Origin of the sequence: Arsenophonus sp. PmNCSU2021_1 (genome assembly GCF_036919435.1) — a bacterium.
Classification (GTDB): domain Bacteria; phylum Pseudomonadota; class Gammaproteobacteria; order Enterobacterales; family Enterobacteriaceae; genus Arsenophonus; species Arsenophonus nilaparvatae.
In genome coordinates, this window is record NZ_JAZHPL010000006.1 from 401,910 (window position 1) to 459,580 (window position 57,671).

Consider the following 57,671-nt stretch of genomic DNA (forward strand, 5'->3'; position numbering starts at 1 on the left):
CCGGTTAGCATTAAAGCTTTGGCCTGGGTGCTGTTGAGTTAATATCTTACTATTGATACGCTCGCGTCCCATATTTTCGCGGATCGCAATAAATTCCATTTCAGGTGTGATTATCCCTTGACGGGCATAGTGCAACTGCGTGACTGTTTTCTGGTTTTGGCTTTTAATGGTTGTGGTCGGTGATTGAAGCGAAGATGATTCAATCCTGCATCAGCCAATCGTTGTTGGGTAAAATAAGAGCTTGGTTTTTTAACTAACTCAGTATCATTGCGATCGAGGATCCAGTATTGGCGGCATTTTTTTAAACCCTCCTTAATATCTACAGTTACATCAGCATCGCCATAGGCGCCAGAAGTATCATAGACAGGTATTGCCTCATTCTCTACAAACAAGGGTTTATCTTTTGTACCGCCAACCAAGGTCGGTGAAAGCTGAATTTCAAGCATAGGAACTTGGGTATTATAGTGATAACCTCACGAGTTTCGCACAGGCCTATAAAATTCTAGAAATGGCTTAAAAGTAATGATTAATCTGCAAGTTGCTGAAATGCATAAATTTACTTAATTTACAATAAGTTATATTTAATTTATAAGGTTTTATCTATTTACATATTATGCTGAATTAAACTTAAAAATAGAGCGTTTTTTTATTGGTGCGAAACTCGTGAACCTGTTAAATAGATCCGTTTTGAATTGGGAAAGTTGATATTTTGTAGCTTATCAAGAAAACGTTGTGCCGCTTCACGTTGTGCTTTTCGTGGCGAAGTGGTATTGGTTTTAACGGTAATATCGCTGGTTGCAATAATATTTTTCGACATAACAAATTCCTAAAATCATTACAAATGGTTCACGTAAGAGAGAAATTGCTTGTCTGGAGCTCGGTGAGAGTAATAGTATAATAATTGCGCTGTTTACTTTTGATAAGTTAAAATCGCGGGTTGATTACTCTTGTTCCCTTCGCAGGTATTAGCCTGATCAGGTTCCGCGGATCCCGAATTAACGGTCTCAGCCTGTAGGTATTATTAAACCGACTAGGCACTCCGACAAGATGATGTCAGTATATAAGAGAGATAATGAAAACTGCAATGGATAACTTCTTCATCAAACAATTGTTAATCAAAATAGACACTTGATATTGATGAATAAGGCATATTTTCAAAATTGACTAATCAATAAAATATAGAAGAATTGAGCTATATGATTAGAAAAAAGTTAACAGGAACAGAAACAGGCTGGTGGGTGGTTAGTTCTGGTGGTCGAATTTGGTTGCCAAATGGTGATTTACCGAAAGGTTCCGCCCAATTTTGGTCGCTAACAGGAAAAGAGGCACTCCCTATTGGTGAATGGCAAGCGGAAACGATTTGGTTAATTATAGCAAAATCACCAACGGATATGTGTTCGCCGCGATGGATTGCCAGTCAAGATGAGGGGCTATTTAAACTAGTTGGACGCGGTATTCAACTGGCAGAGTTTTATCGTTCGCACCATTATTGCGGCAACAAAATGACAGCCAGCTTAACCGAATGGGCATGTTTGTTTAGTCATTGTCATGAGCGCTATTATCCGCAAATTGCGCCCTGTATTATTGTTGCTATTCGGCGTGCTGATCATATCTTATTGGCTCAACATCGGCGTCATAAAAAAAAGCCAATATTTACTGTATTAGCAGGATTTGTTGAACTAGGTGAGACTATTGAAGAAGCGGTGAAAAGAGAAGTAAAAGAAGAGAGTAATATTATCATTAGTAACATTCGCTATATTGCTTCACAGCCATGGCCTTTTCCTCATTCATTAATGATCGGTTTTCTGGCTGATTATGCCAGTGGTGAAATCCAGGCTAATCCTGATGAGTTAATTAGTGCGGACTGGTATCATCTGATAAATTACCGCTTATACCGCCTCCTGATACCATAGCTCGCCGTTTAATTGAAGATACACTGGCTTTATGTCGGCAAGAAAATGATAACTTATACAAATAATATTAATCACGCTATATCTAAGTTGTTGCTGATTTAAGCAACAAGAAAAAGGCAAATACACGATGATAATTGGCAATTTCTAATTGCCATTTAATGGAGCTAATGATGTCTGCATTAACAAACGATCGCTACTTACGTGCGCTATTACGGCAGCCAGTTGATAAAACCCCAGTATGGATGATGCGCCAGGCCGGTCGTTATTTACCGGAGTATCGAAAAATTCGTCAGCAAGCCGGTGATTTTCTTTCATTGTGCAAAAATACCGAGTTAGCCTGTGAAGTGACATTACAACCACTACATCGTTTTCCATTAGATGCGGCGATCCTGTTTTCAGATATTCTTACTATTCCTGATGCGATGGGCTTAGGTCTTTATTTTTCAGCTGGAGAAGGGCCTATGTTTCAGCGTCCAATTGATTGTTTGGCTGATATAGAGAAACTGCCAATTCCTGATCCTGAGCAAGAATTAGTTTACGTAATGAATGCTGTACGCGCTATCCGCAAGGCGTTACAAGGAAAAGTGCCATTAATCGGTTTTTCTGGTAGCCCGTGGACATTGGCAACTTATATGGTCGAAGGGCGAAGTAGTAAGGCTTTTACCCATATTAAGAAGATGATGTATACGGAGCCAAAAGCGTTACATTTATTATTGGATAAGTTGGCCCAGAGTGTCATTCTTTATCTAAATGCTCAGATTCGGGCTGGTGCTCAATCGGTGATGATTTTTGATACTTGGGGTGGTGTATTAACCGGGCCTGATTACCATCAATTTTCTTTACATTACATGCATCAGATCATTGATGGTCTACAGCGAGAACATGAAGGGCGTAAAGTCCCGGTGACCTTATTTACTAAAGGCGGTGGCCAATGGTTAGAGGCAATGGCTGCGACCGGTTGTGACGCGTTAGGGATCGACTGGATGACAGATATTGAAGAGGCTCGTTCTCGTGTAGGAAATAAGGTTGCCTTACAGGGAAACATGGATCCTTCTATATTATATGCATCAAAAGAACGTATCGAGTTTGAGGTTAAAACAATTTTAAAGCAATTCGGTCAGGGCAGTGGCCATGTTTTTAATTTAGGTCATGGCATTCACCAGGATATTCCACCTGAGCATGTTAAAAATTTTATTAATTCAGTACACAAATTATCAGAGCAATATCATCAATAAGTAAGGTTTATCCAAACAAAGAAAATGCCGATAAATAATAATTGTTATATTTTTTATTTATTATTAAATCTAAATTAAATATTTACAATTATTTAAATATATTTTTTTAAATTTTGTGTTATAAAACAAATAATAAAATATATTTATATAAAAATTTTTTAAGTAAAAATAAATATGATTGATACCAAATTATTACGTCAGGAACAGACCACAAAAGCTAAACAAATTATTCTTACGGATAATTTTGCTACCCCTAATCTTATTGCTGGTGCTGATGTTGGATTTGAAGAAAAAGGTACTATAACCCGAGCCGTAATGGTTGTTATGCACTGGCCTTCACTTGCTATTGTTGAATATCATATTGCCCGTATACCGACTGAATTTCCTTATATTCCAGGTTTACTCTCTTTTCGAGAGTATCCTGCACTACTGGCGGTTTGGGAAAAACTGCAACATAAACCCGATCTTATTATGGTTGATGGCCAAGGAATTGCGCATCCTCGTCGTTTTGGAGTAGCTAGTCATTTGGGTCTTTTATTAGATATTCCAACGATAGGTATAGCAAAAAGTCGTCTATGTGGTCACCATGAAGCTTTAGATGAAATAGTGGAAAGCTGCCAACCATTGAATGATAATAATGAGCAAATTGGTTGGGTGTTTCGTAGTAAAAAAAGATGTAAACCACTTTATATCTCACCTGGCCATAAAATCAGTTTAGATGCTTCACTATTATGGGTTAAGCATTGTATTAAAGGTTATCGTTTACCTGAACCTACTCGTTGGGCTGATGGAATCGCTTCTAATAGAGCGTTTTTTAATCGAATGAAACAGAATTTGGCATAATTAAAGTTAAAATATGTGGAACCTATTGATTTTTAGGTAAACTTCGGCGTAAAAGGTAAGTGAGTAGAAATTTAATGTTAAGAAACCCAATTCATTTGCGGTTGGCAAAATTAGACAGTTGGCGGCATATTACTTTCATGGCCTGTTTATGTGAGCGTATGTATCCTAATTATCAATTGTTTTGTAAACAAACGAGCTTTTTAAATCCAATACGTTATCGTATTATTTTAGATTTAATCTGGGAATCACTGATTATTAAAGATAGTAAAATTGATTTTGATAATCAGTTGGAAAAGTTAGAGGAAGTTATTCCCGTCGCAAATGATTTTGATATATACGGAGTTCATCCTGCTATTGATGCATGTATTGCGTTAAGTGAAATAATTCATTCTTACTTAAGTGGGGAAACATTAGAAAGTGCTATTGAAGTAAGTAAAATTTCGATTCGAACTATCGCAATGTTTGAGATGACTCAGACAGGTAAAGAGATGTCTGATGAAGAACTGAAAGAATTGCTTACCATTGAAGAAGAATGGGATATTCAATGGGAGATTTACCGTTTACTTGCCGCTTGTGAAGAGCGGTATGTAGCGCTGATTAAAGGATTAAAATCCGACCTCCGTGAAGTAGGGATCAGCAATATTGGCATTAAGGTTACCTAATTTCCGTTCATAGTGTTTAAAAACGTGATTTGGTACCATAAATGCTGACTTTTAACGCTTCACATTCGCCTATACTATGCTCTACAGTGAAGGTGGAGAGGAGTACTTTCGGGACGTATATTAAGAATTAATAGGTTCTACATATCCAACGTACTCGATGCTATGCAAATGATAAACACACTGTGTAAGGATAACTTATGAATAAGACTGTAAATAAGAACATGAATAAGGGTCATGTAATTGAATGTGTCGCGCAAAAGGCAAACTTGACTAAGACTCAAGCTAAAAGTGCGTTAGAAGCAGTCATTGAATGTATTACAGATGCATTGAAAGAAGGTGAGCAAGTTCAATTCGTTGGTTTTGGTACTTTTAAGATTAATTATCGTGCAGCTCGTACTGGTCGTAATCCTAAAACAGGTGCAGAACTCAAAATTGAAGCCGCTAATGTACCAGTATTTGTTGCTGGAAAATCACTGAAAGAAGCAGTTAAGTAACTCAGTTGCGAAAGAGAATATTCAGAGGGGGTATTAAACCCCTTTTATTGATTGGGCACATCCTCATTTTACTTGGCGCTTGCACCAGTAAACCTAAAATGCCCGAATTTAGCGCAAGTGGATTTATTTCTGACGCCGGCGTCGTTAGGCTATGGCGCTTAAATGATCAAAAAAGCAACCCTCAAGTAATTGTCGCTGTATATAGTCCTTACCAAGACAAAAATACTACCATTACTTTCTTTGAATATCGTCAAAATAAACTTTGGCAAATTCGGTATCAATCTTTTGACTATAAAAATAAACAGCAACAACAGCTAAGATTTGATCAAAATGACCATATTATTTTTATGCAGCGCATAATAAATAATAACAAAATTCCTTTAACTAAGGATGATATTCTTCGCTGGCGATTTGAATCAGAGCGTTTAATTGAATTGAGCAACAGACTTATTGCTGGTAATGTTCATCTTTACCAAGGTCATTGGCGTCAAGGACAAATTATAACTTGTAGTGGTGAAAAACGTGATACATCGTTTACCGCTCAAGCTGAAAATTGGTTGTTGCAAAGATCCAAGAATAGTTCAGATGACTTGGCTATTGCCTGGTTAGAAGAGAAGGCAACGAGTTATTGCTCGTTGCCAATGAGAATTTCTGTCTATGGGCGCCAACAAAAGAGAAATTTTAAATTTTTTATTTTAAACGAGCCAGTGCTCGATAACCGATATCATCCCGATAGAAACAACCCGTCCAGGATATTTTTTCTGCTTTCTGATAAGCTGCTTTTTGGGCATCAAGAATTGTTTTTCCAAGCGCGGTAACACACAGTACACGGCCACCGGCAGTAATGACTTGGTTTTGTTTTAATTCTGTTCCGGCGTGAAAAACTTTACACATTTCTGCTGGGTTGTCATTGATCCCTTCAATAATATCACCTTTACGATAATTGGCCGGATAACCTTCAGCGGCCATGACAACACCTAAGGCACAGCGTTCATCCCAACATGATGTTTTACCCGCTAATTCTCCTTTAGCGCCGGCTAGACAAAGTTCTACCAGATCAGATTGTAAGCGCATCATAATGGGTTGTGTTTCTGGATCACCAAATCGACAATTAAATTCAATAACCTTTGGATTTCCTTGTTTATCTATCATTAATCCGGCATATAAAAATCCTTGATATCGCCGATCTTCGAGCGCCATACCTTTTACCGTAGGATAAATAATTTGATCCATTACACGCTGATGAATAATGTCTGTGACAACCGGAGCAGGAGAATATGCCCCCATTCCACCTGTATTTGGCCCGCTATCATTATTACCAACACGCTTATGATCTTGGCTTGTTGCCATAGGAATGACATTTTCACCATCAACCATTACGATAAAACTGGCTTCTTCGCCGTCAAGAAACTCCTCAATAACGATACGGTGACCAGCTTGGCCAAATGTATTACCGGCAAGCATATCATGAACAGCATTTTTGGCTTCTTCTAAAGTCATAGCAACAACCACGCCTTTACCTGCGGCTAGCCCATCAGCTTTAATAACAATCGGGGCGCCCATTTTGTTTAGGTAGGCGAGTGCGGGTTCAACTTCGGTAAAATTCTGGTAAGTGGCGGTCGGAATATGATGACGTGTAAGAAAATCTTTCGTAAAAGCTTTAGAGCCTTCTAATTGTGCTGCTTTTTGACTGGGACCAAAGATCGTTAAACCAGCATGTTGAAAAGCATCAACAACGCCTAGAATTAAGGGGGTTTCTGGTCCAACGATCGTTAAACCAATATTATTATTTTTGGCAAAATCGACTAATCCAGTAATATCTGTTATTGAAACATTAATATTGGTTAGATTTTTTTCTAGTGCAGTTCCGGCATTACCGGGTGCAACATAAACCTTGTCAGCGAGAGGTGATTGTGCTGCTTTCCATGCTAAAGCATGCTCACGACCACCATTGCCGATAATTAAAATATTCATGTTATTGCTCCCTAAATTAATGGCGGAAATGGCGCATATCAGTAAAAATCATCGCGATATCATGTTCATTAGCTGCGGCTATGATCTCATCGTCACGAATTGAACCGCCTGGTTGGATAACACAGGTTATGCCTGCGGTAGCGGCAGCATCAATACTATCTCGGAATGGAAAGAAAGCATCAGATGCCATTGCACATCCGACAAGATCTAAATTTTCGTCCTGCGCTTTTAATGCCGCGATTTTTGCTGAATAAACTCGGCTCATTTGTCCCGCACCAATACCGACTGTCATATTATTTTTGGCATAAACAATGGCATTGGATTTTACAAATTTTGCCACATGCCAACAAAATAGGGCATTATCTATTTCTTGTTCGCTTGGCTGACGTTTGGAAACGACACGCAGATCAGCTTTGGTCACTAAACCTAAATCGCGATCTTGCACCAATAAGCCATCATTTACCCGTTTGAAATCTAAACCTGCAATAGGTGAATGCCATTGGCCACAGGCCAGAACACGCACATTCTGCTTGCTTGCAAGTATTGCGAGGGCAGCTTCAGTAACCGCAGGTGCAATAATGACTTCAACAAATTGACGCTCAATAATTGTTTTAGCCGTATTTGCATCTAATTCACGATTAAATGCAATAATACCACCAAATGCAGAGGTTGGATCAGTTTTGAAAGCGTGATCGTAAGCCGCACAGATATCAGTACTGACCGCAACACCACAAGGATTAGCGTGTTTGACAATGACACAAGCCGGTTTGGAAAAACTTTTTACGCACTCCAAGGCTGCGTCAGTATCAGCAATATTATTATAAGAAAGCGATTTGCCTTGTAGCTGTCTTGCTGTAGCAACAGAGGCTTCTACTCTATTTTCCTCTATATAAAAAGCCGCAGCTTGATGACTATTTTCGCCGTAACGCATATCCTGCTGTTTAATAAAATTCAGGTTCAATGTACGAGGAAATTTACCTGAAGCCTGGTTCATCTCACCATAATAAGAAGGTACTAACTTACCAAAATAATTAGCAATCATGCCATCATAAGCGGCAGTATGTTCAAAAGCCTTAACTGCCAAGTTAAAGCGGAACATCTTAGTTAGAGAGTTTTGCTGATTATCCATCTCTTCGATGATTTTGTGATAATCCTGACTATTAACCACGACCGCCACATCTTTATAATTTTTGGCAGCAGAACGGATCATGGCTGGCCCACCAATATCAATATTCTCAATGGCATTTTCTAGCGTACAATCTGGCTTGGCAACAGTTTCTGCAAAAGGGTAAAGATTAACAACAACCATATCAATTGGCGTAATTTGATGTTGTCTCATTATTTCGTCATCTTGCCCGCGCCGGCCGAGAATACCGCCATGTACTTTCGGATGAAGCGTTTTGAGACGGCCGGCCATCATTTCTGGCCATCCGGTATAATCGGAAACTTCTATAACAGTTAACCCGGCCGCTAGCAATAATTTAGCTGTACCGCCGGTAGAGATAAGTTCAATTTTACGTTGAGATAAAGCTTTAGCAAATTCAACAATACCTTCTTTGTCAGAAACACTCAGTAGAGCACGCTGAATAGGGCGGAGTTGTGGCATGAAATAGATCCCTTGGAATAATAAAATGTTTTAAAACATTAATTAAATTTTATGGCTATTTGCTATTACAAATGATATTCGAAAATAACTAGTTTCAATCAAATATTTTTTGTCGCAAACGCAATTATAACGCAAACGTTTGCGTATTTCGCTATAATTTTTGTCATTTTATTTTTGTGAATAACTCTGTTAATAATTCGGTATAATATAATGCTTTGCTGTTTAATTAATCAATTAAACAAAATTATGCAAAATTAAGCTTGCCAGCTGCGTAAAACTGCCTATAATGCGCCCCCACTGAGTCAGTATAGAACGAATCAATCGAATTGAATTTTCTTGACGCAGGGCAAAGAAAAGTAGAAATAACTACTTGACTTTACAGGTGAAAAGCGTAATATACGCCACCTCGCGGCTCAAGGTCGGACGCTCTTTAACAATTAATCAGACAATCTGTGTGGGCACTCGCAAGACATCATCAAAAAATATTTGATTTTAAAGTCTTGAAGAGTGACAAACAGTTAATTCATATATGAACTAATATGCAGTAACGTTATTTTGGACGGCAGCGGCGAAGGTGGTCAAACATCGGCAAAGCGGGTTGAACAAAAGGGCGTTACGGTCAGTAAAACATTCTTTGAGCATCAAGCTTTTAATTGAAGAGTTTGATCATGGCTCAGATTGAACGCTGGCGGCAGGCTTAACACATGCAAGTCGAGCGGCAGCGGAAGGAAGCTTGCTTCCTTGCCGGCGAGCGGCGGACGGGTGAGTAAGGTATGGGGATCTGGCCGAAGGCGGGGGATAACCACTGGAAACGGTGGCTAATACCGCATAATCTCTAAGGAGCAAAGTGGGGGACCGTTCTGGCCTCACACCTTCGGATGAACCCATATGAGATTAGCTAGTAGGTGGGGTAATGGCTCACCTAGGCGACGATCTCTAGCTGGTCTGAGAGGATGATCAGCCACACTGGGACTGAGACACGGCCCAGACTCCTACGGGAGGCAGCAGTGGGGAATATTGCACAATGGGCGCAAGCCTGATGCAGCCATGCCGCGTGTATGAAGAAGGCCTTCGGGTTGTAAAGTACTTTCAGTCGTGAGGAAGGTGTTAAGGTTAATAACCTTAGCAATTGACGTTAGCGACAGAAGAAGCACCGGCTAACTCCGTGCCAGCAGCCGCGGTAATACGGAGGGTGCGAGCGTTAGTCGGAATTACTGGGCGTAAAGGGCACGCAGGCGGCTAATTAAGTTGGATGTGAAATCCCCGGGCTTAACCTGGGAATGGCATTCAAGACTGGTTAGCTAGAGTCTTGTAGAGGGGGGTAGAATTCCATGTGTAGCGGTGAAATGCGTAGAGATGTGGAGGAATACCGGTGGCGAAGGCGGCCCCCTGGACAAAGACTGACGCTCATGTGCGAAAGCGTGGGGAGCAAACAGGATTAGATACCCTGGTAGTCCACGCTGTAAACGATGTCGATTTGGAGGTTGTGGTCATGAACTGTGGCCTCCGGAGCTAACGCGTTAAATCGACCGCCTGGGGAGTACGGCCGCAAGGTTAAAACTCAAATGAATTGACGGGGGCCCGCCCAAGCGGTGGAGCATGTGGTTTAATTCGATGCAACGCGAAGAACCTTACCTACTCTTGACATCCAGCGAATCCTTTAGAGATAGAGGAGTGCCTTCGGGAGCGCTGAGACAGGTGCTGCATGGCTGTCGTCAGCTCGTGTTGTGAAATGTTGGGTTAAGTCCCACAACGAGCGCAACCCTTATCCTTTGTTGCCAGCGAATAGTGTCGGGAACTCAAAGGAGACTGCCGGTGATAAACCGGAGGAAGGTGGGGATGACGTCAAGTCATCATGGCCCTTACGAGTAGGGCTACACACGTGCTACAATGGCGTATACAGAGAGAGGCGAGCCAGCGATGGGAAGCGGAACTCAGAAAGTACGTCGAAGTCCGGATTGGAGTCTGCAACTCGACTCCATGAAGTCGGAATCGCTAGTAATCGCGGATCAGCATGTCGCGGTGAATACGTTCCCGGGCCTTGTACACACCGCCCGTCACACCATGGGAGTGGGTTGCAAAAGAAGTAGGTAGCTTAACCTTTTTGGATGGCGCTTACCACTTTGTGATTCATGACTGGGGTGAAGTCGTAACAAGGTAACCGTAGGGGAACCTGCGGTTGGATCACCTCCTTACCTAGATAGATGGAATGTGAGTGTTCACACAGATTGTCTGATGAAATAACGCGTAAAGCCAATTTAAGATTGACTGAAGAGCTTGAAGTCCCCTTCGTCTAGAGGCCTAGGACATCGCCCTTTCACGGCGGTAACAGGGGTTCGAATCCCCTAGGGGACGCCACTTTAGTGATTTAGAAAGGCGGTGCATCACGCTTTTAGTGTTGTGCACTGTTTGTGCTTTACGCAATAATGATTAAACCAATTTAGTGAGTTGGTTTACCAATTATGCTCTTTAACAATCTGGAACAAGCTGAAAATTGAAACACACATTATTGAAAAAATAATGTGGAGAACTCTCAAACTCCAATTTGAAGTGTTATTCAAATAGGCAGACGAGTGGAATGGCGAGCAGGGTGAAATTTGCGGCGTAGGCGCGCAGTCAGCGCAGCGTACATAAGTACGTGAGCATGACGAGCACCGCACAACAAAAAATTTCGCACGGCGCAGCCATGACGCCTGTGTATTATTTGATAAGAGACACCTTCGGGTTGTGAGGTTAAGCGAATGAAGCGTACACGGTGGATGCCTAGGCAGTCAGAGGCGATGAAGGACGTGCTAATCTGCGAAAAGCGTCGGTAAGCTGATATGAAGCGTACTAGCCGGCGATGTCCGAATGGGGAAACCCAGTGCATTAATGCACTATCGTTTGATGAATTCATAGTCAAACGAGGCGAACCGGGGGAACTGAAACATCTCAGTACCCCGAGGAAAAGAAATCAACCGAGATTCCCCCAGTAGCGGCGAGCGAACGGGGAGCAGCCCAGAGTCAACATCAATATTTACCGCAGGAGAAGGGTCTGGAAAGGCCAGCAATAAAGGGTGATAGCCCCGTATCTGAAACGGTAAGTGTTGTGAACTCGAAGAGTAGGGCGGGACACGTGTTATCCTGTCTGAATATGGGGGGACCATCCTCCAAGGCTAAATACTCCTGACTGACCGATAGTGAACCAGTACCGTGAGGGAAAGGCGAAAAGAACCCCGGCGAGGGGAGTGAAATAGAACCTGAAACCGTGTACGTACAAGCAGTGGGAGCACCTGAAAGGGTGTGACTGCGTACCTTTTGTATAATGGGTCAGCGACTTATATTCTGTAGCAAGGTTAACCGCATAGGGGAGCCGTAGGGAAACCGAGTCTTAACTGGGCGTTAAGTTGCAGGGTATAGACCCGAAACCCGGTGATCTAGCCATGGGCAGGTTGAAGGTTGGGTAACACTAACTGGAGGACCGAACCGACTAATGTTGAAAAATTAGCGGATGACTTGTGGCTGGGGGTGAAAGGCCAATCAAACCGGGAGATAGCTGGTTCTCCCCGAAAGCTATTTAGGTAGCGCCTCGTGGATTCATCTTCGGGGGTAGAGCACTGTTTCGGCTAGGGGGTCATCCCGACTTACCAACCCGATGCAAACTACGAATACCGAAGAATGTTATCACGGGAGACACACGGCGGGTGCTAACGTCCGTCGTGAAGAGGGAAACAACCCAGACCGCCAGCTAAGGTCCCGAAGTCATGGTTAAGTGGGAAACGAAGTGGGAAGGCTTAGACAGCCAGGATGTTGGCTTAGAAGCAGCCATCATTTAAAGAAAGCGTAATAGCTCACTGGTCGAGTCGGCCTGCGCGGAAGATGTAACGGGGCTAAACCATGCACCGAAGCTGCGGCAGCGACATTTAGATGTTGTTGGGTAGGGGAGCGTTCTGTAAGCCGTAGAAGGTGCACTGAGAGGTCTGCTGGAGGTATCAGAAGTGCGAATGCTGACATAAGTAACGATAAAGCGGGTGAAAAACCCGCTCGCCGAAAGACCAAGGTTTCCTGTCCAACGTTAATCGGGGCAGGGTAAGTCGACCCCTAAGGCGAGGCTGAAAAGCGTAGTTGATGGGAAACGGGTTAATATTCCCGTACTAAGGGTTACTGCGAAGGGGGGACGGAGAAGGCTAGGCTATCCGGGCGACGGTTGTCCCGGTTTAAGCGAGTAGGTGGGTAGTGTAGGCAAATCCGCACTGCTACAACACTGAGACGTGATGACGAGCCACCAAGGTGGTGAAGTAGTTGATGCCCAGCTTCCAGGAAAAGCCTCTAAGCGATAGGTAATCATTAATCGTACCCCAAACCGACACAGGTGGTTAGGTAGAGAATACTCAGGCGCTTGAGAGAACTCGGGTGAAGGAACTAGGCAAAATGGTGCCGTAACTTCGGGAGAAGGCACGCTGGCATTAGGTGAAGGGTCTAGCATCCGGAGCTGAAGCCAGTCGAAGATACCAGCTGGCTGCAACTGTTTATTAAAAACACAGCACTGTGCAAACACGAAAGTGGACGTATACGGTGTGACGCCTGCCCGGTGCTGGAAGGTTAATTGATGGGGTAAGCCGTAAGGCGAAGCTCTTGATCGAAGCCCCAGTAAACGGCGGCCGTAACTATAACGGTCCTAAGGTAGCGAAATTCCTTGTCGGGTAAGTTCCGACCTGCACGAATGGCGTAATGATGGCCAGGCTGTCTCCACCCGAGACTCAGTGAAATTGAACTCGCTGTGAAGATGCAGTGTACCCGCGGCAAGACGGAAAGACCCCGTGAACCTTTACTATAGCTTGACACTGAACATTGAGCCTTGATGTGTAGGATAGGTGGGAGGCTTTGAAGTGTAGACGCCAGTCTGCATGGAGCCAACGTTGAAATACCACCCTTTAATGTTTGATGTTCTAACTTGGGCCCGTAATCCGGGCTGAGGACAGTGTCTGGTGGGTAGTTTGACTGGGGCGGTCTCCTCCCAAAGCGTAACGGAGGAGCACAAAGGTTGGCTAATCACGGTCGGACATCGTGAGGTTAGTGCAAAGGCATAAGCCAGCTTGACTGCGAGCGTGACGGCGCGAGCAGGTACGAAAGTAGGTCTTAGTGATCCGGTGGTTCTGAATGGAAGGGCCATCGCTCAACGGATAAAAGGTACTCCGGGGATAACAGGCTGATACCGCCCAAGAGTTCATATCGACGGCGGTGTTTGGCACCTCGATGTCGGCTCATCACATCCTGGGGCTGAAGTAGGTCCCAAGGGTATGGCTGTTCGCCATTTAAAGTGGTACGCGAGCTGGGTTTAGAACGTCGTGAGACAGTTCGGTCCCTATCTGTCGTGGGCGAAGGAAGATTGAGGGGGGCTGCTCCTAGTACGAGAGGACCGGAGTGGACGCACCACTGGTGTACAGGTTATCATGCCAATGGCATCGCCTGGTAGCTAAGTTCGGAAGAGATAACCGCTGAAAGCATCTAAGCGGGAAACTTGCCTCAAGATGAGTCTTCCCTGACAGTAATGTCCTATAAGGGGTGTTCGAGACGAGGACGTAGATAGGCTGGGTGTGTAAGCGTAGCGATACGTTGAGCTAACCAGTACTAATGACCCGAGAGGCTTAACCTGACAACACCGAAGGTGTTTTGAGAGAGAGAATTTTAGCTTGTTTTGAGATTGAATCTGGTCGGATTTTACTGAAGGCCGAGGTGTGTTCGCTACTGAGGTAGGTGAGCAGACTGTAAGGCAGCGAAATAAGACGGGATAAATAGAAAAGAATTTGTCTGGCGGTAATAGCGCGGTGGTCCCACCTGACCCCATGCCGAACTCAGAAGTGAAATGCCGTAGCGCCGATGGTAGTGTGGGGTCTCCCCATGTGAGAGTAGGGAGCTGCCAGACTTTAATTTAATACTAATGGGAAACACCGTTAGTGAAATGAATCGGGTGGTGCGGTAGTTCAGTTGGTTAGAATACCGGCCTGTCACGCCGGGGGTCGCGGGTTCGAGCCCCGTCCGCACCGCCACCTATTAGGGGCGTAGTTCAATTGGTAGAGCACCGGTCTCCAAAACCGGGTGTTGGGAGTTCGAGTCTCTCCGCCCCTGCCATTTACGGCTTTATAGATAATATTATTAAATATTAAAAACCCAGTTTAACAGACTGGGTTTTTTTATAAGCCGCCCAAAGCCATTTTAATTTCTAGTTATTAAAATTGATGTATTTCTGTCCTATCATATTATTTTTGGTAAATATTAGATATAAAAAGACCAGGATCGTTTTTGTACTTTTAGCCATAATAGATATTTTTTGTTAATGATAGGTCATGTAACTAAAAGTTTATATTTTACTTATTCATAATTAGTTATTTTTAATAGGTATTTTTGCTAATTTATCAATAAACGTCTCTTTTCCATTATTTTGTAACCAAATAGCATAAATTGGTTTGCTATAGACAACTTTCGATAGTGTTTTTAATTCATGATATTGATTAAGCCAATGAATTGGTAAAACAGAGGCAGATTTTGTTGGGTATAATAGCTCCCGCGCAAGATTAGCCGACGTTGTAAGTAGTGTCGGCGAATTTTCAACTAAAGATGATTTTTCAGTGGTATTGAAATCAGGACTCCATTCGAGTTTGATGTAATTGAATCTCGACAGAGTTAAATTTTTTTTATTTGTCATTAATTGTAATTTTATTTCACCAATAATGGCGCTTTCAAATTCATCCATTTTTGGGGGTTCGATTGCAATAAGTAAATCAAGTTCGCGTGAATGAAGCTGTTTTACTAAAGATTGTCGCGTGGATATTCTGCATTCAAGATGAAGCTCTTTGTGTTTTTGATAGATAAGTTGTATCCAATTTGTTAAGCATCCTTCCCATAGTGATATTGTTGAGCCTATTGAAAATTCTGTGTGTAATGATTGATGAGAAATTTCTTTTTTAGCTTGTAGCCAGGTATTTATTAACGATTCAGCGTAGGGAATCAAACGTTCGCCTGCGGCAGTTAAACGAATATTATTGCGATGACGGGCAAATAAAATAGTACCTAATTGCGTTTCTAATTGACGTATTCGAAAACTTACCGCTGATTGTGTAAGGTATAATGATTCGGCTGCTCGACCAAAATGTCGGGTTTTACTAACTTCTAAAAAAGTTTTTAATAATTCAGTATCCACAGCAAACTCCAAAATTTTTAATCTTAACGATTTAAATGTTTTGTTTTACAGAATGCAATTGCTAACTAATACTCCGCGCCATAATGAGTGTGACATTAGAGAGGTAGGAGTGTGTTAGATGGCAGAAAGCTTTATCACGACTAATCGTTTTTTTGATAATAAAAATTATCCTCGAGGTTTTTCTCGTCATGGTGATTTCACCATTAAAGAAGCTCAGTTGTTAGAATGTTGCGGTCAAGCTTTCAATGAACTTGATTTAGGTAAGCGTCAACCTCAGACAGAAGAAGAAAAACTTTTTGTTGCTATGTGTCGCGGTGAACGCGAACCTGTGACACCAGAAGAAAAAGTATGGTCTAAGTATATGACTCGTATTAGCCGACCTAAGCGTTTTCATACCTTATCTGGAGGTAAACCACAACTGGATCCCTCAGAAGACTACACCGATACTGATGATTAATATCATCATAGTTCTAAAAAAAGGGGTTTTAATACCCCTTAATTATTCAATTTGTTTTTGTAATTGAATAAGTAGCTTATCCATACTGCGATAGCTAATTGCTTCAATAATATCAATTTTTTCAATTTGTTGTTGCTGTTTTAAATCGGCAATGGTTCGTGAGACTTTCAGTATACGATGCCAAGCTCTGATTGAGAGGCCAAGTTTATTTAATGTTGTTTCTAAAAAAAGGGCGTCATTTGGTTTTAGTTTACAAAAAAGTGCGGCTTCTTTGCTATTTAGTTTTGCATTAATTTTACCTGAACGTTCAATTTGTTGCTTTCTTGCCTGTATTACACGTTGTTTTATATCGAAACTGGTTTCATTTGTAGGTGTAGAGTGGCTTAAAGTACCTAGCGGTAACAGAGGTACCTCTATAGAGAGATCAAAACGATCTAAGAATGGTCCAGATATCTTTGCTAAATAACGGAGGATCTGTTTTGGGCTGGCTCGGTTATATATGCCTTTATAGTGGCCCATAGCGCTGGGATTTAAGGCGGCAATAAGTTGAATATTGGCTGGGAAATTAACTTTAGCTTTTGCACGTGAAATTATTATTTCTCCAGACTCTAGCGGTTCCCTAAGTGAGTCGAGCACTTTTCGTTCAAATTCGGCGAGTTCATCAAGGAATAAAATGCCATTATGGGCTAAGGATATTTCTCCCGGTTTGGGTAAGCTTCCTCCACCAATTAATGCTGCCATAGAAGCACTGTGATGAGGTGCTCTAAATGGCCGTGTAAGCCATTTTTCGTTATCAAATGAGATATCACATAAACTTTTTATTGACGCTACCTCTAGCGCTTCTTGATTAGTGAGATCAGGCAGGATAGTAATAAGGCGGTTGGCAAGCATGGTTTTACCTGTGCCTGGTGGGCCAAGTAGTAAAAGGTTATGTCCTCCTGCGGCGGTTATCTCTAATGCGCGCTTGGCATGTTGTTGGCCAATAATATCATTGATATCTGTTATATTAGAGTGCTTATGGTTGGTGATAGGTGTTTCTTGATTGTGAGATAAAGTATTTTGATCATGTAAGAAATGACAAACAGCTAATAGATGTTCACAAAAATAGACACTTTCTGTTGGTAACAAATTTAATTCATTTGTGTTTTCTAGGGAAGTGATCAATTTACGCTGATTTTTTAATGCTGCTTGTGCCGCTGTTATTACCCCTGTTATTCGACGAATTTGACCAGAAAGTGCTAATTCGCCAAGGAATTCGAATTGATTTAATTTTATTGATGTAATTTGTTCCGATGCCGCTAAGATGGCGAGTGCGATAGCTAGATCATAACGTCCGCCTTCTTTTGGCAAATCGGCAGGCGCTAAATTGATAGTTATTCTTTTAGATGGATACTGAAAACCACTATTAATTAAAGCACTTCTAACACGATCACGCGCTTCTTTGACGTCTGTTTCTGGCAACCCTACTAGGGTGAGTCCAGGTAGCCCATTACTAATATGTGCCTCAACTGTTACCCGTGGGGCATTCATACCGATTGAAGCTCTGGTGTAAATAACCGCTAGTGCCATATTTCCTCCCTAAAATGTCATGTCACTATTTTCTTAGTTAGTAAATTAGGTACAACTAGCTTTTGGTGAATATGGGAAGGTTGTTAGAAAAGTAGCCGAAATTTTTACTTTTGTGGTAATTTTTTAGGACAGCGCTGCCATTTTTGATGATGAAAATTGGCCATTAATTGTCTGTATTACAATTTCTGACATTAATTAATAAGCTGTAGTTTATCATTTTATAATCAAATGGCTTTTTGGTTAAATTTTTTGTATTAACTGCATTTAATGGTTTTTTATTTCAATTATTTTCTATTTTTAATGGAATTATTTTATTATTAGGTTTAATTATTGATTTTAATCGTAATTTTTTATTTTTCGATAAAAAAATAAAATAAGTATTGTCAAATAAGTGTCAACGTGTTAACTCTAAATAACTAAATAAATTATCAAGATCAAAGAACGGATATTATGACGAAGGTGTTTGCACTAATAATTAACCTAATTATTGTGAGCGTGGTGGTGATTATCCCACCGTGCGGGGCAGCACTTGGAAGAAGAAAGGCAGAATAACTAGCCAGATTTCACAAGAACCCCGCACCGAAAGGCGCGGGGTTTTTTTTAGCTTTAAATTTTAGTTGTCGGTGAGAGTTTAGAAAAATAAACCAATAAATTAGGTTTCTGGAGTAGAACAATGAATGGAGCACAATGGTTAGTTCAGGGATTAATTACCCAAGGGGTTGAACAGATTTTTGGTTATCCAGGGGGGGCCATTATGCCTGTTTATGACGCTTTGTATGATAGTGATTTAGAACATCTCTTATGTCGCCATGAGTAAGGTGCTGTTATGGCTGCTATTGGTTATGCAAGAGCAACGAATAAACCAGGAGTCTGTATTGCAACATCAGGGCCAGGAGCAACCAATTTAATCACTGGTTTAGCCGATGCATTATTAGATTCAGTGCCTATCGTTGCCATAACAGGACAGGTTGCTTTGGAGCTTATTGGCACAGATGCCTTTCAGGAAGTTGATATTTTAAGTCTTTCTTTAGCTTGTACAAAACACAGTTTCTTAGTGGATTCTGTTGATATGTTGCCACAGGTTATTACTGAGGCTTTCAGTATTGCAACAACGGGTCGTCCAGGCCCAGTTTTAATTGATATTCCCAAAGATATACAGTTGCAGACAACTCATTCGCTGCCTTATTTGATGCCAGTTGAACAAAAACCATTTTATTCTGCTTATCAATTAGCTACTGCATGTGAAATTATGGAGCAAGCGAAACAACCTATTTTGTATGTGGGTGGCGGTGTTGGTATGTCAGGGGCGGTCGCTGAGTTGAGGGATTTTATTGCTATCTCAGGATTACCTACAGTTTCTACATTACACGAGTTTCGCACAAAACTAATTTGGGTACGCTAATAAAACACGGATTTGCTCAGTAATAGCACTTTTGATTACGTCCCAATTTTGTTGATAAAGGGTTATTTTTTCAGATATACGACGTTTATGTTGTTCAAACCACGCAGAAAGTGGCTGACACAGTTTGAACTGCGTGACTTGTTTATGCCACAGACCGAGCGCACGTTTCAGCGATCATGCAAAACTGATCCACTAACGATCATCTAAAACTGATCCACTTGGTATTATTCGTACATTTTTGTACGGGTAATTTATGTTAACCAAGGAGATATTTGTGGATATTCATGTTCGCGTTGCACAAGGACAAAGCCTTCGAAAAATTGCCCGTGAATTGGGCATTTCCCGTAACACCGTAAAACATCATTTACAACAGCAGGGAATGCCAACTTATGCTAAAAGAAGTAAACAACCGAGTAAACTGGCACCCTTTAAACCTTATTTGCTTCAGCGAATTGAATTGGCTAAACCTGATTGGATCCCTGCAACAGTCTTATTTGATGAGGTAGTTGAAAGAGGTTATCAAGGCGGTATTGCTCAATTACGCCGATTTGTTTGTCAATTTAAACCAAGCATCGTTCCCGAAGCTGTCGTCCGTTTTGAAACACAGCCAGGTCAACAAATGCAAATCGACTTCACCACCATCCGGCGAGGAAAACAACCCCTAAAAGCGTTTGTTGCAACGCTCGGCTACTCGCGTGCGAGTTATGTAAAATTCTTTGATAATGAGCGAGCAGAATCCTGGCAACAAGGTTTAAAAGACGCTTTCGACTATTTTGGTGGTGTACCACAGGAAGTATGGTGTGATAACGCAAAAGCTCTCATCATCGAACGGGATGCTTATGCAGAAGGTGAACATAAATTAAATGTCGAAATGCTTCAGATGTCGAAAGATTACGGATTTAAATTGAGTGCTTGTAAGCCCTACAGGGCAAAAACAAAAGGTAAAGTAGAGCGCTTTAACCACTACTTAAAAAACAGCTTTATCGTACCATTAAATACCGACCTTCGTGCTCATAATCTTGAACTGGACATGGAGATAGCCAATGCAAAAGTGGGGCCATGGTTACAACGAGTCGCTCATCAGCGGATTCATGGAACAACGTTAGAGAAGCCAGCAGATAGATTAGCTAAGGAAATTAAGTATCTTCTTCCTTTGCCAACAAGGATTTGCCAATCTATCCCGCAGACTAATGCGCTTAATATCCGTATCGTACCGCCGCTTGAATCTGTCAATTTGCAACACTCAATCAGCGTATATGAAGCATTGCTGGGAGGTGAACATGTTATTGCATGAACAAATTGAACACCTGTGTGAGTCATTGAAATTAAATTCTGTTCCGACTCATTGGTCATCACTTGCCGAACAGTGCATTGCCCAAGACAAAAGCTACGGAGAGTTTTTATTGTCCCTATTAAAATGTGAGCAACAACAACGAGATGAACGAACTCGCCATCTCTTTAGTCGGATGGCAGGATTCCCAACACACAAAGAACTTAGTTCGTTCGATTTTAAGTTTGCAACGGGTGTTCCTAAGCAACAAATACAAGAATTAAGTGCATTAACTTTTATTGAACGTAATGAAAATGTCGTGTTGCTTGGCCCAAGCGGTGTACGCAAAACGCATTTAGCTATTGGATTAGGATTAAAAGCAGTACAGGCCAGGAAGAAAACTCGCTTTACAACAGCGGCTGAACTGATGTTGCAACTCTCAACTGCTAAACGACAAAATAAGCTCAAACAATATCTATCACGTTCGGTAATGGCCCCGAAGTTGTTGATCATAGATGAGATTGGATACCTGCCATTTGGGCGAGAGGAAGCAAACCTATTTTTCAATGTGATTGCCAAGCGTTATGAGCATGGCAGTGTCATATTGACGAGTAACTTATCATTTGGACAATGGCCTGGTGCTTTTGCTGATGACGCAACATTAACCGCCACTATGCTTGATCGTTTACTTCATCATTCGCATGTACTGCAATTGAGCGGTGAAAGCTATCGATTGAAAGATAAGCGGCGATCAGGAGCAATAACCGAGTAAAACAGTGGATCAATTTTGATTGATCGTATTTAGCTAAAAAGTGGATCAGTTTTCGGTGATCGTTGACACACGGTCAGGCGCTGTGAAATCCGTTTCCTTAACAATCACGAGTTTCGCACAGGCCTATAAAATTCTAGAAATGGCTTAAAAGTAATGATTAATCTGCAAGTTACTGAAATGCATAAATTCACTTAATTTACAATAAGTTATATTTAATTTATAAGGTTTTATCTATTTACATATTATGCTGAATTAAACTTAAAAATAGAGCGTTTTTTTATTGGTGCGAAACTCGTGACAATATTTATTATGCCGCCAAACTAGTCGATGAGCACGACCGCAAGGTGTTAATCAGTTACGACATTCACGATGCCAGCAAGGTTATCGTGCGCCGTATGGACGGTACTTACCTCTGTGACGCCCTGTGGGACGGCAATAAACAGCTGGCCTTCCCGGTAACGGCGGAATACCACAACCGGCAGCAACGTATCAAAGGGATGCGTAAGCGGGGTGAGGAGAAAGTGGCGCTTGCTGAGGCAGAAAATACCCTCACGAGTTTCGCACCAATAAAAAAACGCTCTATTTTTAAGTTTAATTCAGCATAATATATAAATAGAAAAAATCTCATAAATTAAAAATAACTTATTGTAATTTAAGTAAATTTATACGTCTTAGCAAGTTACAGATTAATTATTGTTCTGAAGCCATTTCTAGAATTTTATATGCCCGTGCGAAACTCGTGACCCTAACGTTGCCGGGTGAGAAAGTGAATGACCTCGAGTTACCGGTCAATGTTTATCGGCAATTGGGGAATACCGCATTAAAAGCTGAGGTTGAAGAACAGAGCGACCTTGATGCGGAAGCCGCGTTACAACGGGGTTTGGCATTACTGGAAGCCCAGCGGATTGACCCGCTGTTGTAAAAAAGCCATCTGGTCGGCAAACCGATGGCTGATTGAAATACAAAACAACTTTTATCAGGAGGCAAGATGATGACTGAAAACCCAGAGATTATCAAGCAGCTGCAACCGTTAATCGATACAGACCAGGTCACCCAGGCGCAGATTGCCCGCGAAACCGGCCAGTCGAGTGCAGTGATATCCAGCTTTATCAACGGTAGTTATAACGGCAACAATCAGCGGGTCGGGGAACGGTTAACCCGCTGGCTGACGGATTATCAGCAAAAAAAGACCTTGCCCGCGCCGCCGCAGTTTGTGGAGACGGCCACGGTCAAGGAGATATGGGCAGTGTTCCAGTTTGTCCGGCTGGCGCAGTGTATGAATGTGATTGTCGGGGTGCCGGGGGTGGGCAAAACCTTTGCCGCCCGTCAGTACTGCCAGCATGCCAATACCTGGATGGTGACCCTTTCCCCGGCCCACGCCAGTATCACCGAGTGTCTGCTGGAGCTGGCCGAGGCGCTAGGTCTTAGCGACCTGCCCAGAAACAAGGGGACGCTGGCGCGTGCAATTTGGCGGCGGCTGACCGGTACTCACGGGCTGGTGATTGTCGATGAGGCTGACCACCTGGGCATTGACGGGCTGGAGCAGCTGCGCGCCATTCAGGATGCGACCGGGGTCGGCATGGTGCTGATTGGTAACCCGCGCGGCCTGTCGAAATCGGCCCGTTCAACCCAGGGGGCGGATGACTTGGCTCGGCTGTACAGCCGTATCGCCCGCTCCAAGCGCCTGTTAAAGGCCAAAAAAGCGGATGTGGCCGCGATTGCTGCCGCCTGGGGCATTACTGGCGAGAGTGAGCTGACGCTGGTACAGGCCATTGCCCAGAAAGCCGGTGCCTTGCGGGTATTGTCGCACACCCTGCGCCAGGCGTGGCTGATGGCCAGCGGTGATGCACAGGCCCAGCTGGGGGAAAAATACATCAAGGCGGCGTTCAGGGAGGTGTATACCGATACCGACCTGCTGCCGGCCAGGGGGTGAGTATGGGTGGTGTGCTCTTTACCGACAGCGCCGGACGCCAGGTGCTGCTCAATACCCGGCGGGTGGTGTCCGTCTCGCTGGAATCGTCACACAGTCTGCTGGTGTCATTTGGCAATCGGGGCGCTGCGCTCTATGTGTTGCCGGATGCGCAAGAGGTGATGATGCAGTTATGTCATGACATGAACCGTTTACTCAGGAGAGCCAGTGATGAATAACTCTTTACGCCATGAAGTCCTCGCCCTGCGGCGTATGGCCCGCTACGCAAGCTATAACGTTGATGGGACTATCCGGCCCAATATTACCCTGTCACGCGGGGCAACGCCGTACCTCTGGCTGGACCGGTATGAGATGGCGGCGGCGACCTTGCCCCCGGCCCAGCAACAGTATTACCGGTGGCAGGGATTTGATGTAGATAGCTGGGAAGCGCTGCAACTGGGCTGTTATCTCTCTGGCCCAAGCCGGCGTCAGGCGTGGTATGCCGCCTGGCGCACCTTACGGGCATTGTTGTCCGGGCGGTCAGTGCCGTCCGAATCAGGGCCGGCTTTACTGAGCACGCTACTTTTTGAGGCTAGGCTATCAATGAATATGCTGAAAAGGAAAGGTCATCATGATGAACATGTTTGATGCGATGAATAGCGTGCGTTATCAGTTACGCGCGGTCGGCAGCGACATTCTGTCCGCCCGGCGTTATCGGCTGCGCCCGTTTATAAAAATTATCCCGCCGGCGGGTCAGCCGACGGCGTCCGATGCGGTGACGACCATTACCTTGTATTACCAGGGCCAGCGGCGTCAGGTCTATGCCAAACCGTTATCAGGCTGTCTGGTCTATTGGGACGCGCAGGACTAAATGCGCCGCCGTTATCCACTCTTTTAGCGAGGAAACACGAAATATGCATTATCACCCTGAAAAATCTCCCCTAACACCCCCTGACGGCTATCGCATTAATGCGTTAGGGCATATGGTGCCGGTCAGTCATATCAAGCCGATTGACCTGTTACGCGATGAATTGATTGACAGCCTGTTTACCGAGGCGCGGCAGCTTCGGCATCAACTGGCCGAATTTAAATTGCGCGCCCTGCAACGTATTCGGGATTTTGTCGATTTATCCGCCGCCGAATATGGCGTCAATTACGGGGCCGCTAAAGGCAATGCCACCCTGACCAGCTTTGACGGGCGGTATCGTCTTGTTCGGGCGGTGGGCGAACACCGTATTTTTGATGAACGTATCCAGGCGGCGAAAGAAAAAATCGCGGCCTGCATTACCAAATGGTCAGATGGCGCGGATGCCAAATTAATCGCCATCGTGAAGCGTTCCTTTAAGGTCAATAAACAGGGACAGATTGATATTAATGAAGTGCTGGCGCTACGGGATTTAGATATTGACGATGAAGAATGGCAAGAGGCGATGCGCGCGGTCAGCGATTCGATTAAGGTCAGCGGCAGCAGTACCTATCTGCGTTTTTATCAGCGGGAAGCGGACAAAGCCTATAAACAACTGTCGCTCGATATCTCCAAACTGTAATGCCTTTTTTAATCGATGGCTTTAAATCTGGCGCGCACGTCAGGGCATCGGGCGCGCCGGATTCAGCCGAGGACATATTGATGTTAGTGAATGAAAATTTAATTTATGACGCCGCCCTGGCGCGTTGGGGGCATGACCGACAGATGTTAAAAACCATTGAGCTCTGCGGGGCACTGGCCGGCGCGCTGTGCCGTTTTCTTTCGCAGGGTCAGAATATGCGACAAGTCTGTCAAACCGTGGCGGACATGGAAATCATGCTCGCCCAGCTTCGCTTGAACGGTCTGGCGGCGATGATTGACGATGAAAAAGTGCGCAAGCTGGACGCCTTGTCGCAACGCCTATTGACCCAACCACCAGCGACGATAAACACGGGAGATAAGGCATGAACCGGGCTACTTTAATCAAACTTATCCATGTGGCCCGTCGGGAGTTACAACTGGACGAAGAGACCTACCGCGCGGTGCTGATGAAGGTGTGCGCCGATAAAACCAGTTGCCGGGAAATGACGGTACCCGAGCTGGTCAGGGTGTTACATGCCTTTCAGCAAAAAGGCTTTACCGTGCGTTCAAAGCCGGTTTTACGGGGAGTTAAACCCGCTTCACCGGTCGCAAAAATCCTTGCCATCTGGCAGACCATGCACCTCCAGGGCTTTGTGCAGTCGGGCGATGAGGCAGCACTGAATGCCTGGATAACGCGTACAACGGCCAAGGAGAACGGTGGCCTGGGGGTGGCACAGCTGGCCTGGCTCAATCAGGATAACGCCCTGGCCGTCAAGGTGCTTGAAAGTCTCAAGCGCTGGCATCGGCGCTGCATGCTGGCGACACTCCCACCGGGTACGCCGACTGAAAGTTATCCGCGCGTTTGTCAGCGTTATGAGGCCGAGACCCGTGTATCGTCATAACGTCGTTAACGGGTTATCGTCACCGTGGGCAGAAGGGGCGTCTCGCTTTAGGGTTATGGGATAATATATTGTATAATAACATTATTACTCAACTTACCTGATGAGGTAGACGATGAAGACACACCAAGCGGATTTACTCGCCGATGATACCCAGCTGCATGCGTTAATTGACCGAATAGACACGGTGGATGAGGAAACCTTACAGCCTCAGTGGCCACAATTACTCGCCGCGTTGGTGGATGTGATGGATAATGAACTGCAACGCCAGGGATTTACCGCCCCCCAATCTCGCCCTCTGGCGCGTAAAATGGCGGCGGCCCTGGCCGCTTATGCGGGTGAGCGTAACTATTATTTGCCTAAAGGCGACAGTCTGCTTACGGCGTTACGCGACGATGAAATTTTCCACCGCTGGCAGCAGGGCACACCGATTGAAACGCTACGCAAGGAATACCGGCTCGGACAGATACAGATTTATAAAGTGATTGCCACCCAGCGCCAGCGCTATGTCAAGCGTACCCAACCCGCCCTGTTTGCCGAGCTGCAACGCGTTGGCGAAGACGGCAAGGCGATCACCCGTATTGTCGCCTGTCGCCGCCAGCCTCCTTTCGGCCACTGAGCAGGCGTTTGAGCGCGAACGCGCGCCGGATACCGGGGCGGCCTGGGCACCCTTGAGCGATCCGTATCGCCGCTGGCGTGAGCGGCACGGTTACAGCCCGATCACGGTGTTGACCCGCGAGGGCGATATGGCGCGCTCGGTGAGCATCGACTGGGGCGATAGCTGGGCGCGTATCGGGGCCAATGCGCCGCAGGCGGCCATCCATCAGTGGGGCGGCAAACTGGGGATGCGTCCGGGGCCGGCAGCCATCCCGGCCCGTCCGTTTATGGGACTGGATCCGACCGGTGAGCGGGATATTCTCGACGCCCTGGCGCAACGTCTGTCTAACGCCCTACACCCATAAGCGCCTGTGCGCCCCACCACGTGATGATGACGGAGACGGTGTACACCTTGGCATCAAAAAAATCTTTTGAACGCGCCCCGGCGTTTTTGAAGGGGTTTTGAACGGGGTTATGCAGGCGGGCGCCCGCCGTTGTCAGTGCCCATTGAAATCTGCCCCCCTGCCAACGTAAAACTGGCCCTCTCTTTAGATTGTTAATTTAGCGTAATCCCACCGTCCGCACTCAGGCTGCCACACTGCCGGCATGACGACAAAACCCCCTGTTCCCAAGATAGCCTATGCGGTGCTTAACGCCGCGACGCTCTCGCCCTTTGATCATGACGGCTGGTGTCAGGTGATGCCCGCCGGCCATGTCCGGGCGCGTGATGGTCGCCCCGAGACGCCCGCCGAGGGCTGGCTGATTAACGAAGCCGCGTTTAACCGCATGGTGGCGCGAGTGGTAGCGCTCAATCAGCCTGTCAAAATCGATTATAACCACCAGACGCTGTTTAAACCGGAAGCGGCCCCGGCAGCCGGCTTTGTTCCGGCGACCCCGGCGCGTTTTCGCTGGGACGACAACACCGGGGTCTGGGTCAAGCCGGAGTGGAACCCGCCGGCGCTTGAGCACCTGAAAAACAATGAATTTCCCTATTTTTCGCTGGTGATGGGCTATGACGCGCGCAGCGGCGAACCCCTTGAGCTAAGAATGTTAGCCATTACCGGCGATCCGGGTCTGACGGGCCTGCGCCCGGTGGCCGCTCTGAGCGCCGAAGATATCTACCAGGCGTTAACTGTTCCCCCCTTCCTCCCCTAAGGAGCCTGCAATGAATCCATCGTTAAACGCGCTGCTGGCCGCGCTGGGCCTGACGGTGCCGGCGGGCGGCGAGCTGACCGATGAGGTCGCCACCGCCGCCCTGTCTGCCGTGACCACGCTAAAAAGCCAGGCGGACAAGGCTACCGCGCTGGAAACCACTATGGCGGCCCTGTCCGCTGACCTGAACGCCCTGAAAACCCAGGCACCGACGGTGGCCGTGGATTTACGCCGCTATGTCCCGGTCGAGACCTATAACGCGGTGCGTGAGCAGGTGGTGTCACTGTCCGCCGACCTGGGAAAAACCACCCTGGCGCAGACGCTGGACCAGGCCGAGCAGGACGGGCGGATATTGAAATCCGAGCGCGCCTACCTGGAAACACTCGGCGACCAGATTGGCGTGGCGGCGTTGTCGGCGCAACTGGCGACGCGCCAGCCGATAGCCGCCCAGACCGAAACCCTGATGCTGCCGCCCCAACACCGTGAAAAAACCGCCACCGTCGCCCTGTCGGCGGAAGAGTTACAGGCCGCGCGCGTGCTGGGGATGACCCCGGCGGCGTTCCAGAAAATCAAGACCGAGGACGCACTATAATGCCAACCCCCATTACCCCGTCGCAAATCACTGCCCTGATGACCGGCTTTCGCAAAGAGTTTCAGAACGGGCTGGCGATGGCCCCGTCTCACTATCAGCAGGTGGCGACCAGCGTGCCCTCGACGTCAAAATCCAATACCTACGGCTGGCTGCGGCAGTTTCCCGCGTTCCGTGAGTGGGTCGGTGCACGCAGTATCCAGCAGATGAAAGTCTATGGTTACACCATCAACAACAAGACCTATGAAGGTACGGTGGCCATTACCCGCGATGATTTCGAGGATGACAATCTGGGCGTGTATACCCCGCTGTTTCAGGAAATGGGGCGCGCTGCCGCCGCACAACCGGACGAACTGGTGTTTACCGCCTTGCGCGACGGCAATAAAACCGACTGCTACGACGGTAAACCTTTTTTTGATAGCGAGCATCCGGTCTATCCCAAGGTCGACGGCACCGGCACCGCCAAAAAGGTCGCCAACCAGTTGATTGAAAAAACCGGCACCGGGGCAACAGAAAAAGACTACGAGGGGGCGGTATGGTATCTGCTGGACTGCTCACGGGCGCTTAAACCGCTGATTTTCCAGAACCGCCGCCCGCCGGAGTTACTCGCCCTGACCAAGGTCGATGAGGGGCGCGCGTTTACCGATAACGAATTTGTCTTTGGTGCCTCCGCCCGGCGCAATGTGGGCTACGGCTTCTGGCAGATGGCTTACCGCATGCAGGCGTCACTGACGCTGGATAACCTCTGGAAAGGCTGGAGCGCCATGCGCGGCTTTAGTGCCGATGGCGGTCGCAAGCTGGGTATTCGCCCGACCCATCTGGTGGTGCCGGTGGAGCTGGAAAAAACCGCCACCCAGTTACTGGAGCGGGAATTACTGGCCGAGGGCAGCACCACGGTCTCTAACGAAATGAAAGGCAAGCTGACACTGTTGGTGGCAGATGCGCTCTAAACGCCCTTTAAACCGGGTTTTAACGGTCATTAACGGAGAGTCAGTGGATGTATGCCAGTGAGCAGGATTTACGCGCCCGCTATAGCGCCCCGTTGATAGAAAAACTGGTCGACGGGCGCGGCGATGAGGCGGCAGCCCGGCAGAAAGTGGACCAGGCGCTCAGCGATGCCAGCGCCCTGATGGACAGCTTTATCGCGGCCCGTTACGCCCTGCCGCTCTCGGTGGTGCCGTCGGTGCTGAAACAGCATGCCTGTACGATGGCGTTTTACTACCTGAATGACGAGCGGGCCACTGAGCAAACCCGCCAGCGTTACCAGGATGCGCTGCGCTGGCTGGAGGCGGTGAAAAACGGCGAGCTGCCGCTCGGGGTGGATAGCGATAACCAGGCCCCCGACAGTGCCGATTTGCCGCAGATGCAGGCCGACGCGTCGGTACTCGGGCGCCAGCAGAAAGGGTTTATCTGATGATTGTCTCCACCGAAAACGCCTTGCTGGCGCGGCTACATGATGTGTTTGGCAAGACGTTGCGCGAGATCACCACCCATCCCGGCGACTGGAGCGAGGCGGGGCTGCGTGATGTGCTACTTACACCGCCCTCGGTATATCTGGTGTGGCTGGGAGCGCAGGCGGGTCAAGTGAAAGGGGTGATTGACAGTCGCTTTGTTTTTTACGTGGTGGCCGAGGTTATCAACGGTGCCGAGGGAGACCGCCCCGGCCTCTACCAGATAGTGGCGCGCCTGATAGCGGACTTATCGGGTTTTTGTCCCGCAAACGCTGGGCCGATGCGCTTTGAAGAGGGGCGCAACCTGTACACGGAGGAACAGGGGAATTGCGGCGTGGTGCTGTATGGCATCTACTTTACCTGTGAGGAGCCGGTGCCAGCGTTGATGCAGGACGATGGCGTGGATGCGTACCTGCGCCATTATCAGACCTTTACCCAGGCGGACGGCAGTCTGCCGTTCGCCGCCCATATTACCCTGCGCAGGGGACACACTGACGATGAATGACACCGATAACGCTTTGATGCGCTTCCCTAACCCGCATGACTTACCGATGATTTTTGGGGTGCCGGCCCCGGAGCGTGCGGTGCGTGAACCGAATTCCCTGCGGATGTTACCGGATACGGGGGCCTGCGTGCCGCGCAATGCTTTCTGGCTACGCCGGCTGCGTTTCAAGGATGTGCTGGAAATCCCGCCCCCATCCAAACCGGCGGCCACCCGGCAAAAGTCAGCCCCTGCCGCCTTGAGTAAACAGGAGTCGCCTTCATGACCATAAGCTTTAATGAAATCAGCGCCGGGGTTCGCCTACCGCTGACGCATATTGAGATTGATAATTCGCAGGCCGTCACCGGTAACCCGACCACGCTGACCCAGGTGCTGATGTTGGGTCAGGCCGCCATCAAGGACGGCAAGGTCGACGGCAGCGGCGCAGTAGACACGCCGGTCCGCATCACCCGCGCCGATCATGCCGCGACACTCTGGGGCCAGGGATCGATGCTGGCGGCGATGGTGAGGGAATTTTTAACCGATAACCCGGATGCGGTGTTAACCGTGATGGCGCAGGGTAACGGGGCGGGCAAGGCCGATGCCGGCAGCCTGACCTTATCGGGCACAGCACAACAGGCCGGGGTACTGAATGTCTATCTCGGGGGCGTGCGGGTGCGCGTGACGGTGGAGAAAGGCCAGCAGGGTAAGGCGGTCGGCGATGCGCTGGCCCTGGCGATTAATGCCCTGCCGTCGCTGCCGGTGACCGCTGTGTCTGCCGCGCCGGGGGGTGAAAATGTCACTGCCGATCAAACGGTGGTGACCCTGACGGCACGGTTTATTTCCGACTATTCGGCGCAGGATATCCGCCTGAATTATTACGATGGCGAGATAACGCCGCCCGGGCTGGCAGTGACACTTGCCGCGCCCGCTGCACGGGCGACGAACCCTGATTTGGCCAACAGTATTGCCGCGCTGGGGGATACCCAGTATCACCATATTGTCATGCCCTGGCTCGATGCGGCCAATCTGAAATTATTGAGTGAAGCGCTGCGCGATCGCTGGGGACCGACCAAAATGTCTGACGGCATCGCCTGGGCGGCCCATACCGGCAGTCTGGGGGAAATCACCCAGTTCGGTAAGACGCGCAATGATTTTCTGCTGACCTGTAGCGGCATTCAGCGCGCCCCCGAGCCGGCCTATCTGTGGGCGGCCACCCTGTGTGCCATTGGCGCAAAACATTTAAGTCTTGATCCGGCGCGCCCGCTGCAAAGCCTGCGCCTGCCGCGACGGCTGGTGCCGGCATTGTCTGACCGGCTGCGCCCCAATGAGCGTAACCAGCTGCTGTATGACGGCATCGCTACCGTGACCGTGGGGGCCGACGATGGGGTGCAGATTGAGCGGCAGATAACCACCTATCGTACCAACGCCTATGGCGATCCCGATCCGTCTTACCTCGATGTGAATACCGTGGCGACGCTGTCTTATCTGCGCTATTCCACCCGGGTACGCATCACCCAGCGCTTTCCGCGCCATAAGCTGGCCGATGACGGTACGCCGGTGGCACCGGGGCAGGCGATGGTGACGCCGGCCATTATCCGCACCCAGTTACTGGCGCTGGCGATAGAGTGGCTGGAGGCGGGGCTGATTGAGAACTTCGAGCGCTTCCGCGACAGCCTGATTGTCGAGCGCAACAACAATGACCGTAACCGGGTAGACGTTCAGTGCACGCCGGATATTGTTAATCAATTTCGCATTTTCGCGGAACAAATTCAGTTCATTTTGTAAGGGGGTACGATGGCATTTGGCAAATACCAATACCAGGGCAAGGCCATTGTCCGGGTTAACGGGCAGGAATACCCGACCCTGACGGGGGCCACCTTTACCCCGTCCGGGGAAAAACGCGAGGAAGTGACCGGCGCACGGGTTTATGGCTATAAGTCGACGCCCCGTGCCGCCACGCTGGAGTTTGCCGCCGATTCCGGCGAAACGCACATGATGACCAACGCCTGGAGCAACGGGGAAGAATCCCTGACGGACGCGGGCGAAATCTCCGCCAAATTTACCGCCATTCGCAGCCAGCGCGTGGCGTAAGGAGCAAGCATGACCCACAGCATGGAAACCCTGGCGGCGGCCCACGAGGTTGACGGGGTGTCGCCGGATATCGCCAGTGTCGCCGACGAACTGGCGCGCGGGCAACTGACCCTGGTTGACGGTCTGGTTACCGGCAGCGGTGATGATGAACAGCGCCATACGGACGTCACCCTGCGGCCATTAACCGGCAAGGACATTATTGATGCCGAATTGGCCGCCGAGCGGGTGGTGCAGACGGCTAACGGCTCAGAGTTAGTGCGTTCGCCAGCGATGGTGGAGTTTGAGCTGCTGCGCCGCCAGGTCGCCCGGCTGGGCAACCTCAACGGCCCATTGTCGCTGCTGCAACTGAAAAGCCTGTCGGCGCGGGATATTGAACGCCTTATCATCGCCCAGCGTCTGGGCGGCAGCGCGCTGGCCGGCCAGCTGGCGGCTGATGCGGGGCGACTGGATGCAGTGTCGGGAAAAAATTGAGGAAGCGGCGCTGATGCTCGCAACCGTTACCAAATCGGGCATGGACTGGGCGCTTTCCCTGCCGTTAATCCGGCTCTACCGGCACTGCCAGCAAGCCACCCATTTATTACAGCGTGAGTAACCGATGGCAGAAAAAAAAGTCAAAGCCGCCGTCATTGTTGACCTGCTGGGCACCCTGCCCCGGCAGGCGCGGCTGTTCGGTCAAAGTCTGGTCGGCATGGGGCGGCAAGGCGGCGCATCCCTGCACGGTCTCGGTCTGCGGGCGAATAGCCTGGGAAGTCAGCTTGACCGGCTGGGCCATCAGGGCCAGCGCACCTTTAGCGGTCTGCGCCTGGGGCTGGCGTCGGTGTCATCCGGTTTTGACCATCTGGAGACGCGCGCCAAGGCGGCCTATGGCGGCGTAGCACGCCTTTACGGGCTGCTGGCCGGGGGCGCGGCACTGGTTGGCCTGAAAAAAGCCTTTATCGACCCGGCGGCGGCAATGGAAAACTACACCATTCGCCTGAACGCGCAGAATAACAAGAACAAGGGACAGACCGACGACGATATTCAGTGGGCGACGAAAAACGCCAAAGACACCACCTGGGGCTTGCAGGGCGTCATTCAGGAGTACACGACCAGCCGTGAATTTGGCATGAACCGAGAGCAGGCGAGGCTTTTTGTCGCCATGCTGGAAGACCAGGGCGCGCGGCACGGCTGGACGCTGCCGGAAGCGCAAGGTGCCTCCCTTCAGCTTAAGCAGATGTTTTCCCGCAAAAGCATTCAGGCGCAGGATGCGAACCTGTTAACCGGCTATGGCGTTGATGTTTACAGCATCCTTGGCCGGGCGCTGGGAAAAACACGTCCTGAAATGCAGGCTCGCGGGGAAAAAGGCTTGCTGGGGCCTGAGTCTATTCGCTTGCTGTTTCAGGCGATGCGGGCAGAGACCAAAGGGGCGCAGAAAGACGCGATGAACTCGTGGACGGGACTCACTTCCCAGCTGGGTGATGTCTGGCAGCAGTTCGCCGTCAAGGTAATGAATCAAGGGCCGTTTAAACGGCTTAAAACCGAGTTAAAAGACTTTCTGGATGTTGCCGGCGAGGCGCAGGAAAGCGGTTTGCAGGACCAATGGGCCAACCGGCTCGCCAGCCGTTTTAACGGGGTATTCGACAGTGCCCGACGGGGCATCACGCTGTTTAAAAATGGCCTGAGCCGGGTCAATGCTGAATTGATGGCGCTACGCCAGGCCGGTTACGGCGACACCCTCGACACTATCGGCAAATATGCCGCTAACACCGCCAAAGCCATGCTGGCGATTTACGTCGCCTCGAAACTGGCGCGTGTCGGGATGGCGATAGCCCGTCCCGCCTGGGGGCTGGCCAGTGCGCCGGTGAGCGTGTTTGTCACCAACTGGCCGGCGGGCGGCGTCGGGGGTGGCAGTGAGACTTATGTCGATGGCAGCGGACGCACCCGCCGTAAAGGCTCGCGCCTGCGTCCGGGCCGTCCAGCGCTCTCGGTGCCGCGCTCCCGTTTGGGGCGGGCGGCCTCCGCCGTCTCAGGCTTCTTTGGCGGCCTGGTCAATCGCACTGGCGCACGGTTAAGCCGACTACCGGGCGTGAGCACGGTCGGGCGCTGGCTGTCCGGTGTGGGCGGCGGGTTGCGCGATATGGGGCAGCGCGCGCGTGGCCTGCTGGGTGGGGCAACGACGCGGCTATCCGGTTTCACCGGCTGGCTGGGACGGTCTGCGGGGGCACTCGGGCGCGGCGCAATGCGCCTCGGCGGCCCGGCGCTGACGGCGTTGTCGCTGGCCCCGACGCTGCTGGACAAGAATGCCAGCGCCGAGGATAAAGGTGGCGCAGTGGGGTCGGCAACCGGGGCAACGGTGGACGGCCTCGTCGGGGCCATCGGTGGCCCGATTGGGGCGGTGGCCGGCTCGATGCTCGGTAGTGTGCTCGGCGAAAAACTTGGCGGCTGGCTGGGCGATATCTACGCCCGGTGGGACAAGCAGGACGAGCAACAGGCGATGCCGCCGGCAGTGAAAGCCCAGGCGGACATGCGTATCGCGCTGGCCCCGGGCCTGGTGCTGCAAAACAGCGCCGTCACCGACAGCAACGCCTTTGGCTTACAGCTCGATGTGTATAACGGCGATAATTATCATATTTATTGAGGTGCGCAGATGAAAAGTACCGGTCAGGGCCGCTTTCGCGGCGTGCCTTTCTGGGTTTACAAAGAGCAGCGCAGTCGCGGCGGTCGCCGGGTGGTGCGGCGTGAGTACCCGCTGCGCGAACACGGTGGGGCAGACGATTTAGGAAAAAAAGTGCCTGAGCACACCTTCACCCTGTCACTGACCGGCGATGATGTGCAGGTGCAGCGGGTACGGCTGACACAGGCGCTGAATGCGCCGGGACCGGGCGAGCTGTTGCACCCTGACTGGGGTACGCTGTCGGTGCTGGTTGAACATTTTGAAAGCCGCTACAGCGTCGATAACCAGCGTCTGGTGTAGTTTACCGTCACGGTGGTGCCGGTGGCCGATGAGACCGCCCCCACGGTGGCCCAAGATACCGCCGGGGTGGTCAATCGCCAGGGCGACAGCACACTGGCCGCACTCTTTTCAACCCTGGCTGATGGCTGGCGGACCTCGCTGCATGACGTGCAGGCGTTAATGGCGTGCGTCAACGAGAAAGCCAACACGCTGGAAAGCGCACTCACGGGTCTGGGGCTGCTGGCCGATATGCAGAGCTTTACCGCCTCATTCACGGCCCTGCGCGGCAATATCCAGGGGCTTATCACCACCCCCGACCGCATGGCGCTGGCCTTCAAGGGAATTTTTCAGGGCATACAGCGCCTGCCGGCTTACCCCCAACCGGAAAAAATAACAAACCGGGGGCGCGCGCCGGTCTCCCCGCAGCCCGGCGCACTCCAACACCAGATAGTCCAGCTGGCCGACCGGCTGGACAGCGCGCTGGTCCGTCAGGACCGCCAGCGCGATAGGCAGGGGCTGCAACCGGCCACCCGCGCCACGGTGCAGCTATTGCACAATACGCTGGGCCTGGCGGTGGCGGTGGTGCAGGTACAGATGTTGTCGTCCCTGCTCACCGCCAGTCTGGCGGCGGTCAGCCCAAACGCACCGGCGCATGGGTTGCCACGCACGGCCTCGCCCGCCCCGCTGCCGCTCAGTGACAGCGGCTGGCTGGAAAGTACGCCGGATGTGGTGCGCGTCAGCCAGCAGGTCGCGCGCCGCCTGGATGCGTGTGCCCTGACCAGCTCGGCGCTGGGCTATCAGAGCCTGGCCTTGCAGGTGCGGGCGTTAAGCCGCGCCTTTGTGGCGGATTTATCCCATCGCGGTGTGGCGTTACCCGGCCTGATCCAGGCCGCAGTGACAACCACCGAGCCGGCGCTGGTGACCCTGTACCGCATCACTGTCACCGATCATGCAAAACTGATCCACTTGGTATTATTCGCACATTTTTGTACGGATAATTTATGTTAACCAAGGAGATATTTGTGGATATTCATGTTCGCTTTGCACAAGGACAAAGCCTTCGAAAAATTGCCCGTGAATTGGGCATATCCCGTAACACCGTAAAACATCATTTACAACAACAGACAATGCCAACTTATGCTAAAAGAAGTCAACAACCGACTAAATTAGCACCCTTTAAACCTTATTTGCTTCATCGAATTGAACTGGCTAAACCTGATTGGATTCCTGCAACAGTCTTATTTAATGAAGTAGTTGAAAGCGGCTATCAAGGCGGTATTGTTCAATTACGCCGATTTGTTTGTCAATTTAAACCAAGCATTGTTCCCGAAGCTGTCGTCCGTTTTGAAACACAGCCAGGTCAACAAATGCAAATCGACTTCACCAGCATCCGGCGAGGTAAAAAATCACTAAAAGCGTTTGTTGCAACGCTAGGCTATTCGCGTGCGAGTTATGTAAAGTTCTTTGATAATGAACGAGCAGAATCCTGGCAACAAGGTTTACGAGAAGCTTTCGACTATTTTGGTGGTGTACCACAGGAAATATTGTGTGATAACGCAAAATCCCTCATCATCGAACGGGATGCTTATGCAGAAGGTGAACATAAATTACATGTCGAAATGCTTCAAATGTCGAAAGATTACGGGTTTAAATTGTGTGCTTGCAAGCCCTACAGGGCAAAAACTAAAGGGAAAGTAGAGCGCTTTAACCACTATTTAAAAAACAGCTTTATCGTACCATTAAATACCGACCTTCGTGCTCATAATCTTGAACTGGATATTGAGATAGCTAATGCAAGAGTGGGGCCCTGGTTACAACGCGTTGCCCATCAGCGGATTCATGGAACAACGTTAGAGAAGCCAGCAGATAGACTAGCTAAGGAAGTTAAGTATCTTCTACCCTTACCAGCAAGGGTTTGCCAATCTATCCCGCAGACTGATACGCTTAATATCCGTATCGTACCGCCCCTTGAATCTGTCAGTTTGCAACACTCAATCAGCGTATACGAAGCATTGCTGGGAGGTGAACATGTTATTGCATGAACAAATTGAACACCTGTGTGAGTCATTGAAATTAAATTCTATTCCGACTCATTGGTCATCACTTGCCGAACAATGCATTGCCCAAGACAAAAGCTACGGAGAGTTTTTACTGTCCCTATTAAAATGTGAGCAACAACAACGAGATGAACGAACCCGTAATCTTTTGAGTCGGATGGCAGGATTCCCAGCACATAAAGAACTTAATACGTTCGATTTTAAGTTTGCAACGGGGATCCCCAAACAACACATACAGGAATTAAGCGCATTAACGTTTATTGAACGTAATGAAAATGTCGTGTTGCTTGGCCCAAGCGGTGTAGGCAAAACGCATTTAGCTATTGGGTTAGGATTAAAAGCAGTACAGGCCAAGAAGAAAACCCGCTTTACCACGGCAGCTGAACTGATGTTGCAACTCTCAACTGCCAAACGACAAAATAAGCTCAAACAATATCTATCACGTTCGGTGATGGCCCCGAAATTGTTGATTATCGATGAGATTGGATACCTGCCGTTTGGGCGAGAAGAAGCAAACCTGTTTTTCAATGTGATTGCCAAGCGTTATGAGCATGGCAGTGTCATATTGACGAGTAACTTATCATTTGGGCAATGGCCAAATGCTTTTGCTGATGACGCAACATTAACTGCCGCTATGCTTGATCGTTTACTTCATCATTCGCATGTACTGCAATTAAGCGGTGAAAGCTATCGATTGAAAGATAAGCGGCGCTCAGGAGCAATGACTGAGTAAAAGTGGATCAATTTTGATTGATCGGATTTAGCTAAAAAGTGGATCAGTTTTCGGTGATCGTTGACATCACCGGCGATGCGTGTGATACGGCGCGCTTTATTCGTCGTAACCGGCTGCGTCATCCGCTGTTTGTGCCGGGTGGCGAGCGCGTGGAGGTGCTCGGTGGCTGAGGTGGCGTTGCTCATCGACAACCGGATTTTTACCCACTGGCTCTCGGTCAGCATTACCCGCGGGCTGGCGCGTCTGGCCGGGGATTTTACCCTCGGGATCATGATGCCCGGCCAGGCGTTGCCCGACAGCCTGCGCGCCGGCGGAACGCTCGCGCTGACCCTTGACGGGCAACCGGTCATCACCGGCTACCTGGACAGCGTGTCGCACAAGATGGGAGCCGACGCGGCACAGGTCACGATAAAGGGCCGGGATAAAACCGGCGATCTGGTGGACTGTTCGGCGGTCTATCCGGGCGGGCAATGGCGTCACCGCACCCTGCAACAGATTGCGCAAGACCTGTGCAAACCTTTTGGCATTGCGGTGCGCTGGGCGGTGTCTGACCCCGAGGCCGCCAAACCCTTTACCTCCTTTACCCTTGAACTGTCTGAAAGCGTGGCGGATGTGCTGAGCCGGGCGGCGCGTCACCGGGGCGTTTTGGTGACCAGTGATGCGGACGGCGATCTGGTGTTTACCCAGGCGGCGAACACCGCCACTGACACCCTGCGTCTGGGTGAAAATCTGTTGTCCGCCGAGTACACCGAGGACTGGCGCGACCGTCACAGTCAGTATCGGGTTAAAGGCCACGGCGGCGGAGGCGGTCACGCGGGCGATGCCAACACCAGCGCGCTGCGCGCTGCCCCCAAGGGAGAAAGCGACGATCCCGCGATTGGGCGTTATCGCCCCAAAGTCATTCTGGCTGACAGCACACTGGCCCCCGCCACCGCACGGGCGCGCGCCCTGCGGGAAAGTCGCCGGGCATTGGCCCAGTCAGAGCGCTTTACCGCCGTGGTCAAGGGCTGGCGACGCGAAAACGGCGAACTGTGGCAGACCAACCGGCTGACCCGCGTCATTGCGCCGCGTCTGTCCATGGTCAGTCGTGACCTGTTGATTAGCCAGGTGCAGTTTGATCTCGATGCGGACAAGGGGGAACGCACAACGTTAACACTGGCCCCGCGCGAGGCGTTTATCGTGCCGGCGGAGGCGGAGCGTCAGGCCAGCGGGGCTGACGGTGGCGTCGATGGTCTGGTGCGGGCCTGGCTTAATCAGGGGAATAAACTCGATGAGTAATATCGCACTACAACGGCTGCTTGCCCCGGTGATGCGCGGGATCCGCCTGTTGTTCGGGCGGGGCATCCTGACCGGGGTGAATGACGGCCTGAAAGCGCAAAACGTCCAGCTGACGGCGCTGGACGGTGAAACCTTCGATGAGGTCGAGCGCCCGCAGCAATACGGGCATATTAGCGTGCCGTTGCCGGGGGCTGAGGTGGTGTTTGCCTGCCTGGGCGGCAGTCGTGATCAGGCGACGGTCCTGGTGGTAGAAGACCGCCGTTATCGACCCACCGGGCTGCCCGCCGGGGATAGCGGCCTGTATCACTATGAAGGGCATCGCTTGCGTCTGACTCAGGATGGCCGCTGCATCATCACCTGTAAAACACTGGAAGTGGTCGCCGAGCAGGAGGCGGTGTTTAACACCCCGACCGCGCGTTTTACTGATGATGTGGTGATTGAGAAAAACCTGATGGTGAAACAAAACATGACGATTGCCGGGGACGCGGAGTCCCAAGGCACCTTTGCCGCGCCGGAAGCCGTTATCGGCGGTGTCAAACACAGCGGCCATCGCCATCAGGAAAATGGCCAGGGCAGTCTGACGGGAGGACCGCAATGAGTGACGTAGCGATACGCTGGATGAATGGTGAGGGCAGGCTGGTACAGGCCGGCACGGATTTACTCGCCGACGACAGCCTGACGACGGCGGTGCTGCTGTGCCTGTTTACCGACCGGCGTGCCGAGGTCTCCGACCGCCTGCCGGATGGCGGCCATGACCGGCGCGGATGGTGGGCGGACAGTTATCGCGACCGCCCGGTTGGCTCGCGGCTGTGGCTGCTGTCACGGGAAAAGGCGCTGCCTGCGGTATTGGCGCGGGCGGAAGCCTACGCCCATGAGGCGCTGCGTGGCCTGCTGGACGCCGGGATGATAAGCCAGTTGCATTGCCAGGCGAGTGCGCCGCTGCCGGGCTGGCTGCGACTGACCGTGCGCCTGACGTTCAAGGACGGCAGTGCGCGCCCGTTTACCTTTAAAGCCCGTTTGGAGGGGATGTAAATGCCGTATCAGATACCCACGCTCGGCGAGCTTATCAGGCAGACGCAGCAGGATGTGGCGCAACGCCTGCCGGGCGCGCTGCCGGCCGAGGACAGTCTGCTGGGTGCCATGGCGATGGCGCAGGCCGGGCTGTCGGCGCTGGAGCATGAGCACCTGGGCTGGATAGCCCGGCAGATTATTCCGAGCGACGCCGACGAAAGCGAACTGCTCAAACACGGTGCTTTCTGGGGCGTGGTGCGCAAGCAGGCCGCCCGGGCCAGCGGCCCGGTCAGGCTGTCGCTGTATGATGCCGCCAGTGTGCCGGTTGGGGCGCGTTTGCAACGGGCCGACGGCGCGCTTTACCGCCTGACAGACGCCGCCCAAGGTAAGGCGGGAACCTTAACGGTTAACGTCGAGGCCGACCAGCCGGGGCTGGCAGGTGACTGCGGCGCGGAGCAATTACTCGGTTTTGTCACCCCGATTGCCGGGGTGGCCCCGCAGGCGCTGACCGATGTGCCCGGGATCCGGGGCGGCGCTGACCGTGAGCGCGTCGAGGAATTGCTGTCGCGCCTGCTGTATCGGGTGCAGTTTCCGCCGGGCGGCGGCACACGCTGGGATTACGAACGCTGGGCGCGCGAGGTGCCGGGTGTTACCCGTAGCTGGGGTCTGCCTACCTGGAACGGGGCGGGCACGGTGGGCGTGACCTTCGTGATGGACCATCACCCGGATATTTTCCCCGGCCCGGCCGATATTGCGCGCGCCACCGGGACCCGGCCACCGGCGAGTGGGTCGGCCAACCGGAGGGGCCGACGGTGACGGTGTTTGCGCCGGGAGCAAAAAAGGTCGATATCACGCTGCGTATCGCCCCTAATACCCCGGATAACCAGGCCCGTATCCGCGAGGCGCTCAGGCAACTGTTTTACACGGCGGCCAAGCCGGGCGAAACCCTGTTGCCCTCGGCATTCTGGCGTGTGCTGTCCGGGATAGGCGGACTGGAGGATTACGTCCTGAAAAGCCCGCTGACGCCGGTCAGTAGCGGGAAAACCGAGCTATTGGTGATGGGGGAGATGACATGGCTTTAAAGGCACACCAACGCGCACTGCTGCAACTGCTGCCTAATGGCCTGGCCTGGAACAAAGCGCCGGATACGCTGCTGGCGTCCCTGGCCGACGGCCTGTCCTGCAGCACAGCGCGCGTCACCGAACGCGCCGAGCAATTGCTAAGCGAGCGCTTTCCGCTGACCGCCACACTGTTGCTGGCTGACTGGGAGCGTTTTTTAGGGCTACCGGACTGTGATATCGGCGACGATGCCGGCATCGATGAGCGCCAGCGCTATGCGGCCAACAAGCTGCGGATGAAACCGAGCCTCAACCGGCAGTTTTACATTGAACTGGCGCGGTCTTACGGCTTTACGGTGAGCCTGAGCACCTTGCCGGACAATCAGTGGGTCACGATGGTGACGATTGAGACCCACGTGGACTATCGCCCGATGCATGTGCTTGACCCCATCACCACGCCGCTGCGGATTTATTACGCCGGGATACTCGAATGCCTGTTAAACCGCTATAAGCCGGCGCATCAGGACTTTCGCTATGTGTATGCTGACAAAAAGGAGAAAGGCTAATGTATTTTTTAGATAACAACAGCGGCATAGCCACCATGCCGCCGCTGAAAGAAGCCCAGAGCACCACGCCGTTATGGTTTACCGAGGGTGACGGCCACAAGGGTATCAGCTGGCCGGGTGAGGACTGGTTCAATATCCAGCAAGCCGAACAACTGGCCTTGCTGGACGCCGCGGGTATCCGCCCGGATAAGGGCAAGTTAAATCAGCTGACGCTGGCTATCCGGGCGATTATCGGTCAGGAAGCGCTGCTGAAAACGCAGGCATTGGCGGAGATTGCGGCAGCGGGTAAGACGGCGCAGCAAAAGGCGCGCACGCATCTGGGCCTCGGCAAACTAGCGACCCAGGACGGTATTCAGGAAGCCACGGTGCACCGCAAAGAGATTGTGCAGTTAAACAGTTCCCCTCGCAGCGCGGACGAAACTACCGCCGCGACACCCAAGGCGGTCAATGACCGGGTGAATGGGGTTGTTGATAAAGCGCCGTCCGATTTAGATACGCTGAACAAGCTGGCGAAGGCCATCAGCAATAACCCCAAATTTGCTGAAAACGTCATGCAACTGTTGAGTCAAAAACTGGCAAAAAATGAAAATGGGGCTGACATCCCAGACAAGAATCTTTTTCTAAAAAACCTTGGTTTGTTGGAAAAAGAAAATCGGTGGATTAATAAACAAATTTTTAACATGTTAATTAGCGGTAATATTGACGTCAACGCGGCGTCAGCAACACGTCTACAAACAGCCAGAAAAATCGCGGGTGTAGCCTTTAATGGAAGTACAGATATCAGTATACCGGCAAGCAATGTCGGCGCTTATACCAAAGCCGAAGTGGATAGTCGTATCAATGCGAAAGGCGCAAAAAATACCGCTCACCTTGCTACTAACGGATGGTGGAAATGTGGTGATACCGGCTTTATCAGGCAATGGGGCGTTACACCACCCCTCAATGCTGGACAGATTTATACGGTATCTTTACCTTGTCCCGTCCCTCATGCCATCTTCTCGGCAAACGCGACGGTAAAATACAAAGGTATTGCTCCCGAGGGCAATTTAGGCACTTATGTCGAAATAGTCGGAAAATCGTTAATTATCAGTGCAGATTACACCAGAACAGGGATTAAAGTGCCGAGAACATGGGAGCTGGTTTGTTACTAACTCCAGATTATCACACTACTTTTTTGGTGCTTCCGGCCACGCAATATCCGGCCTTTTGCTGATATCGACACGGTTTAGCAGCACACGGTATTTTTTCCAGGCCAGCAGTGAAGCTTTTTCGGCTTCTGTAGCGATGTCAAGGTCTGACGCATCCTGCAATGGCGCTATGATTTTTGCTGCCTGCTCAAGCAGATAATCTCGTTTATGGGTCGCTTGCTCCCTGAGTTCATCTGCTGTATAAATGCGTGGAACAACCTCACCATCGATAAAACACCATTTTCGGTTAGGGGCGGCCTCCTGAGGCCATGCTAATACTTCTGCTATGCTGCATCCTTCGGGACAAAAGGCACTGATATCGTAGCCCATTGAGCGTATTACACCGTCGGCTTCATACTCGACTTTCATCGTATCGGGCTGAAAGAACTTCTGGCACTCATACCAGTCTTGACCATCTTCCGAGATAAGGAAAATTGCACCAACAGCGTGTTCTAGCCATTTTTTATCAACAGCATCAGGATGGTAGCGTTTGAAATTTTTAATATTTTTCATCACATAAACCACACATTTATCCAGTTACCATTAACGTTTTTCTGTAAAATCCGGCGCTGAACATAATCCACATAGGCATCAACGTTTCCGTTATACACACCGGTTATTACATAATGAGGTTCATCTCGATAACCCGTACCTCGCCATATCTGAATCTCCTGCATATGGCCCAATCGAATATCCCGTACAAACGTGGTGTTAACATAATCCCAAGTGGCACGGCCGTTCGCTACATGATCGGCATGTTGCCAAGCATTGCTTTGTGCTTCATTTGTACGGGCGGTAATCCAGCCACTCAACGCTCCACCCCAAGCTGGGCCAGTAATATCACCATTTTCATGATAAGTGGCCGTTCTGCCGCCCCATGAGATGGTTAAATTTTGCCCTAATGTGACACCGCCGTTGACCGTTCCGCCGGTCCGTTTATCCAGTGCATTTTTTGCACAATCTACCGTTTTCAACAAACAAAGTTTTTATTAAATCGAGAAATTAGGTAAAATTTAGACAATAACCAGCGATTACAAGGCTTACCGGGTCTGAGAAAAGGTTAAAAATGGCAAAAATTGGCTATATGAAGGTGTCAAAAAATGACCAAAACACCGATTTACAGCAAAAACCCTTGATTTGTGCAAATTGTGAACAGATTTTTGAGGATAAAATCAGTGGAAAAACAGACCAGAGATCCGGATTAAAACGCGCGTTAAACTGCCTGAAATCGGGGGATACTCTGGTGGTCTGGAAGCTCGACAGGTTGGGTCGTAGCATTAAACATTTGATTACTTTAATCTCCAAACTGGAAGATGAAGGTATTCATTTTCATAGTTTGACAGATTCTATCGACACTTCTTCGTCAGCAGGTCGTTTTTTCTTTCATGTGATGAGTGCGTTGGCGCAAATGGAGCGAGAACTGATTGTTGAGCGTACTAAGGCAGGTTTAGCCGCAGCAAGAAGCAAGGGACGTATCGGGGGGAGACCTTGCTCATTATCTTCCGCACAGCAAGAGCAGGCTAAAAAATTACTTGAGTCCGGCAATAGTAGAAAGCAGCTGGCATTACTGTATGGCGTCTCATTAGCTAGCATCTACAAATATTGTCCAGTTAATCTAAATGCTCGAACAGGTCAAAGCGATCCCGACAAAAAATAAAAGTGTAATTACGTTGCACTGACGGAAACAAAAGTAGCCCACCATTTATCGCACGTTTTGGCTTCAAATATCGCACGCCGCATCAGAAAATCGCACTACCGACCTTGCGCCGGCTAACATGAAACATAAGTGTCATTAGCGATCAATAAAGCCTTATCGATCGCTAAAACAGATCAATTACAGTGGCTTAATCACATTCACAATACTTGATGTGTAACATGATATTCCTTGATTAAGTAGGGATATCAGAAGATGTTACAAGAGATACGTTGCTGTGGTTCTCACCGGTTGCTGGCAAAAGCAAACGCGATTTACATCCAGATTGTCCGCTCTGCAAAGCATTTAATGAAATGAGGATGAGCAATCCCTCAACCAGCGTCTCCGAACGCCAGTCGGAGACCGGAAATGAAGTGCGCACATACGTCACGCATTATCACACCACCCCAGCCCATTTTCGATAATGACCAGATTGTTGGATACGGCTCACACGAATTGCGGGTAGAAACCATTGCCTGCTGGCTGGCCCGCGTCATTGTAACAAGTCGGCATTATAGCCGGCGGTTTGTTAATCACGAGTTTCGCAATCTCCAAAAAAGAAGTATAAATTTAAAAACAAGAAAAAATCAGGGTGTTCATATTTTGTCGGGTTATCCATGTATTAAAGATATCTATAAAACATTCTTACAAGTAAGCAGTTTAAGATACTCTGGTTTAGCGTTATCAGAAGTAAGCCCATCGCCTTTATCTCATGACACTGTTAGCCGATGGCTAAAAAGTAGATGTTTTAGACCTAAAGACCTATGGCGATTAGTTGAACCTTCTATAGACAAAAAAAGCCCTTGCGTACTAATTGCCGATGATACATTGATTGCCAAAACACGTAGTAAAAAAATAGAGATGGTCCATTATCAATATTCAGGTAATGAACATGAGGTTATTGCTGGCATAGGTTTAGTTAATTTGCTTTGGCATGATCTGACGAAGGTTGAATCAATTCCTATCAATTATCTTATTTATGATAAAGATTCTGATGGAAAAACAAAAAACACGCACTTTTCCGAAATGCTCACTCTTGCTAAAAAAAGAGGGATCATGCCAGAAGCCGTAGTGATGGATGCTTGGTATTCTAGCCTGGATAACCTGAAATCAATTCGCTCTCATGGTTGGATCTGGGTAACCACGCTGAGGAAAAATAGGATTGTTAACCATAACAAACAACTGAACAAGTTAGACATCTCAGAAGAAGGAACGTCAATACACTTGCGAGGATATGGTTGGGTAACCGTTTTCAAATTTACAGCCAAAAACGGCCGTATTGATTACATAGTAACAAACAAAGAGAATCCCACCCGTCAATACGTCAAATTTATCATGGATGCCCGTTGGTCTGTTGAAGTTTATCATCGAGAAGTTAAACAAAACTGTGGTATTGAACGCTGTCAGGCTCGCACGAGCCGAGCGCAAAGAAATCATATTTTTCTCGCTATTTCTGCGTGGTTTGAACAACATAAACGTCGTATATCTGAAAAAATAACCCTTTATCAACAAAATTGGGACGTAATCAAAAGTGCTATTACTGAGCAAATCCGTGTTTTATTAGCGTACCCAAATTAGTTTTGTGCGAAACTCGTGTTAATAATTCCTGGCTACATCTTGGGGTATTCTCCGGTAGGGCTTTGGTTGGGGTGATGCAGTGGGGGTACGCCCTGAATCCTAACAGTGGCGCAAAAGTGGTCTCTGGTACAGGGAATCGTGAGTATATGGAGCTTAACCGCTTATGGCTGCATGATGACATGCCTAAAAATTCAGAGTCACGAGCGATCAGCTATGCACTGAAAACTATCAGGTTACTTTATCCTCAAGTGCAATGGGTGCAATCCTTTGCAGATGAGCGCTGTGGGCGTTGTGGCGTGGGGTATCAGGCGAGTAATTTTGAATATATCGGCAGCCATTACTCGCGATTCTATGAGCTTGATGGTGAGTGGTATCACGAAATAGCCCGCAACGCGATCACGCGGGGCGGCAAGCGAGGAGAATACCTGAGGGCCAATATAGAGCGTGCAACTGTTCATCGCTTCCAGCAGTTCCGATATATCCGCTTTTTGGACAAACGCGTGAAGAAGCGCCTCAATACAAAATTATTTAAAGTGCAACTTTATCCTAAGCCGGAAACGTTAAAACCAAGTTCATGATGTTTTAGGAACAATAAAAGCGTTACATCAGTACAACAATTGGTATCAAATAATTTTCATTTGTGTGATTTTTGAGCGTATCAAATATTTTGCCTTTCGGTATCAAATGATTTCCCGCGCTATAGATACAAGCCATTCAGCCATTAATGAAACCAGGTGCAGCATTAGGTTACTCACATGGTTTCAATATCGTTGAGGTAGGTGAACAGATCCGCCAGGATATTACCGTTATTATGGTTGCGCCGAAATGCCCGGGAACCGAAGTACGTGAAGAGTATCTGCGTGGTTTTGGCGTACCAACGTTGATTGCCGTTCATCCGGAAAATGATCCGCAAGGTGAAGGAATAGCCATTGCGAAAGCATGGGCTGCTGCGACAGGAGGTCATCGTGCGGGTGTTCTTGAATCCTCTTTTGTTGCCGAAGTAAAATCAGATCTGATGGGTGAACAAACCATCTTGTGTGGCATGCTTCAGGCTGGCTCCTTGCTTTGTTATGACAAAATGGTTGCAGACGGTATTGAGCCGGGTTATGCAGGAAAATTATTACAATATGGTTGGGAAACGATCACCGAAGCCTTAAAGCACGGCGGTATTACACTGATGATGGATCGTTTATCTAATTCAGCTAAATTGCGGGCATTTGCATTATCTGAACAGCTAAAAGAAATCATGGCGCCATTATTTCAACTACATATGGACGATATTATATCCGGCAAATTTTCATCTACCATGATGGCAGATTGGAATAATAATGATAAAAATTTACTGTCTTGGCGGGCAGAAACCAGGCAAACAGCGTTTGAAAATTATCCAGAATATAATGGGAAAATTTTAGAGCAGGATTATTTTGACCATGGTCTTTTATTAGTTGCGATGACTAAAGCCGGGGTTGAATTAGCCTATGAAACTATGCTGCAAGCCGGTATTATTGCGGAGTCTGCTTATTATGAATCATTACATGAATTACCATTGATTGCGAATACCATTGCGCGGAAACGTTTATATGAGATGAATGTCGTTATTTCCGATACTGCAGAATATGGTAATTATCTATTCTCTTTTGCTGCAATACCTTTACTCAAGGATTTTATGGCAACTTTACAGCCAGGTGACTTAGCGAAAAATATGGCCGCTAGCCACATTGATAATAGGCAATTGCGGGATATCAATGCAGCGATCCGTAGTCATCCCATTGAGGTCATAGGTAATAAACTGCGTAATTATATGACTGATATGAAAGGTATTGCTTCTGTTGCAGAATGTAAACGGAATTTTGACCCTGTACACAGAATCGTGTACAGGGTCTAAGTATTTAATGTTAGTTATATCATTCATCTTTCCTATGATATTGATTTGGAATTCACCGACTCCATCACCATCATGATCCAACATTAATTTTGTTAGATTTTCTTGTTCACTGTAACTAAATAACATTTCATTTTTTCTATGAGTAAAATGATCGACTAATTGAATAGCAACAAAATTATCATCAGAGTCTATGTTAAGTGTGGAAATATCAATTTTGTCTTTACCCATCTCAAAATCAGTAATGGTATCTGGCGATTCAGACAAAGAATTATCTAGTGACAAGTAGTTAAAAGTATCATTACCCTCACCACCAGTTAATCTATCAGCGCCTTTATCGCCGTATAAATTATCATTACCACTATCTCCAAATAGGTGATCGTTACCACTACCACCAAATAATTGGTCATCACCACTACCTCCGGATAGGTGATCATTGCCACAACCGCCGAATAAAATATTGTTCCCCTTACCACCGGATAATTTATCATCGCCGTTATTACCAAATAACGTATCCACGAGTTTCGCACAGGCCTATAAAATTCTAGAAATGGCTTAAAAGTAATGATTAATCTGCAAGTTACTGAAATGCATAAATTTACTTAATTTACAATAAGTTATATTTAATTTATAAGGTTTTATCTATTTACATATTATGCTGAATTAAACTTAAAAATAGAGCGTTTTTTTATTGGTGCGAAACTCGTGTACTAGAGAGTTTAGCCTGGAGTAAATCAACGACAATAAAACCCTAACTAATTGTTTTAAAGTTTTTTTATTAACGGTATGAAATAGCTTTGGAAAAGTTACCCTCATTCGTCATGATTCGAGGGTAGAACAACTTTATTTCTGATATGGGTTTTCAGCAATTATATTTTTATCACTCAATAGCGGTTTTTTTATGACATTTTTTACTGATTTTCTTTCTGATACAATTTTAGCTTATGATGAATAATGACAAATACTCAGTTAATACGCTATGCGATTAAATTACAATCAACAACAAGCGGTTGAATATGTTGACGGTCCCTGTTTAGTGTTGGCTGGCGCGGGCTCAGGAAAAACTCGCGTTATTACCAATAAAATAGCCTACTTAATTCGTCATCGTGGATATTTACCACGTCAGGTGGTGGCAGTCACTTTTACCAATAAAGCCGCCAGAGAGATGAAAGAACGGGTAGGACAAACGCTAGGAAAAAAAGAAACCAGAGGATTAATTGTTTCAACTTTTCATACCCTAGGATTGGAAATTATTAAACGGGAACATAGTGCATTAGGCATAAAAGCCAATTTTTCATTGTTTGATGAACACGATCAAATGGCCTTGCTAAAAGAGCTAACCTTTGATTTATTAGCAGATGATAAAGATCTGTTACGCCAATTAGCGTCAACAATTTCTAACTGGAAAAGTGATTTATTAACTGCCAGACAGGTTATGGCGCAGGTAAAATCGGAAAAAGATCAGCTGTTTGCTGAATGTTATCAGCGCTATGAATTACATTTATCGAGCTGCAATGTGCTGGATTTTGATGATTTAATTACTAAACCAACTCGCTTGCTCGATGAGAATGAAGAAGTGCGTTCGCGTTGGCAGCAAAAGATCCGTTATCTGCTGGTGGATGAATATCAAGATACCAATACTAGCCAATATCAACTGGTTAAATTGTTAGTGGGTAAACGTGGACGTTTTACCGTTGTTGGTGATGATGATCAATCTATTTATTCCTGGCGTGGTGCTCAACCACAAAATTTAGCGTTACTAAAAAACGACTTCCCTCAGCTTAATGTGATCAAACTGGAGCAAAATTATCGCTCTTCTGGCCGGATTTTGAAAGCCGCTAATATATTGATTGCTAATAATCCACATGTTTTTGATAAAAAGTTATTTTCTGAATTGGGTTATGGTGAAGCGCTAAAAGTTATCACGGCTAACAATGAAGATCATGAGGCAGAACGTGTGATCGGCGAATTGGTTGCCCACCATTTTATCAATAAAACCCAATATAAAGATTATGCTATTTTATATCGTGGTAACCACCAATCACGACTATTTGAAAAATTATTGTTACAAAATCGTATTCCTTACCGTATTTCAGGTGGCACTTCATTTTTTTCACGGGCAGAAATTAAAGATATATTGGCTTATTTGCGGATCCTCACTAATCCAGATGATGATAGTGCATTTCTCCGTATTGTTAATATACCGAAACGTGAAATTGGGCCAAAAACCATCCGAAAATTGGGTGAATGGGCGATTTTGCGCCAAAAAAGCCTGTTTAATGCTAGCTTTGATGTCGGTCTTGAACAAACTTTAACCGGTCGTGGTTTGATAGCATTGCAACATTTTACCCATTGGTTAGCCAATATTGCCAAACGTGCTGAACGCGAGCCACTACTTGCCGTCAGAGATCTACTGCATGACATTGATTATGAAAGCTGGTTATACGAGACATCAACTAGTAGCAAAGCGGCTGAGATGCGGATGAAAAATGTTAACCAACTGTTTGGTTGGATGGATGAAATGGTTAATGGCAACGATATCGATGAGGCGATGACCTTATCGCAGGTTGTCTCGTGCTTTACATTGAGGGATATGATGGAGCGTGGAGAAACGACAGAAGATTTAGATCAGGTACAATTAATGACTTTGCATGCCTCAAAAGGACTAGAGTTTCCTTACGTTTTTTTAGTTGGTATGGAAGAGGGGTTGTTACCCCATCAAACCAGTATTGATGAAGATAATATCGATGAAGAACGCCGTCTTGCTTATGTAGGGATAACCCGTGCTCAACGAGCGTTATTTTTTACTCATTGTCGGGAGCGACGTCAATATGGTGAACTTATTCGACCAGAAATTAGTCGTTTTTTACATGAGTTACCTCAAGATGATTTGCTCTGGGAACAGAATAAAAAGATAGTTACTGCAGAACAGCGAATGGAAAAAGGACAGTCTGCGATTGCTGATATCAGAGCGAGATTGGGGTTAAATAAAAAATAAATTTTGCTAACTAAAAAAGATTGAGTTAATTCAGTTTGTCCTTCTAGTATCAAAGGCCAATTGATATTACTTTGCCATTGAATTTCTTGCTGTAAATTTTCATAACAAAGTGGATGTTCCAATAACCATTGATGAGGTAATGTTAGGATCAAGGTTTCTTTATTTGTTCTAAGCCGTAATAACGGTATGGTATTGTCACGACGAGGAAGAGTAAAAATAATCGCTAGTCTCAAAAGGTGACAAAGAAGAATAGCATGTTGGAGGGGAATCGCGTTTTGTTGAGTCAATTCCGCTAACTCAATTGGGCCAGTTTGATTTTTGAGCAAAGCCGCTAACAAGCGTTTTTGCGTAAGCGTATAACCTGGCATATCAAGATGGCTGATCAGATAATGGGCATGGTTAGTAGCATGACGAGCGTCAATACTTAAGCCAATTTCATGTAGAGCGCTGGCACCTTTTAATAGCTCATCAACTTGGTGATTATCACGATAAAAGTTTTTCTTTAATTGTGAATAAAAATATTCAGTTAGCTTTTTTACTCGATTAGCCTGCTCAATATCAACTTGAAAACGATGTTGAATATTAGCGAGTGTAACTGCGCGTATATTCTGTTTTGCAGGCAGATCAAGCATGTTATAGATTAATTCTTCACGCAATGCTCCACCTGCTAATATCATATGATCGATTTTTAATTCTACAAATATGGCGATTAGAATAGCTAAACCACTGGGAAAAACTAGCGCACTTTCTAGTGTTAACCCCTTGATTTCCAACTCTTCTAATTTTCCTGAGGTGATTGCCACTTTTTTTAATAATTGTAATTTATCTAGCGTAATACGTTCATCCATGCCAGCGACCAGCATAATTTCTTGAATCGTCTGTATTGTACCTGAAGCGCCGACACAAATTTGCCAACTTTGCTCAATAAGTTGGTTCGCGATAGGTTTAATGATCTTAATGCGCGGCAGTTTCAGCTTGCGCAAAATTTTCTTCGGTTAGATTACGATCTTTAAAATAGTGTTCAAGCCAGGTAACGCAACCCATATTAAGGCTAACAAGTTGATTATGTTTAACATTGGTACCGGTAATGATTTCAGTACTACCACCCCCAATATCTATCACTAGTCGTTTATCTGAACCGCCAGTGGTATATGCTACTCCCTGATAAATGAGTTGAGCTTCTTCTTCTCCAGTAATGATTCTGATGGGATGCCCTAGAATATTTTCTCCTTGCTCAATAAAGAGGTCGGCATTCTTAGCGAGACGAAGTGTTGCTGTAGCAACAATTTGTACTTGTTCAGTAGGAATATCTTGTAAATACTCGGAAAAAAGATGCAGACATTGTCAGCCACGATCCATGGCTTGTTGAGATAAATAGTTATTTTCATCGAGACCCGCGGCCAGTCTGACTTTACGCTTGATGCGAGCAAGGGTCTGTACATAACCAGAAATTTCTAATTTCTCGTACTACTAACATATGAAAGCTGTTAGAACCAAGATCGATTGCTGCATAAGGCGATGATTTTAACATAATATTTATTAGCTCGGACGTTTACGATTGTTGCGTGAATTATTCTGTCGGCTTTGGCTATTATTGTTACGACGTGTTCCATTAGTACGTGAACGACGACGTGGTTTTGGTGTAGGTAAATCTTGTAATAATGCTTCACTGTTGTATTTGCTGACAGGGATTTGATGCTGAATATACTCCTCAATAGCAGGTAGATTTAAAGAATACTCTTCACAAGCCAGACTAATTGAATGACCACTCTCACCGGCGCGGCCGGTACGACCAATACGATGAACATAATCTTCACAATCATCAGGTAGATCATAATTAAATACATGAGTGACAGATGGGATATGTAAACCTCTGGCGGCAACATCTGTTGCAACTAAGATATCTAAATGGCCTTGAGTAAACTGTTCAAGAATGCGTAGCCGTTTTTTTTGTGCTACATTGCCAGTTAATAAGCCAACGCGGTGACCATCAGCAGCAAGATGAGCCCAGATATCTTCACAGCGATGTTTGGTATTAGCAAAAATTATACATCTTTCGGGCCACTCTTCCTCGATTAACGTTTGTAACAGACGCATTTTTTCTTCGTTTGAAGGATAGAAAAGTTCTTCTTTAATGCGATGACCTGTTTTTTGTTGAGGTTCTACCTCAATATATTCGGGTTGATTCATTTGTTCAAATGCCAGTTCTTGAACACGATAAGAAAGTGTTGCGGAAAAGAGTAAATTCAAGCGTTGAGTTGCGGGTGGCATTCGACGAAATAGCCAGCGAATATCTTTAATAAAACCAAGATCATACATACGGTCAGCTTCATCAAGTACAACCACTTGAATGAGACCTAAATGAACGTGGCCTTGTTTGGTATAATCGATTAAACGCCCGGTCGTACCGATAAGAATATCTACACCCGACTGGAGCACATGCAGTTGTTCGTCGTAGCCATCACCACCATAAGCTAAACCCATTTTTAAGCCCGTTATAGCGGCTAATTCTTTTGCATCAGTATATATCTGAACCGCTAATTCTCGTGTAGGAGCCATAATTAGCGCTCTGGGTTGGTTAACCTGTCGTTCTGAATTTGTTGGATGTGTTAGTAAATAATGAAATGTTGAGGTAAGAAAAGCCAATGTCTTACCCGTTCCTGTTTGTGCCTGCCCCGCAACATCACGGCCTTCGACAGTAAAAGGCAATGTTGACGCTTGTATCGGCGTACAGTTATGAAAGCCATTTTTATTGAGGGCTTCAATAACTTTAGGGTGTAAGGCGAAGTCTATAAACTTCTTGTCTGTCAAATGTGTTTTACTCATAGTGTGTTAGAATATCAGTTAACGGTTGCTTTATGAAAGAAGATTGTTTGAAATAAAGCAAGCATGGTTAAATTAATGTTAGACTGAAACAGCATAAAAATTTTATCCTTGGAGTATCGCAATGAGCGACAAAATTATTCATCTATCTGATGGAGATTTTAATACAAAAGCCCTAGGGGCAGCAAAGCCAGTATTAGTTGATTTTTGGGCAGAATGGTGTGGCCCTTGTAAAATGATTGCTCCCATTTTAGACGAAATTGCTGATGAATATGCAGCTAAATTGATTATTGGAAAATTGAATGTTGACGATAATCCTGAAACAGCGACTAAATATGGTATTCGTAGCATTCCTACTTTAGCACTTTTTAAAGACGGTGAGCTGATTAATAAGCAAGTTGGTCTTTTGTCTAAAACTCAATTAAAAGAATTTTTAGACAAAAATATCTAATTTCCCGTAAAATATTAACAACAGACGTTTAGTAGGCTAATATTTTTCTCAATTTGCTATTAGACGTTTGCTTTTTATACAATTCATAGCTAGACACCTGCTTTGAAGCATGGTAATTTAGCGTCACTACTTAATATGATACGCGTTTATATCTTAATGTGTACATATTGAATATGTTATTGTATAGACATATTTGTTATCTCTGGATAATCTATATCCTACAATGGTTTGAATCCCATTGACTCTCATAGAAATAATTCTTTTAGACAGACATGTTCCATTTGTTATTTGCTTGGTGCTGTTGTGTAGGGCCTAAGAAGTAAAAAGTGAGATTTTCTCATCAACTTTGAGATGAATTCTTATAGTCTTATTCTGTCTTTGCTGTATAAAGAGTGTTATCTAAGGTAGTAAATTAACAAATTACTGCGACTACATGAATTTATATCCTAATGAAATTGATATATTCATCAAGAATCGTTAAGGTTTTTGTGTTTTTATTTAAATAGGCACTTAGAGATTGCTATACTATTTATTGTTCATAGTTCAAAAAATATACCCCGAGTTTAAGAACCCACCATTATGAATCTTACCGAATTAAAAAATACGCCGGTATCTGAATTGATTACTCTTGGCGAAAGTATGGGGCTAGAGAACCTAGCCCGCATGAGAAAACAGGATATTATTTTCTCGATTTTGAAGCAGCATGCGAAAAGTGGAGAGGATATTTTTGGTGATGGCGTGCTAGAAATTTTGCAGGATGGATTTGGATTCCTTCGTTCTGCTGACAGCTCTTATCTAGCAGGTCCTGATGATATTTATGTTTCTCCTAGTCAGATTCGTCGCTTTAATCTACGAACAGGAGATACCATATCAGGAAAAATTCGTCCTCCTAAGGAAGGCGAACGCTATTTTGCCCTACTAAAAGTTAATGAAGTCAATTTTGATAAACCTGAAAACGCCCGTAGTAAAATCCTGTTTGAAAACCTAACACCGCTGCATGCTAATAACCGTCTACGTATGGAGCGAGGCAATGGTTCAACAGAAGATTTGACTGCTCGTGTTCTGGATTTGGCCGCACCGATTGGGCGTGGGCAGCGTGGTTTAATTGTTGCTCCACCAAAAGCAGGTAAAACCATGTTATTGCAGAATATTGCAGCTAATATTGCCAATAATTATCCGGACTGTGTTTTGATGGTGTTGCTAATTGATGAGCGACCAGAAGAAGTGACCGAAATGCAACGCCTGGTTAAAGGTGAGGTCATTGCATCAACCTTTGATGAACCTGCATCTCGTCATGTTCAGGTTGCTGAAATGGTAATAGAAAAAGCTAAGCGCTTAGTTGAACACAAAAAAGATGTCATCATTCTTTTAGATTCGATTACGCGTCTTGCTCGTGCTTACAACACAGTGGTTCCTTCCTCTGGAAAAGTATTGACTGGTGGGGTGGATGCAAATGCTTTACACCGTCCGAAACGTTTTTTTGGTGCTGCACGTAATGTAGAAGAAGGTGGAAGCCTAACGATAATTGCTACAGCATTAGTTGATACCGGTTCCAAAATGGATGAAGTAATCTACGAGGAGTTTAAAGGCACCGGCAATATGGAGCTACATTTGTCGCGGAAAATAGCGGAAAAACGTGTTTTCCCGGCGATTGATTATAATCGTTCTGGTACTCGTAAGGAAGAATTATTGACCTTACCGGATGAGTTACAGAAGATGTGGATATTGCGTAAAATTATTCATCCTATGGGTGAAATTGATGCAATGGAATTTTTAATTAATAAATTAGCAATGACGAAAACGAACGATGAATTTTTCGATTTTATGAAGCGTTCTTAAATTGCTGTTTGTTTAATGAGTTATTGAAAAGCGCCACTTTTATGTGGCGTTTTATTTTGTGCGTTTTTGTTATCCAATAGCATCTGTTTTGGTATAGATTTTGCTTACTAATAAGCAATGCAAGATGATGGAAATGTTTCGTTATTGTTACATATACGCTAACTTAAAGTACACTTATAGTCTATACATGGAAATGGGTGCAGTGGATGATTTCTAAAAAAATTATAAGAGAGTAAATATTGTGCACACACTAAATTTACTAATCGACGTTTTTTGGGTTTTCTTGTTTTCTCTGATTTTCATATTTATTGCGAGAAAAGTGGCAAAAAGATTTGGTCTAGTAGATGAACCTAATCATCGAAAAAAACACCAAGGAGAAATTCCTTTGGTTGGTGGTATTGCGGTTTTTTTTGGTATCGGTTTGGCATTCATGATTACGCCCGAATATATTCCTCATAAATGGTTGTATTTGATTTGTGCTGGGGCTTTGGTATTTGTTGGAGTATTGGATGATCGCTTTGATATTAGTGTTAAAATTCGAGCAACTATTCAAGCTATTGTTGCGTTGGTCATGATTTATTTTGCTGGTCTAACGTTAGATAACTTAGGTTATGCTTTTGGGCCATGGCATGTAACGTTGGGGCCTTTAAGCTATTTAATGACATTATTTGCTGTTTGGGGCACAGTCAATGCTTTTAACATGGTTGATGGTATTGATGGTCTGCTTGGTGGGCTTTCTTGTGTCTCCTTTGCTGCATTAGGCATTTTGCTTTATCAAAATGGCAATATGGCATTAGCTTTTTGGTGTTTTGCTGTTATTGCTGCCATTCTCCCTTATATATTCCTGAATTTAGGTTTATTAGGAAAGCGTTATAAAGTGTTTATGGGGGATGCGGGTAGTACATTAATTGGTTTTACTATTCTTTGGTTGCTGTTGATGTCGACACAAGGTGAGCAACCGTCGATTAAACCAGTGACTGCCCTTTGGATTATTGCTATTCCTCTGATGGATATGATTGCCATTATGTATCGGCGTCTAAGTAAAGGAATGAGTCCTTTTTCACCAGATAGACAACATATTCATCATTTAATTATGCGTTCAGGTTTTACCTCAAGTCAGGCTTTTATTTTGATTACAGTGTCGGCAGCTATTTTAGCAGCGGTAGGTATGATCGGTGAACGTTCAAATTTTATTCCTGAATGGGTGATGTTGGCATTATTTTTGCTTATATTTGCTATCTATGGCTACTGTATTAAACGTGCTTGGAAAGTGGCGCGTTTTGTGAAACGTGTTAAACGTCGGATGCAACGTATAGCAAAATAAATAAACAAATGTTTAAAGGAGTTTCATACCAGTGACAAAATCAGAAACACAACCCAAACCTAATTCTCACTCACAGTCTCTTGAATATGAGCTAGATATTAGAAGTTTATTTTGTGCGCTATGGCAGGGAAAAATATGGATTATCTCTTTAGCATTTATTTTTGCA

General features: G+C 47.0%; 54 protein-coding genes, 3 tRNA genes, 3 rRNA genes, 12 pseudogenes and 1 riboswitch (2 of these 73 cut by a window edge). Of the genes and pseudogenes, 60 read left to right on the plus strand and 12 right to left on the minus strand.

Features of this window, described 5'->3' with window-relative positions:
- Together thiC and V3224_RS14955 are read right to left on the minus strand one after the other, a co-directional pair.
- Positions 1-458, minus strand: a pseudogene (thiC, locus tag V3224_RS14950) (phosphomethylpyrimidine synthase ThiC) (its annotated part extends 1,314 nt beyond the left edge of the window); the annotation flags it as partial.
- Positions 459-646: 188 nt separating this feature from the next.
- Positions 647-817, minus strand: a complete 171-nt coding sequence (locus V3224_RS14955; protein ID WP_334471441.1) for a hypothetical protein — start codon at positions 815-817, stop codon at positions 647-649.
- 117 nt (positions 818-934) lie between these two features.
- Positions 935-1,052: riboswitch (TPP riboswitch) on the minus strand.
- A gap of 144 nt (positions 1,053-1,196) precedes the next feature.
- Between V3224_RS14955 and nudC the strand changes: the two are divergent.
- The 6 genes and pseudogenes from nudC to V3224_RS14985 all read left to right on the plus strand — a co-directional run.
- Positions 1,197-1,978 (plus strand): annotated as a pseudogene (gene nudC / locus V3224_RS14960) (NAD(+) diphosphatase).
- Positions 1,979-2,083: 105 nt separating this feature from the next.
- Positions 2,084-3,148: a uroporphyrinogen decarboxylase gene (gene hemE / locus V3224_RS14965; RefSeq protein WP_334471443.1), complete on the plus strand. Its 1,065-nt coding sequence runs from the start codon at positions 2,084-2,086 to the stop codon at positions 3,146-3,148.
- 174 nt (positions 3,149-3,322) lie between these two features.
- Positions 3,323-3,991 (plus strand): deoxyribonuclease V, encoded by a 669-nt coding sequence (gene nfi / locus V3224_RS14970; protein ID WP_334471445.1) that lies wholly within the window; start codon positions 3,323-3,325, stop codon positions 3,989-3,991.
- A 74-nt stretch (positions 3,992-4,065) separates the two neighbouring features.
- Positions 4,066-4,653 (plus strand): YjaG family protein, encoded by a 588-nt coding sequence (locus V3224_RS14975; protein WP_334471447.1) that lies wholly within the window; start codon positions 4,066-4,068, stop codon positions 4,651-4,653.
- 221 nt (positions 4,654-4,874) lie between these two features.
- Positions 4,875-5,147 carry an HU family DNA-binding protein gene (locus V3224_RS14980; protein ID WP_119711947.1) on the plus strand — a complete coding sequence of 91 codons (273 nt, stop codon included), beginning with the start codon at positions 4,875-4,877 and terminating at the stop codon, positions 5,145-5,147.
- A gap of 98 nt (positions 5,148-5,245) precedes the next feature.
- Positions 5,246-5,707: pseudogene (locus V3224_RS14985) on the plus strand (DUF1481 domain-containing protein); the annotation flags it as partial.
- 130 nt (positions 5,708-5,837) lie between these two features.
- On the opposite strand, the gene purD reads toward V3224_RS14985, so the two are convergent.
- Together purD and purH are read right to left on the minus strand one after the other, a co-directional pair.
- A complete protein-coding gene (gene purD / locus V3224_RS14990) occupies positions 5,838-7,121 on the minus strand; it encodes a phosphoribosylamine--glycine ligase (RefSeq protein WP_334471449.1) in 1,284 nt (427 codons plus the stop codon).
- Between the two features lie 16 nt (positions 7,122-7,137).
- Entirely contained in the window at positions 7,138-8,727 is a 1,590-nt protein-coding gene (gene purH / locus V3224_RS14995) for a bifunctional phosphoribosylaminoimidazolecarboxamide formyltransferase/IMP cyclohydrolase (RefSeq protein ID WP_334471451.1), read from the minus strand.
- A 650-nt stretch (positions 8,728-9,377) separates the two neighbouring features.
- Between purH and V3224_RS15000 the strand changes: the two genes are divergently transcribed.
- The 6 genes from V3224_RS15000 (at position 9,378) to V3224_RS15025 (ending at position 14,838) form a co-directional block, all read left to right on the plus strand.
- Positions 9,378-10,922 (plus strand): 16S ribosomal RNA (locus V3224_RS15000).
- An 87-nt stretch (positions 10,923-11,009) separates the two neighbouring features.
- Positions 11,010-11,085: transfer RNA gene (locus V3224_RS15005), tRNA-Glu, on the plus strand.
- Positions 11,086-11,458: 373 nt separating this feature from the next.
- Positions 11,459-14,362, plus strand: a 23S ribosomal RNA gene (locus tag V3224_RS15010).
- A 154-nt stretch (positions 14,363-14,516) separates the two neighbouring features.
- Positions 14,517-14,632 (plus strand): 5S ribosomal RNA (rrf, locus tag V3224_RS15015).
- The 16S, 23S and 5S rRNA genes sit together here with 3 tRNA genes alongside, the layout of an rRNA operon.
- Before the next feature lie 47 nt (positions 14,633-14,679).
- Positions 14,680-14,756, plus strand: a tRNA-Asp gene (locus V3224_RS15020).
- Positions 14,757-14,762: 6 nt separating this feature from the next.
- Positions 14,763-14,838: transfer RNA gene (locus tag V3224_RS15025), tRNA-Trp, on the plus strand.
- 250 nt (positions 14,839-15,088) lie between these two features.
- On the opposite strand, the gene hdfR is transcribed toward V3224_RS15025, so the two are convergent.
- Positions 15,089-15,907, minus strand: coding sequence for an HTH-type transcriptional regulator HdfR (hdfR, locus tag V3224_RS15030; protein WP_334471453.1), 819 nt, complete (start codon positions 15,905-15,907; stop codon positions 15,089-15,091).
- A 118-nt stretch (positions 15,908-16,025) separates the two neighbouring features.
- Between hdfR and V3224_RS15035 the strand changes: the two genes are divergently transcribed.
- Positions 16,026-16,364 (plus strand): DUF413 domain-containing protein, encoded by a 339-nt coding sequence (locus tag V3224_RS15035; RefSeq protein WP_032114311.1) that lies wholly within the window; start codon positions 16,026-16,028, stop codon positions 16,362-16,364.
- Between the two features lie 42 nt (positions 16,365-16,406).
- Here the strand turns inward: V3224_RS15035 and V3224_RS15040 are convergent, their stop codons facing one another.
- Positions 16,407-17,933, minus strand: a complete 1,527-nt coding sequence (locus V3224_RS15040) for a YifB family Mg chelatase-like AAA ATPase (protein ID WP_334471456.1) — start codon at positions 17,931-17,933, stop codon at positions 16,407-16,409.
- 450 nt (positions 17,934-18,383) lie between these two features.
- On the opposite strand from V3224_RS15040, the gene V3224_RS15045 reads away from it, so the two are divergent.
- The gene (locus tag V3224_RS15045; RefSeq protein ID WP_129109149.1) at positions 18,384-18,485 is read left to right on the plus strand and encodes an IlvGEDA operon leader peptide; all 102 of its coding nucleotides are present in this window, start codon (positions 18,384-18,386) and stop codon (positions 18,483-18,485) included.
- A gap of 121 nt (positions 18,486-18,606) precedes the next feature.
- Positions 18,607-19,299: pseudogene (locus V3224_RS15050) on the plus strand (thiamine pyrophosphate-binding protein); the annotation flags it as partial.
- 18 nt (positions 19,300-19,317) lie between these two features.
- Here the strand turns inward: V3224_RS15050 and V3224_RS30055 are convergent.
- A pseudogene (locus V3224_RS30055) lies at positions 19,318-19,446 on the minus strand (IS701 family transposase); the annotation flags it as partial.
- Between the two features lie 142 nt (positions 19,447-19,588).
- Between V3224_RS30055 and istA (V3224_RS15055) the strand changes: the two are divergent.
- The 34 genes and pseudogenes from istA (V3224_RS15055) to V3224_RS15225 all read left to right on the plus strand — a co-directional run bounded on the left by istA (V3224_RS15055) (position 19,589) and on the right by V3224_RS15225 (position 42,881).
- On the plus strand, positions 19,589-20,629 hold the full coding sequence (gene istA / locus V3224_RS15055) for an IS21 family transposase (protein WP_334471459.1): 1,041 nt from the start codon (positions 19,589-19,591) through the stop codon (positions 20,627-20,629).
- Positions 20,616-21,377 (plus strand): IS21-like element helper ATPase IstB, encoded by a 762-nt coding sequence (istB, locus tag V3224_RS15060; RefSeq protein ID WP_334471460.1) that lies wholly within the window; start codon positions 20,616-20,618, stop codon positions 21,375-21,377. Before istA (V3224_RS15055) ends, istB (V3224_RS15060) begins: the two co-directional genes overlap by 14 nt.
- A gap of 284 nt (positions 21,378-21,661) precedes the next feature.
- Positions 21,662-21,982, plus strand: a pseudogene (locus V3224_RS15065) (Mu transposase C-terminal domain-containing protein); the annotation flags it as partial.
- Positions 21,983-22,116: 134 nt separating this feature from the next.
- Positions 22,117-22,299, plus strand: a complete 183-nt coding sequence (locus V3224_RS15070) for a hypothetical protein (protein ID WP_334471461.1) — start codon at positions 22,117-22,119, stop codon at positions 22,297-22,299.
- A gap of 69 nt (positions 22,300-22,368) precedes the next feature.
- Positions 22,369-23,310 (plus strand): AAA family ATPase, encoded by a 942-nt coding sequence (locus V3224_RS15075; protein WP_334472041.1) that lies wholly within the window; start codon positions 22,369-22,371, stop codon positions 23,308-23,310.
- Positions 23,311-23,312: 2 nt separating this feature from the next.
- Positions 23,313-23,525, plus strand: a complete 213-nt coding sequence (locus V3224_RS15080; RefSeq protein WP_334471463.1) for a hypothetical protein — start codon at positions 23,313-23,315, stop codon at positions 23,523-23,525.
- A complete protein-coding gene (locus tag V3224_RS15085) occupies positions 23,518-23,934 on the plus strand; it encodes a hypothetical protein (RefSeq protein ID WP_334471465.1) in 417 nt (138 codons plus the stop codon). The genes V3224_RS15080 and V3224_RS15085 overlap by 8 nt, the downstream gene beginning before the upstream one ends.
- Positions 23,918-24,157, plus strand: coding sequence for a hypothetical protein (locus V3224_RS15090; RefSeq protein WP_334471466.1), 240 nt, complete (start codon positions 23,918-23,920; stop codon positions 24,155-24,157). The genes V3224_RS15085 and V3224_RS15090 overlap by 17 nt, the downstream gene beginning before the upstream one ends.
- A 43-nt stretch (positions 24,158-24,200) precedes the next feature.
- Positions 24,201-24,833, plus strand: coding sequence for a DUF3164 family protein (locus V3224_RS15095; protein ID WP_334472042.1), 633 nt, complete (start codon positions 24,201-24,203; stop codon positions 24,831-24,833).
- An 80-nt stretch (positions 24,834-24,913) separates the two neighbouring features.
- Positions 24,914-25,219 (plus strand): hypothetical protein, encoded by a 306-nt coding sequence (locus V3224_RS15100; RefSeq protein ID WP_334471468.1) that lies wholly within the window; start codon positions 24,914-24,916, stop codon positions 25,217-25,219.
- Positions 25,216-25,734: a gp16 family protein gene (locus tag V3224_RS15105; protein WP_334471470.1), complete on the plus strand. Its 519-nt coding sequence runs from the start codon at positions 25,216-25,218 to the stop codon at positions 25,732-25,734. The genes V3224_RS15100 and V3224_RS15105 overlap by 4 nt, the downstream gene beginning before the upstream one ends.
- A gap of 112 nt (positions 25,735-25,846) precedes the next feature.
- Positions 25,847-26,350, plus strand: coding sequence for a Mor transcription activator family protein (locus tag V3224_RS15110; RefSeq protein WP_334471472.1), 504 nt, complete (start codon positions 25,847-25,849; stop codon positions 26,348-26,350).
- A complete protein-coding gene (locus tag V3224_RS15115) occupies positions 26,238-26,693 on the plus strand; it encodes a phage virion morphogenesis protein (protein WP_334471474.1) in 456 nt (151 codons plus the stop codon). Before V3224_RS15110 ends, V3224_RS15115 begins: the two co-directional genes overlap by 113 nt.
- 241 nt (positions 26,694-26,934) lie before the next feature.
- Positions 26,935-28,072 (plus strand): annotated as a pseudogene (locus V3224_RS30060) (phage protease).
- The gene (locus V3224_RS15130; protein ID WP_334471479.1) at positions 28,072-29,019 is read left to right on the plus strand and encodes a Mu-like prophage major head subunit gpT family protein; all 948 of its coding nucleotides are present in this window, start codon (positions 28,072-28,074) and stop codon (positions 29,017-29,019) included. The pseudogene V3224_RS30060 and the gene V3224_RS15130 overlap by 1 nt, the downstream one beginning before the upstream one ends.
- A 47-nt stretch (positions 29,020-29,066) precedes the next feature.
- Positions 29,067-29,483, plus strand: coding sequence for a gp436 family protein (locus tag V3224_RS15135; RefSeq protein ID WP_334470951.1), 417 nt, complete (start codon positions 29,067-29,069; stop codon positions 29,481-29,483).
- A complete protein-coding gene (locus V3224_RS15140) occupies positions 29,483-30,025 on the plus strand; it encodes a phage protein Gp37 (protein ID WP_334471481.1) in 543 nt (180 codons plus the stop codon). Before V3224_RS15135 ends, V3224_RS15140 begins: the two co-directional genes overlap by 1 nt.
- Positions 30,018-30,287 (plus strand): DUF2635 domain-containing protein, encoded by a 270-nt coding sequence (locus tag V3224_RS15145; RefSeq protein ID WP_334471483.1) that lies wholly within the window; start codon positions 30,018-30,020, stop codon positions 30,285-30,287. The genes V3224_RS15140 and V3224_RS15145 overlap by 8 nt, the downstream gene beginning before the upstream one ends.
- Entirely contained in the window at positions 30,284-31,789 is a 1,506-nt protein-coding gene (locus tag V3224_RS15150) for a phage tail sheath subtilisin-like domain-containing protein (RefSeq protein WP_334471485.1), read from the plus strand. The genes V3224_RS15145 and V3224_RS15150 overlap by 4 nt, the downstream gene beginning before the upstream one ends.
- Positions 31,790-31,798: 9 nt before the next feature.
- A complete protein-coding gene (locus V3224_RS15155) occupies positions 31,799-32,095 on the plus strand; it encodes a phage tail tube protein (protein WP_334471487.1) in 297 nt (98 codons plus the stop codon).
- Between the two features lie 9 nt (positions 32,096-32,104).
- Positions 32,105-32,566 (plus strand): hypothetical protein, encoded by a 462-nt coding sequence (locus V3224_RS15160; protein WP_334471488.1) that lies wholly within the window; start codon positions 32,105-32,107, stop codon positions 32,564-32,566.
- Entirely contained in the window at positions 32,544-32,687 is a 144-nt protein-coding gene (locus V3224_RS15165; protein WP_334467923.1) for a hypothetical protein, read from the plus strand. The genes V3224_RS15160 and V3224_RS15165 overlap by 23 nt, the downstream gene beginning before the upstream one ends.
- 3 nt (positions 32,688-32,690) lie before the next feature.
- Positions 32,691-34,712, plus strand: coding sequence for a tape measure protein (locus V3224_RS15170; protein ID WP_334471490.1), 2,022 nt, complete (start codon positions 32,691-32,693; stop codon positions 34,710-34,712).
- Positions 34,713-34,721: 9 nt separating this feature from the next.
- Entirely contained in the window at positions 34,722-35,048 is a 327-nt protein-coding gene (locus tag V3224_RS15175; protein ID WP_334471492.1) for a DNA circularization N-terminal domain-containing protein, read from the plus strand.
- A 21-nt stretch (positions 35,049-35,069) separates the two neighbouring features.
- Positions 35,070-36,035: a hypothetical protein gene (locus tag V3224_RS15180; protein ID WP_334471494.1), complete on the plus strand. Its 966-nt coding sequence runs from the start codon at positions 35,070-35,072 to the stop codon at positions 36,033-36,035.
- The gene (gene istA / locus V3224_RS15185; protein WP_334471496.1) at positions 36,029-37,069 is read left to right on the plus strand and encodes an IS21 family transposase; all 1,041 of its coding nucleotides are present in this window, start codon (positions 36,029-36,031) and stop codon (positions 37,067-37,069) included. Before V3224_RS15180 ends, istA (V3224_RS15185) begins: the two co-directional genes overlap by 7 nt.
- Positions 37,056-37,817 carry an IS21-like element helper ATPase IstB gene (gene istB / locus V3224_RS15190; RefSeq protein ID WP_334467780.1) on the plus strand — a complete coding sequence of 254 codons (762 nt, stop codon included), beginning with the start codon at positions 37,056-37,058 and terminating at the stop codon, positions 37,815-37,817. Before istA (V3224_RS15185) ends, istB (V3224_RS15190) begins: the two co-directional genes overlap by 14 nt.
- Positions 37,818-37,979: 162 nt before the next feature.
- Positions 37,980-39,095 (plus strand): phage baseplate assembly protein, encoded by a 1,116-nt coding sequence (locus V3224_RS15195; protein WP_334471498.1) that lies wholly within the window; start codon positions 37,980-37,982, stop codon positions 39,093-39,095.
- Positions 39,088-39,693: a phage baseplate assembly protein V gene (locus V3224_RS15200; protein WP_334471500.1), complete on the plus strand. Its 606-nt coding sequence runs from the start codon at positions 39,088-39,090 to the stop codon at positions 39,691-39,693. The genes V3224_RS15195 and V3224_RS15200 overlap by 8 nt, the downstream gene beginning before the upstream one ends.
- The gene (locus V3224_RS15205) at positions 39,690-40,127 is read left to right on the plus strand and encodes a phage GP46 family protein (protein ID WP_334471502.1); all 438 of its coding nucleotides are present in this window, start codon (positions 39,690-39,692) and stop codon (positions 40,125-40,127) included. Before V3224_RS15200 ends, V3224_RS15205 begins: the two co-directional genes overlap by 4 nt.
- Positions 40,128-40,922: a baseplate J/gp47 family protein gene (locus tag V3224_RS15210; protein WP_334471504.1), complete on the plus strand. Its 795-nt coding sequence runs from the start codon at positions 40,128-40,130 to the stop codon at positions 40,920-40,922.
- On the plus strand, positions 40,919-41,188 hold the full coding sequence (locus V3224_RS15215; protein WP_334471506.1) for a baseplate J/gp47 family protein: 270 nt from the start codon (positions 40,919-40,921) through the stop codon (positions 41,186-41,188). The genes V3224_RS15210 and V3224_RS15215 overlap by 4 nt, the downstream gene beginning before the upstream one ends.
- Entirely contained in the window at positions 41,179-41,730 is a 552-nt protein-coding gene (locus tag V3224_RS15220; RefSeq protein WP_334471508.1) for a putative phage tail protein, read from the plus strand. Before V3224_RS15215 ends, V3224_RS15220 begins: the two co-directional genes overlap by 10 nt.
- Entirely contained in the window at positions 41,730-42,881 is a 1,152-nt protein-coding gene (locus tag V3224_RS15225) for a tail fiber protein (RefSeq protein ID WP_334471510.1), read from the plus strand. The genes V3224_RS15220 and V3224_RS15225 overlap by 1 nt, the downstream gene beginning before the upstream one ends.
- Positions 42,882-42,896: 15 nt before the next feature.
- Here the strand turns inward: V3224_RS15225 and V3224_RS15230 are convergent, their stop codons facing one another.
- Together V3224_RS15230 and V3224_RS15235 are read right to left on the minus strand one after the other, a co-directional pair.
- Positions 42,897-43,430: a tail fiber assembly protein gene (locus V3224_RS15230; protein WP_334472043.1), complete on the minus strand. Its 534-nt coding sequence runs from the start codon at positions 43,428-43,430 to the stop codon at positions 42,897-42,899.
- Positions 43,430-43,891, minus strand: a complete 462-nt coding sequence (locus V3224_RS15235; protein ID WP_334471512.1) for a hypothetical protein — start codon at positions 43,889-43,891, stop codon at positions 43,430-43,432. Before V3224_RS15235 ends, V3224_RS15230 begins: the two co-directional genes overlap by 1 nt.
- 92 nt (positions 43,892-43,983) lie before the next feature.
- On the opposite strand from V3224_RS15235, the gene V3224_RS15240 reads away from it, so the two are divergent.
- The 6 genes and pseudogenes from V3224_RS15240 to ilvC all read left to right on the plus strand — a co-directional run.
- Entirely contained in the window at positions 43,984-44,574 is a 591-nt protein-coding gene (locus tag V3224_RS15240; RefSeq protein ID WP_334471514.1) for a recombinase family protein, read from the plus strand.
- Between the two features lie 252 nt (positions 44,575-44,826).
- On the plus strand, positions 44,827-44,928 hold the full coding sequence (locus V3224_RS30065) for a Com family DNA-binding transcriptional regulator (protein ID WP_442890477.1): 102 nt from the start codon (positions 44,827-44,829) through the stop codon (positions 44,926-44,928).
- 51 nt (positions 44,929-44,979) lie between these two features.
- Positions 44,980-45,162, plus strand: a pseudogene (locus tag V3224_RS15245) (protein mom); the annotation flags it as partial.
- Between the two features lie 51 nt (positions 45,163-45,213).
- Entirely contained in the window at positions 45,214-46,188 is a 975-nt protein-coding gene (locus tag V3224_RS15250) for an IS701 family transposase (protein WP_334472044.1), read from the plus strand.
- Between the two features lie 17 nt (positions 46,189-46,205).
- Positions 46,206-46,766, plus strand: a pseudogene (locus V3224_RS15255) (Mom family adenine methylcarbamoylation protein); the annotation flags it as partial.
- 125 nt (positions 46,767-46,891) lie between these two features.
- Positions 46,892-48,073 (plus strand): annotated as a pseudogene (gene ilvC, locus V3224_RS15260) (ketol-acid reductoisomerase); the annotation flags it as partial.
- A gap of 75 nt (positions 48,074-48,148) precedes the next feature.
- Here ilvC and V3224_RS30070 read toward each other — a convergent pair.
- Positions 48,149-48,589: pseudogene (locus V3224_RS30070) on the minus strand (M10 family metallopeptidase C-terminal domain-containing protein); the annotation flags it as partial.
- 460 nt (positions 48,590-49,049) lie between these two features.
- On the opposite strand from V3224_RS30070, the gene rep reads away from it, so the two are divergent.
- Positions 49,050-51,068: a DNA helicase Rep gene (gene rep, locus V3224_RS15270; protein ID WP_334471517.1), complete on the plus strand. Its 2,019-nt coding sequence runs from the start codon at positions 49,050-49,052 to the stop codon at positions 51,066-51,068.
- 35 nt (positions 51,069-51,103) lie between these two features.
- On the opposite strand, the pseudogene gppA reads toward rep, so the two are convergent.
- Positions 51,104-52,599: pseudogene (gene gppA / locus V3224_RS15275) on the minus strand (guanosine-5'-triphosphate,3'-diphosphate diphosphatase); the annotation flags it as partial.
- Between the two features lie 8 nt (positions 52,600-52,607).
- The gene (rhlB, locus tag V3224_RS15280) at positions 52,608-53,894 is read right to left on the minus strand and encodes an ATP-dependent RNA helicase RhlB (protein ID WP_334471519.1); all 1,287 of its coding nucleotides are present in this window, start codon (positions 53,892-53,894) and stop codon (positions 52,608-52,610) included.
- A gap of 121 nt (positions 53,895-54,015) precedes the next feature.
- Here rhlB and trxA point away from each other — a divergent pair, with 121 nt between their 5' ends.
- From trxA to wzzE, 4 genes are all read left to right on the plus strand, one after another.
- The gene (gene trxA, locus V3224_RS15285) at positions 54,016-54,342 is read left to right on the plus strand and encodes a thioredoxin TrxA (protein WP_032114322.1); all 327 of its coding nucleotides are present in this window, start codon (positions 54,016-54,018) and stop codon (positions 54,340-54,342) included.
- Positions 54,343-54,921: 579 nt separating this feature from the next.
- Positions 54,922-56,181: a transcription termination factor Rho gene (gene rho / locus V3224_RS15290; RefSeq protein WP_026822640.1), complete on the plus strand. Its 1,260-nt coding sequence runs from the start codon at positions 54,922-54,924 to the stop codon at positions 56,179-56,181.
- Between the two features lie 241 nt (positions 56,182-56,422).
- Positions 56,423-57,505 (plus strand): UDP-N-acetylglucosamine--undecaprenyl-phosphate N-acetylglucosaminephosphotransferase, encoded by a 1,083-nt coding sequence (gene wecA, locus V3224_RS15295; protein ID WP_334471525.1) that lies wholly within the window; start codon positions 56,423-56,425, stop codon positions 57,503-57,505.
- 31 nt (positions 57,506-57,536) lie between these two features.
- Positions 57,537-57,671 carry the 5' end (the start) of an ECA polysaccharide chain length modulation protein gene (gene wzzE, locus V3224_RS15300; protein WP_334471527.1) on the plus strand. It continues 924 nt past the right edge of the window, so the window shows 135 of its 1,059 coding nt (coding positions 1-135); its start codon is at positions 57,537-57,539; the stop codon falls past the right edge of the window.

Coding starts and splice junctions, on each gene's coding strand:
- V3224_RS15160 (WP_334471488.1), top strand. CDS start 32,105: ATGACCCACAGCATGGAAACCCTGGCGGCGGCCCACGAGGTTGACGGG.
- V3224_RS15080 (WP_334471463.1), top strand. CDS start 23,313: ATGGGTGGTGTGCTCTTTACCGACAGCGCCGGACGCCAGGTGCTGCTC.
- V3224_RS14955 (WP_334471441.1), bottom strand. CDS start 817: ATGTCGAAAAATATTATTGCAACCAGCGATATTACCGTTAAAACCAAT.
- V3224_RS15110 (WP_334471472.1), top strand. CDS start 25,847: ATGAAGACACACCAAGCGGATTTACTCGCCGATGATACCCAGCTGCAT.
- istA (WP_334471496.1), top strand. CDS start 36,029: ATGTTAACCAAGGAGATATTTGTGGATATTCATGTTCGCTTTGCACAA.
- V3224_RS15040 (WP_334471456.1), bottom strand. CDS start 17,933: ATGGCACTAGCGGTTATTTACACCAGAGCTTCAATCGGTATGAATGCC.
- V3224_RS15240 (WP_334471514.1), top strand. CDS start 43,984: ATGGCAAAAATTGGCTATATGAAGGTGTCAAAAAATGACCAAAACACC.
- V3224_RS15095 (WP_334472042.1), top strand. CDS start 24,201: ATGCATTATCACCCTGAAAAATCTCCCCTAACACCCCCTGACGGCTAT.
- rhlB (WP_334471519.1), bottom strand. CDS start 53,894: ATGAGTAAAACACATTTGACAGACAAGAAGTTTATAGACTTCGCCTTA.
- V3224_RS15090 (WP_334471466.1), top strand. CDS start 23,918: ATGATGAACATGTTTGATGCGATGAATAGCGTGCGTTATCAGTTACGC.
- V3224_RS15210 (WP_334471504.1), top strand. CDS start 40,128: ATGCCGTATCAGATACCCACGCTCGGCGAGCTTATCAGGCAGACGCAG.
- V3224_RS15115 (WP_334471474.1), top strand. CDS start 26,238: ATGTCAAGCGTACCCAACCCGCCCTGTTTGCCGAGCTGCAACGCGTTG.
- V3224_RS15170 (WP_334471490.1), top strand. CDS start 32,691: ATGGCAGAAAAAAAAGTCAAAGCCGCCGTCATTGTTGACCTGCTGGGC.
- V3224_RS15165 (WP_334467923.1), top strand. CDS start 32,544: ATGCAGTGTCGGGAAAAAATTGAGGAAGCGGCGCTGATGCTCGCAACC.
- istB (WP_334467780.1), top strand. CDS start 37,056: ATGTTATTGCATGAACAAATTGAACACCTGTGTGAGTCATTGAAATTA.
- V3224_RS15135 (WP_334470951.1), top strand. CDS start 29,067: ATGTATGCCAGTGAGCAGGATTTACGCGCCCGCTATAGCGCCCCGTTG.
- V3224_RS15220 (WP_334471508.1), top strand. CDS start 41,179: ATGGCTTTAAAGGCACACCAACGCGCACTGCTGCAACTGCTGCCTAAT.
- V3224_RS15075 (WP_334472041.1), top strand. CDS start 22,369: ATGACTGAAAACCCAGAGATTATCAAGCAGCTGCAACCGTTAATCGAT.
- istA (WP_334471459.1), top strand. CDS start 19,589: ATGTTAACCAAGGAGATATTTGTGGATATTCATGTTCGCGTTGCACAA.
- V3224_RS15205 (WP_334471502.1), top strand. CDS start 39,690: ATGAGTGACGTAGCGATACGCTGGATGAATGGTGAGGGCAGGCTGGTA.
- rho (WP_026822640.1), top strand. CDS start 54,922: ATGAATCTTACCGAATTAAAAAATACGCCGGTATCTGAATTGATTACT.
- V3224_RS15140 (WP_334471481.1), top strand. CDS start 29,483: ATGATTGTCTCCACCGAAAACGCCTTGCTGGCGCGGCTACATGATGTG.
- V3224_RS14980 (WP_119711947.1), top strand. CDS start 4,875: ATGAATAAGGGTCATGTAATTGAATGTGTCGCGCAAAAGGCAAACTTG.
- nfi (WP_334471445.1), top strand. CDS start 3,323: ATGATTGATACCAAATTATTACGTCAGGAACAGACCACAAAAGCTAAA.
- V3224_RS15155 (WP_334471487.1), top strand. CDS start 31,799: ATGGCATTTGGCAAATACCAATACCAGGGCAAGGCCATTGTCCGGGTT.
- V3224_RS15105 (WP_334471470.1), top strand. CDS start 25,216: ATGAACCGGGCTACTTTAATCAAACTTATCCATGTGGCCCGTCGGGAG.
- V3224_RS15200 (WP_334471500.1), top strand. CDS start 39,088: ATGAGTAATATCGCACTACAACGGCTGCTTGCCCCGGTGATGCGCGGG.
- V3224_RS14975 (WP_334471447.1), top strand. CDS start 4,066: ATGTTAAGAAACCCAATTCATTTGCGGTTGGCAAAATTAGACAGTTGG.
- V3224_RS15130 (WP_334471479.1), top strand. CDS start 28,072: ATGCCAACCCCCATTACCCCGTCGCAAATCACTGCCCTGATGACCGGC.
- V3224_RS15100 (WP_334471468.1), top strand. CDS start 24,914: ATGTTAGTGAATGAAAATTTAATTTATGACGCCGCCCTGGCGCGTTGG.
- hemE (WP_334471443.1), top strand. CDS start 2,084: ATGTCTGCATTAACAAACGATCGCTACTTACGTGCGCTATTACGGCAG.
- istB (WP_334471460.1), top strand. CDS start 20,616: ATGTTATTGCATGAACAAATTGAACACCTGTGTGAGTCATTGAAATTA.
- V3224_RS15150 (WP_334471485.1), top strand. CDS start 30,284: ATGACCATAAGCTTTAATGAAATCAGCGCCGGGGTTCGCCTACCGCTG.
- V3224_RS15175 (WP_334471492.1), top strand. CDS start 34,722: ATGAAAAGTACCGGTCAGGGCCGCTTTCGCGGCGTGCCTTTCTGGGTT.
- purH (WP_334471451.1), bottom strand. CDS start 8,727: ATGCCACAACTCCGCCCTATTCAGCGTGCTCTACTGAGTGTTTCTGAC.
- V3224_RS15145 (WP_334471483.1), top strand. CDS start 30,018: ATGAATGACACCGATAACGCTTTGATGCGCTTCCCTAACCCGCATGAC.
- rep (WP_334471517.1), top strand. CDS start 49,050: ATGCGATTAAATTACAATCAACAACAAGCGGTTGAATATGTTGACGGT.
- V3224_RS15225 (WP_334471510.1), top strand. CDS start 41,730: ATGTATTTTTTAGATAACAACAGCGGCATAGCCACCATGCCGCCGCTG.
- V3224_RS15035 (WP_032114311.1), top strand. CDS start 16,026: ATGGCAGAAAGCTTTATCACGACTAATCGTTTTTTTGATAATAAAAAT.
- V3224_RS15230 (WP_334472043.1), bottom strand. CDS start 43,430: ATGAAAAATATTAAAAATTTCAAACGCTACCATCCTGATGCTGTTGAT.
- V3224_RS15085 (WP_334471465.1), top strand. CDS start 23,518: ATGAATAACTCTTTACGCCATGAAGTCCTCGCCCTGCGGCGTATGGCC.
- V3224_RS15045 (WP_129109149.1), top strand. CDS start 18,384: ATGACGAAGGTGTTTGCACTAATAATTAACCTAATTATTGTGAGCGTG.
- trxA (WP_032114322.1), top strand. CDS start 54,016: ATGAGCGACAAAATTATTCATCTATCTGATGGAGATTTTAATACAAAA.
- purD (WP_334471449.1), bottom strand. CDS start 7,121: ATGAATATTTTAATTATCGGCAATGGTGGTCGTGAGCATGCTTTAGCA.
- V3224_RS30065 (WP_442890477.1), top strand. CDS start 44,827: ATGTTACAAGAGATACGTTGCTGTGGTTCTCACCGGTTGCTGGCAAAA.